The organism is Brevibacillus sp. 7WMA2 (assembly GCF_010748895.1).
GTDB classification, from domain to species: Bacteria; Bacillota; Bacilli; order Brevibacillales; family Brevibacillaceae; genus Brevibacillus_B; species Brevibacillus_B halotolerans.
Window position 1 is genome coordinate 3185344 of the sequence record NZ_CP048799.1, and the last position, 57671, is coordinate 3243014.

A 57671-nucleotide genomic window follows, 5' to 3' on the forward strand; every position below is an offset into this window, starting at 1 on the left:
GAGTTTAAACAAAAAATCATTAGTGGTGAAATTACAGTACCAGACAAAATGTAACACCTTTTTATAAAAACGGCATTTCTGTTAGCTTTTGAGCTACGGCAATGCCGTTCTTTACTCATTTTCTTTGGAGGTACAAACAACATGAAAAAAATGATTAGCCGTGCGCTACCACTTCTATTAGTACTACCTTTGGCATTAAGTGGATGCGGCAACCAAAAACAAGCAACACCTGCCTCAGATGCTAAAAGCAATGTAAAAATCGGGATGGTAACCTCTGTAGGTACCGTAAATGATAACTCCTTTAACCAAGGTACATGGGAAGGCTTGCAAAAGGTAAAAAACGATAAAGGTGCTGAGGTACAATACCTGCAATCCAGCTCCGATGCAGATATTATTCCAAACCTTAACCAATTTGTGAAAGAAAAATGGGACTTAACCTTTGGAATCGGCTTCCCAATCATGGAACACGTACAAAAGGTAGCAAAGGAAAATCCTGAAGCAAAGCTTGCGGTTATTGATACAGTCGTTGAAGCTCCAAACGTTACTTCAGTTGTATTTAAAGAAGAAGAAGGCTCCTTCCTAGCTGGGGTCGTGGCTGCATTAACATCAAAAACAAAGAAAGTCGGCTTTGTTGGTGGTATTGAGATCCCTGTTACAAAACGCTTTGAAAAAGGCTTCCTAGCTGGGGTAAAAGCGGCTGATCCTTCTGTACAAGTAAACACCATTTATACTGGTGCCTTTGATAAACCTGATGCTGGTAAATCCGCTGCATCCTCACTCTACAACCAAGGTGCTGATATTTTATATCACGCAGCAGGTGCGTCTGGAGACGGTGTCTTTAATGAAGCAAAAGCCCGTAAAGGCAAAGGTGAGAACGTGTGGGTTATTGGCGTAGACATGGATCAATCTCTTGTATTCGGGGATGACGTGACACTTACATCCATGATGAAACGTGTAGACCAAGCAGCTTATCTAGTAGCTACCGATTACATGACTGGTAAATTTGAAGGTGGGAAAACACTTTCCCTTGGTTTAAAAGAAAATGGTGTCGGCTTATCTGAATCTTCCCGTAAAAATATCTCTGAGGATGTTTGGAAAAAAGTAGAGGAATTCCGCAACAAAATTATTAGCGGTGAAATTAAGATTCAATAGTATAGGCTGATTATTCTTATACAACAGATTACTCGTTATACTGATTACTGACAAAAAGCTCTCTTTTACGTGTTCTCATATACACACAAAAGAGAGCTTTTCTTTAATTAGCAGGTTATAATCCATACATGTTATTTCATTAGCTTTGCCACTGTTTTTAGCAACTCATCAATTACTTCCTGATCGCCTTCCTGAATGCGTTCCACTACACAGCTTTTCATATGACCTTCCAACAGAATCTTCCCTACGGAATTGAGCGCTGATTGAACAGCAGCTATCTGATTTAGTACATCATCACAATAGACATCCTTTTCAATCATACCCTTGATGCCGCGAACCTGTCCCTCAATTCGATTCAATCGGGATTGCAAATTCCCCTTTAGCTTTTCGGAATGATGACTGGTTCGCTCCTGACAACATCCTTTTTCCTTTTCATCAGGTACAAGCTGTTGATAATCTCCCTCCATTTCATTCCCCCCTTTTTCTCATATTCTCTATATAGTGTATACGTTATTCTCTCTTATTCTACATCATATCCTTGGTCATCAATCGTTTCTTTAATTGCTTCTACTGTTACTTTCGTAGAATCATAAGCTACATCCACCTCTGCCTCAGACAATCTAACTTTGACTGAAGTAACTCCTTCTAAGTTACCTACAGCTTTTTCAATCGCTTGCACACAATGATTGCACGACATACCTTGTACTTGTAATACGACGTTTTCCATCTTGTTCAAACCCCTTTCGATTTATCATTTACATTATCGTTCTCTTATACTACTATACCCCCCTAATGTATGTAAAGTGTATTGATTCTTGTACAAATGATTATTCATAAAAAACCCTCCTACCTCAATAAACCTCGGTAGAAGGGTTCGTACAACCAATCGATCTTTACAAAACTATGACAGCTCCAGTCAGTTATCAGTGCTCACGAGCCTATTTTTCTTGTGGAATCTGCTCAGTTAGCTTACTAACCTCAGAAGCTTCTTCCAGAACTTCAGCTTTAGCATGATTGATCTCTGTTGTTGCGGCTACCTGCCCCTTTTTCATGAAGCCCTCAATCATCTCATTCATATCTAAGCCAGAGACATCCTTTAGCATTTCTGGTAACTGCGTCATTAATTTAGTGACATTTGTACTTAAACGATTTACACCGTCTCCTTGCCCACCACCAGTATCAATAATTGTTACCTTGTCGATTGCTTTCATTGGTTCAGCAACCTTCTCGGCCAACTCAGGCAACATCTTGACCACAATATCTAATACAGCCGCCTGACCAAACCTTTCGTATGCTTCAGCCAGTTTACGCTTCCCTTCGGCTTCTGCTTCCAGTTTGAGCTGAGTTACCTCCGCTTCTGCTGTACCGCGTGCTCTTTCTGCATCAGCATAAGCAAGACCCTCTAAGCGCTTTTGTTCTGATTGTGCCTTCGCTTCTGCCTCGATACTATATTTTTTAGCATCCGCTTCACGCATTTTCTTCGCTTTCTCCGCTTCAGCCGCCTGCTCTACAGCATAGCGATCGGCATCCGCCTTTTTCTTTACTTCCGCATCGTACTGACGCTCTCTACGCAGAATTTCTTTTTCTTCTAGCTCAATCTCTTTCTCACGGCGTACGATGTCTACTTTCATTTCCTCTTGAGTAACCTGTTGTTTCATCTTTGCCTGTTGTAATGAATACGCCTGGTCGGCTGTAGCACGCGCTCTGTCTTGTTCCTGCTTAAACTCTGAAATTTTGAGTTCCTTTTCTTTTTCTGCTTCAGCAATGTTGGTTTCTTTCAATAATTCAGCCTTTTTAGCGTGCTCTTCGGCTTGGGCCTGCTTGATGCGCGACTCTTTATCAGCCTCTGCTTGGGAGATGCTAGCATCCCTTTTCACCGCAGCAATTTGCGGAATACCTAACGCAGCCAAATAACCGTTTTTATCTCGAACGTCTTTGATGGTAAAGCTTACAACAGACAGCCCCATCTTTTTCAAATCTTTAGCAGCTACTGCCTGCACTTCCTGAGCAAAGCGCTCCCGATTCTTATAAATTTCCTCTACTGTCATGCTTCCAAGGATGGCACGTAGATACCCCTCCAGAACCTCCTGAGCTTCAGCACGTAGCGACTCATCTGGTTTCCCCATAAATTGTTCCGCCGCTGTAGCAATGTCTTCTATAGAACCGCCAACTTTAATAATTGCCACACCGTCAGCCATCACAGGCACACCATGCTCTGTGTACACCTCTGGGGTAGATACATCCAATTTATGTGATAATAAGCTTAAAAAGTTCGCTTGCTGGAAAATTGGTAGAACAAACGTACCTCCACCTCGTACAATCTTAATTTTGTTGCCTGATTCGTCAGTTAGTACGTTCTTGGTACCAAGTGCACTCCCCGTTACAATCATTGCTTCATCAGCACCTACTGTTTTGTATCTAGCCCAAAACGCAATACCAAGGATTACAAAAACAGCGATTACAGCAATAATAGGTCCAAGCACAATGATGTCAAAATCCATTAGCAAACATCCTTCCTTTATGTATTCATCTAGCATTTATTCAAAGGGAATCACTTGTAGAACATGATCCTCTACTTTGACAACTATGACACGAGAACCCTGAGGAATCATAACCTGATCTTGGCTAGAGGCAATTTGGTTACTAGTCCCACTCAGCATTGTAATGATAATTTCTCCATATCCCTTGGCAGGAATGGTGGTAACAACTTCCCCCAATTGCCCTTCCAATTGAGTAAGCGAATAGCCTGTAGAATTTTCAGCGTTTTTCATGGGGCGAATCCAGATAAAATACCCCACTGCAGCAAGTAGTAGACCACTACCAGCCGAAAGTAACACGACACTTGTGATGGAAAGTAATGTGAACCGATGCAGAAGAAAGCCGCAAGCACCAAAGGCTGTAATAGCACTCACAACACAAACAGGTTGTAATACAGGGCTTTCTAGACCACCTGTAAGGGCATGACTATGATCAACAAACATCAACACAATAGCAAACAAGAATCCAAGTCCTATACAGCTAATAAAAATAATATCCCATGTCCCCATGTAAACACCTCATCCTAGAATTAAGTCAAGTGCGTAAAAGGGTGCAATCATTTTATCTTGCACTTGTTTATACGTTTCGATTAGCATACGGTTTCAAAATTTCCAGATAATTTCCATGATTTTTTTGTCCTTTCCGTATTCTTTCAATGGGAGTGTCTTCATGCTTTGATGATATCAATTTTATTTTATACTTTATCCCCATATAAAAGAAACCTCCGAATCATCTAATTTAGATGACAGAGGCTCGATTCCATTCTAAAGTATTTACATCATTTTCTATGAAGATCGCTTCTAATTCAGACCAACCATTTTGTGTCACAAACTCAGCCTCTGTGTGCCATAAAGGAACTAGCATGTATATGCTTACAAGTTCTTTTCCATCGGTAAAATGGGCAAACCCTTCTGGTTCAAAAACAGGAGGCAGGCAAATGACATGTGTAAAACCATGATGTGTCCCAAATGGTTGACCGCTCGAAAAGAGCTGCTCATTAGTAGAACTGTCTATTTCTACAGCCTGTTGTATAATGTGTTCAATCAGTATAGGCAATTCCTGATGTTTTTCATAAGTGCTAATGATATATTCTGTGCCATTCTTTATTGCGCAGCCACAAGTCGCATACGTAAACCATCCTCGAGTGCGGTTACACGGGTACAGAAGCACTGCTATCTCCTCTGTATCCTGCTGAATCGAAACCTGATCAATGGGTTGGTCATGAAAAAATGCTTGATAATGCGACTTGATCCACTTTTGCCAAGTCACATCTGTTTGCTTATTTTTTGGTTCATCATGATAAATATCTGGGGACTCTTGTTTCTGAGAATGCTGTATAGAGCGAGATCCTGCTTCAGAAACCGCCTGCTCGACCACACCCAGCCAGACCTTTAGCATTTCTGGCTGTTTCGTACACTCCTTCTTCTTAGATATGAGATAGAGGAAGAAAAGCAGGAAAAGAAACGCGATCATCAATAGCATTATTTTAAGCAGAAACATCTGTCTCCCCCTCTCTTGAAAATTCTCCATATATAAGCCTATGCTACATCATACATACGGTTCCATCAAATACCCGAATTCGTCAAAAAACCCCTTGTCTTCAAGTCTCCTTGAACAACAAAGGGGTTTTAATCGTAGCAGTTATATGTCTTTAAAATAAGATGGGGCGATCGATGGGAATCGAACCCACGAGTGTCGGAGCCACAATCCGATGCGTTAACCACTTCGCCACGACCGCCATGTATGAAAATAAAAGATAAAGTAAAATGGCGGACAGAGTGGGATTTGAACCCACGAGACGGGTCGACCCCGCCTACACGATTTCCAATCGTGCTCCTTCGGCCACTCGGACACCTGTCCATATGTTTCATACAAGAACTAATATAGCAGATTTATTTTAAAAATACAAGGGTTTTTAATCAATTTCTAAAAAAAGTAGTGTAAGCGGTTACTGATGAATCGACTGTAACCGCTTTTTTTCATTTTATTCTGACCTTTCTTTCTGAAAAGCAAGTTTAATTACCTGATATATCAGCAATTGTGGAAAAGCGTACAGCCCGGAAAGAATTAGTGCGACCAGCTCTGCTGTCAATGGCTCAAAGTAAGCATCGCTTCCACCCATAAAATAGTGTGCAAGAGCTATGGTTAGAACCATTGAAATAGCAATGCCCCCCAGCATATATCTGAATTGATTCACACACAAGGGCAATAAGATCATGGACAATAAATACATCCATGCGCTACCTTGTTTGTAATCCATATACATGGTGAGAAATAGTAACGGAGAACAAAGAACGATTGCCAGTAAATTCCACGCGGAAGATTGGATGAATTTCATGTTAACCAACACCTTGCCATTAACACTTTTTCAATATTCTACCATATTCTTCCGGAATTCACTAGTAGATTAACCGTTCAAATATGTTTACATGTCTACTTGACCATTCTCCAAGGCCTGACGCTTCGTATATACGGCTAGCGCTTTCTGAATATATATTCCCTCTGTTTCCGTATACAGCATGGGGAAAGGCGATTTTAACTTGATCAAGCTTCTCCCGTTTTTCCTCCAGCAATTTCTTTTGCATCTGTAATGATTCCTCTAAATCGACTGGCTGGATTGGCTGAAGAGCTTTAATTTCCTCCAATGAAAAGCCTACATATTTTAGTGTCAAAATTTGTTGTAGTATCTGAATTTATAAAGATGCTTGTATCGACATTTATTCAAAAAAACAAGACTCTGCTATTATTTGATTTGCGGGTGTTACGGTTGCGAGCATCTGTTTATAAATAGATACTGTATCATGTAAAACAAATGACGTCTTAGACATTTTTAGCCTTTCCCTTCAATGAACAATTCCTGTTAAGCTTTTCCGTATTTTCTGCTTTCATTACCAATAAAAAAAGACTTTCCTTAGCAGAAAGTCGTCTTCTTCCTCTCTTGCTTTTTCCCATCTTACAGGGTGACGTAGCGTCATAGGCAAGGGTTTTTAGCTTTATTGTCGATGTAGTGTAAGCAATGAATCAAGTACCTTTTCTTTTTGGTACAAGCATCACATATAGCCAAAAGAAAACGGGAAAAGCAAAAGCTACGATATAAGAAAAAGGAGCTAAAAGGATATTTAACAAGTTTATGTTAGTAAAGTACGGATGATAAAACAGATAGCTCACTATAAAAATCCCTAAAATGATATATAGCTGTGACCGCTCTCTTCTTTTCGTAAGCTCAGAGATACCTTCTGTAACAAAAAATAGATATGGGATAACGGATGATAAAAAAATGAGGATGTAAAAAGAGACGTAGACAATTTCAAAGCGCTCCAAAAATGCGAAATGTATCGGCTTGACCAATGTTAGGGTAGGCCAGATATACTTTGTAATCTCATCAGGACTAAAAACCATATAACATATAATAGTGATTTCCAAATAGATCAGCAAAGTGATTGCATTGGCAATAATAATGCCTTTTGCGGCATGCTCTTTATTCTTTATGTATGGATAAAAAAGATAGGCCAATTCAAAGCCTAGGAAGGGAAACACGGCGATCCGTACACCTTGAATAACAGGCTCCCACCCCTCCTTTAGAATTGGTAGCAGAAACACGAAATGACTTTGATCTAAAGGGAAAAGGAGGACTAGTAATAACCATAAAGTTGAAAAAAACACAACAACCTGAAATCCGCTAAGCACTCGAATGCCACCGCGTATTGCCATGTAAATGGGAACAATAAATAGAACACTGATAAAATAATTAGGTGTATTTGGCAGTATCCATTCATTAATAATGTAGACGCTCGAAACAAAAATAGAGAATGCACTAATAAAGCCATATACAATCCAGATAACCATCATTACATTTCCTATTATAGAGGAGAAATAAAGATGGAGGATTTGCAGCATTGTCTTTCCTGGATGCTTTGACATGACCTTTATAATGCATAGGCTAACTACGGTGGACAGAACATACCCAATCAAAATGGAAATCCAGCCATCCGTTCCAGATGCCTGTGCAAGCTCTGCAGGAAGTGTCAAAATACTTGTTCCAATTTCAATGCTAGTAATGGTTAAAATAAAATGTAGGAGAGAAATCTCTTTCTTCATGAATGTAGACATTACCTTGTCCCCCCTATTCCTATACATCTTCTAAGTTTTTTGCTAGCAGGGAAGTCGGGAGTATCATCTGTATATAAAAGTAATATCTGCAAAAAAAGGACAGGATATTCCTATCGACTAGACAAGAAATATGCTTATTTCCTCAATCCTTGTTAAGACTATGAATATAATTGGATAAGGGACAATAATCTTATGTTAACCTCCTCAGGCAACGGTTCTTGCAGTAATCGTTTACAAACATCTAGATTGGTACCGTTCTTTTCAAGATATCCATATATTCTATCTGCTTTTTGACTACGGTCTATTAGGTGATAAGCTACAGCCCATACCTCAGGAGCGCAGACTGGGATGCCTCTCCATTCGTAAGCTGGCAGGCAGGGAAGATGACATATACCCGTTTTTGTTTTCACAGAAAAACTCCCCATAAAATCAATCTCTTTTCCATGTAGCTCCACCGATAAGCGATAATGAGTGTTGTATATACCATCACCCGAAATCTCTACTGTCACAGGATATTCCGTTAATGCTTCGCTTAGCTTGTCTAATGATGCATCTGTGGTGATATCTATATCGCGAAAGGTAGTTTCTAATCCTAAGCTGTATAATAGAGTACTGCCACCTAGGGCAAAGGTTATATCTTTTTGATGCAATTGTTTTCCTAGTCTTGCTACCTGGTCTAAAATATCTTCCATCGCTAACAATCCTCTCTTTTTATGCTTGTCCTTTCCATACTTCTTTCGTCTAGTTGTATGGTACTGACCGATTGTAGCCATTGTATGCTCTTCAAAATTTTTAATCAATACAAGCGATGTTTTCCCTCCTGTGGTGAGGAGATTAATCAATGGGTAAAATTACATGTTATCAACCAAAATAGCCCTCTAACGGTTTAAATTCCGTCAGAGGGCTTTCGCATTATCTTTGCCTCGCTAAACCAAAATAAAAAGGGAGTTACTATGAAGTTTGGTTGAAAAATTTCATGAAAACAAGAAAATGGTTGCAGAGATGCTTGTTAAGAAAAAATGGAACTTAATATTTTTAAAAATATTACTCTTATACTTTTATTTTTATTTACAATATTATCTAATTAAAGTAAGATACAAAGGAATATTTTACTTATTTTTCCAACATCAAAAAGGGGGATAGGTTTAATGCACGTCTTAGATTACAATTATGTAGGTGCGCAGATAGAATTACGTCAACGTTTACAAGAAGCACTTGATCGTAAAGGCTGGAAACAAAAAGACCTTGTTTTGGCAACGGAAATTGAATCAGTCACCATCAGTCAAATACTTAACAATAGACAAAAAATAACACTTTCTCAATTAGTGGCTATTACGAAAGCTTTAGACTTACTAGAAGATACTTTTTATGAGGAATTTTTAGGGGATTGTTTTAATGAATCGGGAAAAATGTCCCCTATTAAAACAGCAGAATTTTTCATAAGTTGTATCAAAGCTGAACGATATGATCTTACAAAAAAGATCATGGCATTAATCAATGAGGATACTGATAGAAAAAGACTCCTTGAAAATACTTTTAAGATGGCAGAATTCATATTTTCCTCCGATCAAAGAAACTACAGTTTGCCCTTGTACGATATCGTGATCAAGAAAAGTACAACACGTAATGAACGAGTAGCCATTTGTTATTTTAAACGATTTGTAATAGCTAGAGATGTAGACCTAACTGTCTCTGGTTATAAATCGCTACACCAACTTTTAGAATACCTTCCTCTACTTCCAAAAGAATATAAACTAGAAGCGTATTATAAAATATTAACCTTTTATAATGCTGTAGAAAAATGGGGAGAACTATTAAAGTATGCCGCAGAATTAAAGGAATTAGCCATCACGTTAAACGATAGCAATTTCATAGCTGAAGCCTTACTATATGAATCCTTTAGTTATCGAGAAATGAAAGATTATGATAAGGCATTACTTATAACTAAGGAATATGCTAAGTATGAAGGATATCAGCAAATTTCGAAATTAAATGAATTATTATTTTCAATAGAAATGGGCCATGTCGAATATATTGACAGCTTTGCTAGTTTAGCTACTGATGTTGAAATATTTATGTTAGTGCCAGTTGCTATTGAAACATATTTACAGAAGAAAGATATTGAAAGTATTCAAAAACTGATTAGTACTTTTGAAATACAAATCCAAAAAATTGCTTGTCAAACAGGCATTCCTACAAAAAGACATAAGTTAAAACTTTATCAAGCATTAGCCTCATATTATTTTATAATTGAGGATAGCAACAAAGGGTTTGAATACATCTTTGAGGCTCTGGAGCTAGCTATCATGTTTAAAAATGTAGAGAGAGTCCGTAGCATTATTTTGAAGTATTATGAATATGATTATCTTGCGACATCTGAGCAAAAAGAAAAATTTGTCGAAGTTATGACAGAAAGAGATGGTGGTTTCCATGAAGCGAGGAATAATTTTCTTACTAGCGATTCTCTCCTTGTACGGCATTACAGAAACGAATTTTGAGGCTAAAGAATTTGATACGGCAGTTTCTTCAAAAAGTGTAGGTGAAGGATGGTAGAAGAGAGGATAACCTCTCTTTTTTTTTGGGAGAATTAAACAAAATTTCTGTTAGGAAAATTTGTTTATACTGATATATAATTAAGTCAATAACTGGTAATCCATATAAATTTTAGAAAATTACATTAGTTTTACCTTTTTGTGGATACCAGAAGAAAGGAGGATAGCAAAGAAAGAATCTTCAAAGAAAGGAGTTGACTGATGTTAGCATGGGGCGATTGTAGAGGTAGATGTCGAAAGAAGGATTTTAAACGGGTAATAAAAACGGGATGTTCCCAAATGCCCTACGAAAGCTTAGGAACACCCCAAAAACCAGAGCATATTAATGATGCTCCATTCAAGTTTACCACGCCTTTGCGTTTAAATGAAAAAAAACATTTTTTTCGAAAAAGTAGTTGTCTTTCATGTGAATAAGCTGTACAGAAAACCTTGTATAACAAATAAAGCCGTGATTCAGCTATTCATTGAAGACAGATAGAAGATATTGAATGACTCTTATCAAGATTTTGTTTATAAGCTAGGAGAAGGAATAACAAATATTCGGAGGCTTAAATATGTTTAAAAAAAGATTACTTATGTCGTTGATGTCAGTCTCACTAATATTTACTGGGGCTTTAGGTGTGTCAGCTTCTGAAATAGAAAGACAGAAAATCAATAAGCCAGAGGATGTTCCAGTCGAAGCAACTTATCCGAATTCAAGAGTTGAGATTAAACCAGGGGATATTCTTATAACAAACAATACCAGTTCTAAAGGACTTACTGGTCACGCTGCGATTGTTATAGATACAGAAAATGTTGTTGAAATACTAGGGCCAGGGTTTCATCCACAAAAAAATCCAATTAAGAGGTTTTTCGGTAAAAATGTAAGTAAAAAATATGGGACGAAAGTAGTTCGATACAATCGAACCAAGATTCGGAACCAGGCAGCAGATTGGGCAGAATGGTATGTAAAAAAATATGACGATGTAGAATATGCCATCTCTGATTTATACAATTATAAGTACAAAACATATTGTTCAAAAATTGTATGGAATGCATACTATTTTGGTGCTGGTGTTCGATTGAATACATCTACGACATATGTACCAGGGCCAGGGGGCACATCTCCAATTGAACTAGAAATCTCTGCTCCTTACGATCTGGAAGACAGTTCAGACGTGACCACTGTACTTACCCAAGGCAATTTCTAAAAAAGAGTACAAAAAGTTACCTGCCATTTGACAGGTAACTTTTTTATGGTTCCTTATGTTTTGGTTCCTTATCTTTTGTTTCATCACTTAAAACATCTTTTTTATACTTAGAAGCTGCAATACCTGTTTGCATGACCTCTCCATCAATTATGCTATAGCCATATGTTTTGTCTTTCTCGTCACTAAAAATGACTCTAGCAAAATACGCATCGAACTTCCTTAGATAATCAACTCTAATTTCTGTAATATCACTTTTTTTGTATTTCTTTTCATTTATAAGATAGGCTTCTATTTGACTTTTCATTTCTTCTTTCTTGTATGAATAACCGCCAATAAGCCACTCAAAATTATAAATAACTAAAAATGCAATCACTAAAGCTATAACAGACAAAAATATTTTTTTCAAACCCTACCCTCCTTCTTACACTACAACATCACGTGCTTATTATACCATTAAAGATAATTTTATCCAAATATTCTTTCAACTCAAGTTACATCCATCAATGTTCATATTATGATCATCACTTATGGCATAGACCAATTTATACACCTCCAAAGAATTAAAATTTCTAAAGACACTAAAGTCAATCAAAAAGAAGTTTGCCTTATGTACTACAAAAGAGAATATTGTTTTCCATCAACAAGACGGCAGATGGTTACGTACAAACGTGGTACGGGAGTATTTCAAAGAAGTACGTAATCGCGCAGGAGTTCCTGTCCTCTCACCGCATGCCTTACGCCACACCCATGCTGTTCATCTTTTGGAATCGGGCGTAAATATAAAATACGTGTCCGAGAGACTCGGACACGGAAGTGTTAAAGTAACTGCTGATACATATCTTCACGTCACCAAGAAGATCGAGGATGACGCTTTGAGTCTGTACGAGCGGTATGTTCAATTTTAAAAAAGGGGGCAAAAAGGGGGCAAGCCCCTTTTCCGAACCCGAAAACCCTTGATACAACAAGGTTAACCAATAGACCCTTCCATCTCGAACTTAATCAGACGGTTCATTTCAACGGCATATTCCATTGGCAATTCTTTTGTGAATGGCTCAATAAAGCCCATTACGATCATTTCTGTAGCTTCCGCTTCACTTAAACCGCGGCTCATCAAATAGAACAATTGATCTTCAGATACTTTAGATACAGTCGCTTCATGCTCAAGTGTTACGTAGTCATTCATGATCTCATTGTATGGAATCGTATCAGAAGTGGACAATTTATCCAAAATCAATGTATCACACTTGATGTTAGATTTAGCACCCTCTGCTTTACGACCAAATTGAGCTAGACCACGATATGTTACTTTACCACCATCGCGAGAAATAGACTTAGATACGATCGTGGAAGTACAATCAGGCGCTAGATGGATCATCTTCGCACCAGCATCCTGATGCTGACCTTTACCCGCTACTGCGATAGAAAGAACTGTACCTTTAGCACGCGGTCCTTTCATGATAACGGCAGGATATTTCATCGTTAGCTTGGAACCGATGTTTCCATCAATCCATTCCATGTTTGCATCAGCATACGCTACAGCACGTTTGGTTACTAGGTTATATACGTTATTAGACCAGTTCTGGATCGTTGTATAACGGCAACGAGCACGTTCTTTAATAATGATTTCAACTACAGCAGAATGCAAGGAATCTGTGCTGTAGATTGGCGCCGTACAGCCTTCTACGTAATGAACAAAGCTATCCTCGTCCGCAATGATTAGTGTACGCTCGAATTGACCCATGTTCTCTGAGTTAATGCGGAAGTATGCTTGAAGTGGAGTTTCTACTTTTACACCTTTTGGCACGTAAATGAAGGAACCACCAGACCATACAGCAGAGTTAAGCGCCGCGAATTTATTATCTGCTGGCGGAATAACTGTCGCAAAATACTCCTTCACGATATCAGGGTATAAACGTACAGCAGAGTCCATGTCCGTAAATAAAACACCTAGAGACTCTAAATCTTCTTGCATGTTATGGTAAACAACCTCAGACTCATATTGTGCAGATACACCAGCTAAGAACTTTTGCTCAGCTTCTGGGATACCTAGCTTGTCAAAGGTAGCCTTGATTTCTTCTGGTACCTCATCCCAGCTACGACCAGCTTTTTCAGATGGTTTTACATAGTAAGTGATGTTGTCGAAATCCAATTCATCAAGGTCGCCGCCCCACTTAGGCATCGGCATTTTATAGAAAATGTCTAGTGCTTTTAAACGGAATTCCAACATCCATTCTGGTTCTTCTTTGATTTTCGAAATCTCTTCTACGATTTCACGAGTTAAACCTTTTTTCGTACGGAAAATCGAAACGTCTTTATCGTGGAATCCATATTGATACTCTTGGATTTCAGGGGCTTTCTTCGCCATATCGTTCACTCCTTTTGCCTCACAATTCAATTGGAGGGTATATTACTTCACGTCCGTCTGGTTAATACCTTGCTCCAATGCCTTCCAGGCGAGCGTTGCACATTTAATGCGCGCTGGAAACTTGCAGACACCTTGCAGAGCTTCAATATCGCCTAAATCAATATTGTCATCCGGCTCTTTTCCCTGCATCATATCAGAGAAGATTTGAATCAAGCGCAACGCTTCCTCTTCGGTTTTTCCTTTTACAGCTTCCGTCATCATAGAAGCAGAGGACATAGAAATGGAGCATCCTTCCCCGAGAAATTTTGCGTCCATAACTATACCGTTCTCTACTTGCAACGATAACGAAATACTGTCTCCACAGGTTGGATTATTTAGATTGATCACCAATCCACTTTCATCCTCTAGCTTTCCTTTATTCCGTGGTTTTTGATAATGATCCATTATGACACGTCTATAGAGATCATCAAGAGAAGACATTTCCAAAATACTCCTTCGCTTTTTTCAACCCAGCGATTAAGGCATCCACATCCTCTTCTGTGTTATACAGATAGAAGCTGGCACGAGCAGTAGCGGTAGCTTTCAACCATCTCATCAACGGCTGTGCACAATGATGGCCCGCACGTACAGCAATACCTTCTGCATCTAAAACCGTTGCCAAATCATGCGGATGAACGTCCGCCAGGTTAAAAGTAATTAAACTGCTTCTATGTTCGATAGGACCGTAAATCGTAAGTCCATCCAATTCTTTCATGCGTTCCATTGCATAGCTAATCAGTTTCTTTTCATGTGCTTCAATTTCATCCATGCCCAGATCATTTAGGAAATCAATCGCCGCCCCAAGTCCGATGGCCCCAGCGATAATCGGCGTTCCCCCTTCAAATTTCCAAGGGAGCTCCTTCCATGTAGAATCCTGTTCATATACAAAATCGATCATTTCGCCACCAAATTCAACTGGCTCCATTTTTTCCAAGAGTGCACGTTTTCCATACAAGACACCGATTCCTGTAGGCCCGCACATCTTATGACTGGAAAAGACATAGAAATCACAGTCTAAGTCCTGTACATCGACTTTTTTATGTGGAGCGCTTTGGGCACCATCCACAACCAAAATAGCGCCATTTTCATGTGCGATTTTAGCAATTTCCTTGATGGGAGTTGTATCGCCGAGAACGTTAGAGATGTGATGGATTGCGACCACTTTGGTTTGTGGTGTGATTGTTGCTTTCACTGCCTCAAGGGTAATCGTTCCATCTTCAGCTAACGGGATGAACTTGAAAGTTGCTCCAGTTGCCTTAGCTGCTTGTTGCCAAGGAATAAAATTGCTGTGATGCTCAACTAGCGTGGTTACAATCTCGTCCCCTTCAGTAAGGAACGTGCGAGCATACCCGATTGCAATGGTATTTAATGCGGTAGTCGTCCCGCGCGTGAAGATTACTTCAGCCGTTTCTTTGGCATTGATGAACGCACGTACCTTTTCACGTGCTCCTTCATAAGCGTCCGTCGCGTACGTACCAAGCGTGTGGACGCCGCGATGAACGTTAGAGTTATAGCTGCGATAATATTTATCTACCGCTTCAAGAACTTGAATCGGCTTTTGAGAAGTAGCGGCGCTGTCCAAATACACCAATGGATGCCCATTTACTTCTTGATGTAAGATAGGAAACAATTTACGGACTTCATGTGCGTTCATCGTCCTAACTTCCTTTCCAATGCTTGGCGTAGCTTGCTTTTCACTCCTTCAATCGGAATCTCAGCAACCACTGGGTCCAAGAATCCAATAATGACAAGACGCTCAGCCTCTTTTCGTTCAATACCGCGAGACATTAGATAGTACAAGCTTTCTTCGCTCACGCGACCAACAGAAGCAGCGTGACCAGCTTTTACATCGTCTTCATCAATCAAAAGGATTGGGTTTGCATCACCACGAGCTTTTTCAGATAGCATTAAAATGTTTTCTGCTTGCACACCGTTTGCTTTTTCTGCGCCTTTTTCAATCTTGGTAATTCCGTTTAGGATGGCAACCGCTTCATCTGTCATTACTGCTTTACTCAACATATTGGATTCAGTATGCGTTCCGATATGCTGCACTTGAGAAGTCAGATTTTGACGTTGTTTAGCTGTTCCTACAGTGATGGATTTGGTATCAGCGTTTCCGCCTTTACCTTCTAAAATGGAGGTATTGTTCGCTACTGTGTTACCATCGTTCATCTCGCCCAAAATCCATTCCATATTAGCATCCTGGCCGATCAAGGCACGTCGGTATACATAATCGTGAACCTCAGTAGAGAAGGAACGAACAGACGCTACTTGTACGTGTGCGTTAGCGCCTAGGTGTACTTCTACAACGCTATTTGCTACCATATTGGTTCCCTCTGCAGATACAAAAGAATCTACATAAGTTACACGGGCATTAGCTTCTGCTACGATAACAATATGAGGTGCTAGTAGGGATTCTTCGCCTGCTACTTCATAAATAGCTTGCAATGGCATTTTCACTTCTACGTTTTTTGGAACGTACAGGAATACCCCGCCATTTGCCACTGCTGCATGCAAAGCAGCTACACGGTGCTCGTCTTCTTTGACAAGTGAATAGATATATTGTTTCACAAGTTCACCATGTTCACGAAGCGCTGTAGCAAGGTCAGTAAAAATAACGCCTTGGCTTTTCAACTCTTCATCCACCTTATGGTAGACTACAGACGCATTTTTCTGTACGAGCAGGCTGGTTATGTCTTTATCATCCAGTTGTTCTTTTACGACTTCATCCAATTGTTCGATGTTGTCTACACGCGCTTCTAGTTGGAACGGGTGAAATTGATCGAAGTTCCATTTATCAATCTTGGTTTTCTCCAACACAGGAAGAGCTAGCGTCTGTGCTTGTTCGAATGCAGCTAGACGCTTTTCTAAAAACCAGGTTGGTTCTTGATTCGCTTGGGAAAATTGCTTAATCGCTTCTTTACCAAAGCGAAGTTGTGTTTCTGTACTCATGATAGTCTCGACCTCCTTCGCCTCTTATTCTGCGTTAACGGTCTCGTCTTCGATACCGAGCTCAGCTTTAATCCAATCATAACCTTCTGCTTCTAGACGCTCTGCCAATTCAGGGCCACCTGATTTTACGATACGCCCTTGCATCATAACATGTACGAAATCAGGCTTCACATAGTCTAGTAGACGTTGATAGTGAGTAATGATTAAGAAACCGCGATCCTCAGCGCGCATCTCATTAACACCTTTTGCTACGATTTTAAGAGCATCGATATCTAAACCAGAGTCGATCTCATCTAAAATACAGAGACTAGGCTGAAGCAACATCATTTGTAGAATTTCATTACGTTTTTTCTCCCCGCCAGAGAAACCTTCATTTAGGTAACGATGAGCAAACGCTTCGTCCATTTCTAATGTACTCATTTTGCTATCCATCTCACGGATGAATTTCATTAAGGAAATTTCATTTCCTTCGCCACGAGTAGCATTCATAGCAGAACGCAAGAAATCGGAATTCGTTACGCCTGTGATTTCAGATGGATATTGCATAGCTAGAAACAGACCTGCACGAGCACGTTCGTCTACAGCCATGTCCAATAGATCTTCACCATCTAGGATAACTTCACCATCAGTTACTTCATATTTAGGATGTCCCATTAGCGTAGATGCCAATGTAGATTTACCTGTTCCGTTTGGTCCCATGATCGCGTGGATTTCCCCACCTTTGATCTCTAGGTTCAAGCCTTTAAGGATTTCCTTCTCCTCAATCTTTGCGCGTAAATTCTTAATCTGTAGATGTACAGCAGCCATCTTGCATTCCTCCATATATTATGATCAAACAGTCTTCACGATGTTGTAGACAAGCACTATACTATCCTATCGAAAAACCTGTGCATTCTCAATCCATTCTCAATACATTTTATAATAATAATTCTAAGAAAGCAAGGAAAGAACTATTGCCATATTTATAAAACATGAATGTTTCTTAAATCAGGATAAGCCTATTATAAAGCGGTAAAATCCCTTGTATAAACATGATGTTTTTTCTATTTGCAACGGACTATTTTTAACTGTTGATCCATTTTTTACATAACTGTTTTCTCATAAGACGAAAAGAGCCCACTACTAGCATAGTGGGATTTTCCTCATGTTACAGCCAAAGAGAGAGGCTACTCTTCCTGCGTTAGTACATCCATAATGACTTGGCGGGTACGTGCATATTCCTCGTCGCTTAGTACTGGTGTATAACCATTTTGCGGAAGGCTGGACAAAAGGTTATGCCAAGATTTACAGCCTTTATATTCTTCAGCAATCTCGATCGTCACTGGCTTGTCTAATTTATAAACTCGGGCAAATAGAATATGCAGTGGTTTCTTCTTTTTCCAGTGCAGACGAACATCAGCAAAGTCGTCCGTCCAAATATGGTAAGGGTTCAATGCACGAATTTTTGCTTCATCTAAAATTTCTATATCATCTGTAATATGAGCAAAGTATTCGATATCTACAGTTGGTTTATCAAGGCTCCAGCCTACAAGAGTTGCTTCCAGATCAGCTTGATTCTCAGGTTTGATCATCTCTGCTTTTTGGTGCTCATAGGTTGGGTACAAATAAAATGTATCGTTTTCTAGCTTAAAATCTCTTGTTTCTTCATATAAACCGCCTTTACGGACAGTAATAATTTGTTTTCCTTCCCCTAATGCTTTAATCGCTACAGCCCACTCTTTTAAAGAAAGTGTGGATTCAGGTTGTTTTTTATCGTTACTCATGTGCAGTTGCCCCTTCCCTTTTACATAATCCAGCCTCTTTTGCTACTTACTTTTACCTTTTATATCTAGGTGTACGTATCCATTGATGCAGACTTGAGAAATTTTCTCTATTAGTCACTCCCCACAGTGTAGCAGAATTCCCTAACCTAGCAAAGTTTACGAGTTTGATTTGTCATGGACTCGACACAAAAGCCAGATAACAAACAAAAAGACCCGGGGAAATGCCCGGGTCTTCTACTACGTTCTCTTTATTTAACGACAGGACCAGCCTGTGAAATATCAGTTGCTTTCGGGAACTTTTTAGCAAAGTTAGCCTGGAACAGCTTAGCTAATTCATTTGCCTGCTGATCATAGGCATCCTTATCTGTCCATGTTTGACGTGGTTGTAGCACTTCACTAGGTACACCTGGGCAAGTAGTTGGCACTTGCACTCCAAACACAGGATCAGTAGCGTATTCTACCTTTTCCAGTTCTCCATGAAGAGCAGCCGTTACCATTGCACGCGTAAATGCCAATTTCATCCGGCTTCCAACTCCCACAGGTCCACCTGTCCAGCCCGTATTCACCAAATATACAAGCGCATTAGACTCATCAATCTTTTTCCCTAGCATTTCTGCATAAACGATAGGACGCAATGGTAAGAAAGGAGAGCCAAAGCATGTGGAGAATTCACTTAGAGGCTGGGTTACACCTCGTTCTGTTCCAGCCATTTTACTCGTATAGCCAGATAAGAAATGATACATTGCCTGTTCCTTGTTTAATTTAGAGATTGGAGGAATTACCCCAAACGAATCTGCTGTTAGGAAAAGAATCACATTTGGATGACCGCCCACACCAGGTATGACGGCTCCTGGAATCGATTCTACAGGATAAGCCGCACGTGTATTTTCTGTGTAGCGATCATCATCATAATTAGCCATACCACTAGCATGATCGACCACTACATTTTCTAGCACGGCACCAAAATTGATTGCATTCCAGATTTGTGGCTCCCCTTGTTCAGAAAGACGAATGCATTTTGCGTAGCATCCTCCTTCTATATTAAAGACTCCTTGATCAGACCATCCATGTTCATCATCGCCAATCAAACGGCGGTCTGAATCAGCAGATAGGGTGGTTTTCCCTGTGCCTGACAAGCCAAAGAATAAAGCCACATCTCCGTCACGGCCAACATTAGCTGAACAATGCATAGATAACACATTGCGTTCAGGTAACAGCATATTCATCACGCTGAAAATGGATTTCTTCATTTCACCGGCATATTCTGTTCCGCCTATTAAAACTACCTTCTGTTCAAAACTAATAATAATGAATGTATCAGAATTGGTTCCATGAACCTCCGGATTTGCTTTGAAGTTCGGAACATAAATAACTGTAAAATCGGCTTGATGCCCTTTTAATTCTTCCACTGTTGGACGGATAAACAATTGATGAGCAAACAGATTATGCCAAGCAAATTCACTTACTACACGAATGGGTAAACGAAAGCTACGATCCGCTCCAGCAAATCCGTCAAAAACATAAAGCTCTTTTTTTTCTAGGTAAGCAAGAACTTCCGCATGTAATTGCTCAAATTTTTCGATTTGAATGGGTTTGTTATTGGCCCAATCAATTTTGTCATGGACAGAGGGTTCATCAACTATGAATTTATCTTTCGGAGAGCGCCCTGTGAATTTGCCAGTTAGCGCGTTTAAAGCGCCTTTATCTGTCAGAACTCCTTCGCCACGTTTAACTGCTTCTTCAATCAACTTGGGTACAGCCAAATTATAATGAGCATTGGCACCAGCAAGAACTTCTGATAGACGCTTAACCGTTTTGGCTTCCATGTAAATGTATCTCCTTCCCCAACCGTAAAAAATGTGGGCTATATCATGATTTATTTTGTAATTAGTATATCACATTGGATCAATTAAGCTACAAGATTTTGCGTTTTTTTTGAAAAAGATGTGAATAACTAGAGACGATTCATTGAAATCTAGGTATGAGCCTAGTAAATGGATTCTATCTTCCGTTTCATCAGCAAAAACAAACAGCCCCTTTTTAAAAAGTGGCAGGGATAATTTATATACTATTGATATCTACGAGTAAATGCAATATTAAAACTAGGCTAACTTTTTCTCATTCTCCAAAGACAATCGCAGCAGGGAATCTAATTTTAATTGATCTCGGACGTGTCCTCTCATCTCAATGTTTTCTTTAGCATAGCGATAGGAGAGCTCATCACCGGTCAAAAGCATCTGTAAGCGTTGGACATCCCCTTTTACAACAACCTCCGCCTTATGCCCCTTATTCCACTCCGTTACGATTATTTCTCCATTAGCAAAGACTAAACAGCTATCAAGTGTTCCATCTTCTAATTTAAAACCAATATGGCGATTCCAATCCTTCATCAAACTTTGTAGGTATCTTTTTCGTTCCAAGCGTTTTTGCACTTCAAACAATATTGCTCTTAATTGAGAAGCCATTGTCATCCCTCCGCTCACATCACGATCCATTCACTACCTACATATTCGTAAATTTGTGAGTCGAAACCTTTGGCGAGGAATTGGAGCCTTTGTCGTTCGCTGTCTACCGCAGACAGTTTTTATCGTCATATTTCTACGTTCTTTATCACGGAATAAATATCACGAAAAAATTTGGTAAGATCATTTGTTGAATATGCGGAAACTGATTTAACTTTTTAAAAAAATATTAAAAATTGATTGAAATTTTCCGAAAAATAATGCATAATAGGTAATAATTAGTAGATAGGTAAATTACCTACTACTCACCCATTAGTACCCCCTTTTTCATTATAAACTCCTTTCTTGTCTGCCTTTTCCAATTGAAGGCAGACCTTTTTTTTGTAGAAGTTTATCAAATGTACACAAAGAAAAAAGACGCCTACTTAGGCGTCATCCGTTTCATCCTCTTCATCCTTGTCCAAACGTATCTCCAAGTGGTGACCGTCTGGCGTTTCAAAATAAAGATTATAACTTCCTGGGCGTTCAATCGGCCCACGGTAACATATATTTTCCGCTTCCAACTTATCAACAAGATAGTCTAATTCATCACGTGTTGCCACTGCAAAAGCAATGTGATCCACGTGACCGGAATTTATATTTAGCTCTTTGGTAGTTGGATGTAGACCAATTCGTGTATAAGGCCCAATGTTGAAATAAACTGGCTCATCTTCTCCCGATTGATCAAGAGAAATCGGTACTTCTAAAATCTCTTGAAAAAACTGAGCTACGCCCATCACATTGCGACAGCTAAGAGCAATATGATGAACACCTTGAAGTTGAAGCATCGAATACAATCCTCCTAAACGGCTGACCTCCATCAACTGTTCACTGGTTAGCCCCTATTAAAAGGCTTTTTTTGTCTTTCGCTCATTGGCGTGATGTTGTCGTAACCGATGGCTTAAATTTGTTAATCTGTTTGTTAAAGCTTCTCGCCATTCCAAATCGTTCATTTGTTTGGCTATACCTAGCAAATCAAGGGCGATGTCAATTTGTCGTTTCAGACTCTCATCATAAGAACCTTGATCTGTCATTGAACAGTTCTCAAACAGCTCGGACAGCTTATCCAAATCTACAAACTCTGCGAAATCCACTTCTGCAGCGTGATCTCCCTGAGCATATTCAACAAGAATTTCATACTCACCTTCAACGGTCGGATGAACTCTCGTACGATTACAAACCGGACAATACATGATTGGTACATTGTGCACCAGAATTTCCACGTGACGAAGTGTTCCAAAAGAGCCAATCATCCCTGCTCCACAGCAAAAACCCATAAGCTCTCCCTTCCATGTACATGTGGTCGAACTCTTATTTGTTTTTATCTGAACAGACACACAAGTACAAAATCGTTATTGTCCCTTGATTGTATCTTACAAGCTTCCGATATGCTAGGTTTAAAATGCTACCAGTTTCACCAATGATAATTCTACCAATCCCGTATTTGATTATAGCCGTTTCTGATGATTTTTCAATGAAATCCTGATATTCATCTTCACTCTTCTTATTGTTCATATATAGGTAAACAGACCTGAATCGTTGTACCTACGCCAACCTTGCTCGTTACATGAAGTGTGCCCTGATGTAATTTTACAATTTCTAAACACAGCGATAATCCGATGCCGCTACCTGATTGCTTATGCTTACCTTTATAAAATTTATCTGTAATTCTAGGCAATTCCTCTTCCGATATTCCGGCTCCCTGATCTATGACTTCTATAATAATTACCTGATCTTCTCGATAGCTACGAATTGTGATAGTAGTGTGCTCCTCACTAAACTTCATTGAATTATGAAGCAGATTTATGACCACTTGTTTTAAGCGATTCTCGTCTCCTAATACACACAAGGGTTCATCTGGAGTTTCTGTCACCAAGTTAATCTCCTTTTGGAAGGCACGAGCAGAAAACTGCTGCTGGACATCCATTAAGAGCTGATTCACCTCTAGCTCTGTCTTATGAATCTCCATTCCTCCTGCCTGCAAGCGGGAAAAGTCTAGCAATTGTTCTACTAATCCAGTGAGTCGATCCGTTTCCTTCACAATGATCTGCATGGCTAGGCGTGTCTCTTCCTTATCTTCCATGTCACCTGTCAGAACCACCTCAGACCAGCCTTTAATAGAGGTCAAGGGAGTTCGCAATTCATGGGAGACAGAAGAAATAAAGTCGTTCTTGATCTCCTCAGCCTTCTCTAATTCGCTCGCCATATAGTTAAAGGTTTCGGCCAACGTTCCAATCTCATCATCTGCTGCCTGCCTAGCCCGTTGACTAAAATCACCTTTTGCCATTGACTTAGCCGCACCCGTAAGCTCAACAATAGGGCTTATAATTCGCTTAGATAAAATCAAATTTAAGACTAGAGATAAAAGAACGAGACCAGCGCCAATGCTCCACACAAGCAGTGTAATCTGGTTCACAACCTTGTCGATCTCTTCAACAGAGGTCACATAACGCAGGACTCCTGCTGTTGAATTATAAAAGGTGAGTGGCTTAGATACTGCAAGAATATGTTCCCCTGTATCTTCACTTTTTCCCACCCAAATCCCTGTGTCACCTTTTAATGCATCCTGTACATCCTGTGTAAGTACACTTTTGCGTTTAGTGAAACCGTTAAAGTCTAAAATCACATTACCATCTAAATCAATGACCTCTACATGTGCGAGATCATCCTGTGACGTATGCTCGAAAATATATTTTGCTTTACTTTGCAGATTATAATATTGAATGTATTTGTTATAAAAGTTCGTAGACACATTTATACGGCTAAGTAGCGCCTGTTCTGCACCACCATAATAAAAACTACGGACTCCTATAACAAACGAGCTTCCTAGTACTAGAATTACCATTAATACGACAAAGGTAAAATTCATGACTAGACGTTTTTTTATTCCATACATATTTTACGTTCCTTCTTTCCACTGATAACCAAATCCCCAGACTGTCTCCAAATATTTCGGTTTGGAGGGGTCATCCTCGATTTTCTGGCGGATGCGTCTAACGTTCACATCTACTACCTTTAAATCCCCAATGTAATGTTTTCCCCAAACTTCATTTAGGATGTCATCGCGACTGACTGCACGATCCTTTTGTTCCATTAATAAGTGGATAATTGCAAATTCCTTGGGCGTGCAATCTATTTCTTGCCCATTTTTGATCATTTTTCGATCCGTCAATCGCAGGGTAAATGGGCCAGAAGTAATCAATTCACCTGGTTTTACAGTGGAAGGTATCGTTTCTACCCGTCGTTTTAGCGAATTCATTCGGGCAATCAGTTCGGCGGCACTAAAGGGCTTTGTAATGTAATCGTCTGCTCCTAAATTTAATCCTTCGATCTTATTTACTTCTTGAGCTTTAGCAGTAAGCATAATAATCCCCAATTGCGGGTACATTTTCCGTAATTCCTGGCAAACCTCCAGACCACTGATGCCCGGAAGCATTACATCTAATACAGCTATAGCGATATCTGGCTCCTTCTTAGCAATTTCCAACGCCTTTTCGCCTGTCTGTGCCTCTAATACTTCAAACCCATTTCGTTTAAATTGAATGCGGACAAATCCTCGGATGGATTCCTCATCTTCTAGCAATAGTACTTTCATCTCTCCCCTTGCTCCTTTCTGCCTTGTACCTAGATGCCCTGCTATTCACCTATATTTTTCGAAATATCTCTTGGATCTGCTGCAAATTAAATAGCATTTTTCGATAAGCAGGTTGTTCCTTTGCTGGAACACTGCTCATATTAGTCGGGAATCGAGCAATAAAGATGTTTTCACCATTTTCATCTATAACGCTATACTCTTTTCTTTGTTGTTTTAACTCCTTCTCTTTACTCGCCCACTCTGTTTTTTTAATCGGATCAATGGTAAACAACTCGGCTGATAGCTTTCCCTGAGAATCTAGGTATAAAAAGGTGATCGCCCCTGCTTCCTTTGTAGTGACCAGCCTGATCGTATAATGTCCGAACCAGTAGTTTGGTATATTTATTTGAAATCCATTGCTATCGTCATCATAGGATTCTTTTACTTTGATCAGGCTTTTTTGACCGTTCCATTGGTACCACTCTGTAATCCAAGGCGTATCAACCATGGACAAATCTTCTGCTCCCACCGGCTGTACTAAAGTCGAGATTTCGATAATTCCGTCATTATTAATATCCTTACTAAAAGTAGAATAAGGCTTATACATTACGTTATCATAATTCGACAGGTCTACCTGTGTTAGCTTTCCCTTGTTACTGACCAAAAGTGCCGTTTGCCCTGAATGGGCACCGATACCCGAATCTAAAAATATCCCATTTTGCTCTTTAGATGCCTTGCCTAATAAAATATTTTCATATCCATTAATCGACCAATCTAATCCCAATTGCTGAATCATTTTCATTTTCGAAGTCGCTTTGTCATACTGGTACACTTCCGCAGGAGCTTTCATTTTGTCATGATCCAGCTTGAACACATAGGCCTTTGATACCCCTGTCTTGTCTAAATCCCCTACGATAGCTTCCTTGCAGGATGTTTTTAAAATTTGAATCATTTGTCCATCTGTCCACTTGTATCCGCCAAACTCTTTGTCTACACCCTCACTTGCCATCCAGTTAACGAAAATCTCTTTTTCCTTATCTCCTGAAACATCCTCAAAGGCCACATAGTCGACATCCTGACCCGTCTCCTCGATCTGTCCAACCTTTTGCCAGCTATTCTCGGTTTTTTGCATCACAATAAATCCCACGTTATATTCACCTTGCTTATAAAAAGCTACAACTTCATTACTTCCATCGCCATTTAAGTCTTTTTCGATAATGGCTCCATTTTCATCAGAATTATTGCGTGGAATCATAAGCGAGCTTCCTTGCGGCAAATTAGCTAGTACTGCCTTTTTTACTTCTTCTTGATTTTTATTTAAGGTGGGAGCCTTCAATAATTCATTCGGGGAAGCAACAGGTGTACACCCTGCCAATAAGCCTACCAACAGTACACCAGCACTCCACTGTTTCAAATTCATAATCATATGGTAGAAAACCTCCAACTAAACTACATACCTTTCCTTCATTATAAAAGAGTATCACTCTGTAATGTTTGCAAAAAGGTTACGAAAACAAAAAAAGATCGGTTTCTGATAACCGATCTTTTTGTTCATAACGTTAGTGAGCGCTATTGATTATTCTTTTACCATTGCCTCGTATTTATCCGCATCCATAAGCTTATCCAACTCGCTGGAATCAGACAACTCAACCACGATCATCCAAGCTTTGTCATAGGAAGATGTGTTTACCAATTCAGGCTCCTCTTCTAGAGCAGCGTTAATTTCTAATACTTTACCAGTAACTGGAGCATATAGTTCAGATACGGTTTTAACAGATTCTACACTACCGAATGGTTCATCACGTTGGATGGTAGAGCCTACTTCTGGCAATTCAACAAATACGATGTCACCTAGTTCGGACTGAGCGAAAGAAGTAATACCGATATAAGCCTTGTTGCCTTCTACACGTACCCATTCATGCTCTTCGCTGTAACGTAACTCTTTTGGAAATTCCATCTAACTTCCTCCTTTTTTCGTAGAACACTCGGATGTTTATCCAAGACTTCTGGTGACGGCAAAGCCGACATTGCTCCTCTTCTTTTGAAGTGGATGAGCAACGGGGGTCTTCTTAGAGTTTCCCCTCTACATAATTGGACATGTAAGGACCCTAATCCTCTTCAATACCCAAAATTCGATGCAAACGTTTTTTGACCATATTTAAGCCCTTTTCGCCTGCTTGGAAATGACGAAGTGCCATTGTCTCATCAAACAGATAGTAGGCAGGAACATATTCGTTTTGGAACGCATCAGTTGTTGTCATTTCGTTATCAATCGCTACTGGATGAGTAAGCTCATATTGAGCGATGGTTTCTTTAATTTTCGCAATATCTGTATCAGCTTCGGAACGCGGCATATGAATACCAATAACTTTTAAGCCCTGATCTGCATATTTTTCACGCCACTCGTTAATTTGTGGTAGAGATTCTTTGCACATATAACAACTAACGGACCAGAAATGTACAAGAACTGCTCTTTCGCCCTGCAAATCAGCCTTAGAAACTTGACCGTTTACCCATTCTGTGATGCCTGGAAAGTCTGGAAGTTCTTCACGTAAACGCATGGTTCATGCCTCCTTTAATATAGAAAAGGGCCTAACACTGTAAAGTTAGACCCTTTTGTTTGTGTACACGATACCCAATCTAAATCAGGAATTATCCTTTTAGATGAGCTTGGCCTGGACGCCAGTTAGCTGCGCAAAGTCCGCCGGATTGTAGAGCTTGAAGAACACGTAGAGTTTCATCGTTAGAACGTCCTACGTTCATATCAGTTACTACTTGGTATTTAACAACGCCTTCTGGATCGATGATAAATAGACCACGGTAAGCTGCACCGGATTCTTCATCCAACACGCCGAAAGAACGAGCAACTGTTTTGTTGAAGTCAGCAGCAAGTGGGTAGTTCAAACCGCCAAGACCATTTTGGTCGCGTGGAGTGTTGATCCAAGCTTTGTGAGAGTGTACAGAGTCAACAGATACACCTAGTACCTCTGCATCCAAATCTTTGAAATCTTCATATGCATCGCTCAAAGCGATAATTTCAGTTGGACATACAAAAGTGAAATCTAGTGGATAGAAGAACAATACCAACCATTTACCTTTATAGTCAGAAAGAGAAACACGACCGAATTCTTTTCCGTCACCGGATACTGTTTCCATAGAAAAATCAGGAGCTTGAAGACCAATAATACGTTGTGCCATATATATTACCTCCTTAAGGAATAGTAAATGTTATTTACAAGAGTTATGATATCAAAACCAATAGATTATAGTCAATATTAATTTGTAATAATTTTTATTAAACAGTGGTTTTTGTTTGACAATGATCCTCAATCTCTATGTATGCTGCCCGATTGTCATGAAAATCGGTATCTGACTCTTCCCTTTTTGACTAGAAGATTGGGTTATTTGCCCCACATTTCTTCTAAGGTTTGTTCTTTAAAACCGAGTGTTGTCTTTGCCCCATTTGTGATAAGAGGTCGCTTAATTAGCTTACCATTGGATGCGAGTAGCTCTAGCATTTCATCCTCTGGCATTGTTGGCAGCTTCTCCTTCAGGTTCAGCTCACGATAGAATTGACCGCTAGTATTAAAAAATTTGCGAATATCCAACCCGCTATTTTGCCAGATTTGATGCAATTCCTCTTTCGATGGCGGAGTATCAACAATTGGGATTTCTGTATATGTAACCTCATTGGTATCCAGCCATTGTTTAGCTTTGCGACATGTGCCGCACTTTGCGTAACTATACAAACGAATATTTTGTGCGTTTGTCAAAAATCCTCACCTCTTCTATTACATCTTGAAATAATACTTGTAAGGCTCCTAAATCCTCTAAACTATAGCCTTCATTCTTTCAATTACATCTTTACCCTTAGAGACATTTTTAGCATGGTTTTCTGATCCAATGATTTGTCTCTTAGTTAAGAAATTTGTTGATCTAATGTTTAGATTTTATGCTTCAGCCCCAGTAATATTTCTGTACTTCCTTCATCATCAAATAAATCCATATTCATTACAACCTGAACCTGCTTCTTTTTTAGCTGTTCTCTTTCCTTATTCAGCTTCTCTAATTCTCTTTATACGATCTAACCTCAATTTCGTTGTCAATAACATATTTTCCTTCTTTCATTTTTGTAAATTCTTCGAGTAAATCATCATATATAGTTTTTTCAAGTTTCTCAGCATTTATTCCATTTTGAGTACACTTTCTATCACCATCGTTTTGAGTAGATGAGCATCTATAGTATCGAAACGTATATCTTTTCCCTCGCCATACCTCCACATTTTGCACAGAAGGATATTCCGGTTAGTGGATATTTGTCCTATTACTAACAGTCTGTTGTTTATTGCGTTTTTTCATTATTTCACTTAATCGGTTACCCATTGATGTATGTTTATCCTGTTTCATCATCTTTAGGTGAAAATATTCTTTTATCCATTGCCTGCAACACTTAGTTTATGTAGTCTAGTTTCCATTATGTCTATATGTTAAGAAAAAATTCAGTTGATACACTATAAAGTGCACGATATGAAAACTTGTAATCTTTTCTTCATAAAAGGAATACCTTCTAAAAGATAATCAATATGAATATTATACCATTTTTTATCCTTTTAATATAAAGTACCAGACCAGTTCTTACTCAACCACAAATCAAGTCAACAGAAAGAATTTATCAGCAATTAATTTTAAATTATTCTTCGATGCTTTCTTAAAACAATGATTTTGTACTATATAAACATATCAAAAACGCCCAAATTTGAGTTCGGACGCTTTTTTACATAATGACTATTATCGGGACCCACATAAAGCCCTTTTGCTTAGTTGCTTTTTCTTAAACTCTTAGTTAGTTTTGCTATTTGAAGGCAAGCAGCGATTGTTAGTAAAGATACAGCTAAAGGTTTAATTGCCGTTTGATCATTTAAAAACATGTATACATCAAACCCAATTAAGAAAACAAGAAACAGTACCTCTACGTATATATTTTTTGGGGTGTCGGTTTTTTTTCTGAAAAACATGATGCCTACTAGTAGCACAAACAACAGGATACCTACTGTGTTAACGATATTGAAAAATGAAACAATGCCCATTGTATCACCCTCTTTTTTATCCTTTTAATATAAAGTACCAAACCAGTTCTTACTCAACCACAAATCAAGTCAACAGAAAGAATTTATCAACATTATTTTAAATTATTCTTCGATGCTTCTTAAAATTCATGATTTTGTACTATATAAACATAGCATTTTTTCATTTTAATTCCTCACTTTACATTATATTCTATATAATAAGGTATCTACTTTCTTAGATGTTAATTAGGAGGGGTATTTGTGAACAAATGAAAGTGGGCGATTAGTATATTGCTTTTAATACCCTTAGTTATGGGAGCTTTGTTCTATCATTTCTTTTATGCAATGTATAATCTTCCAGAAGGGAAATTACTTCATACAGTAGCATCATCTGATAAAAAGTACAGCGTAAATGCCTACATAGTTGAAGGTGGAGCCACAGTACCCGATTCGATCCGGGCTGAAGTCGTTACAAATAGTTCTGGGGAAAAAAACAATATCTACTGGGATTCTAAAATGGATACTGTTTCAATCAATTGGGTGGATAACAAAACAGTCATAATCAATGGACATGAACTAGATGTAACAAAGGATGTTTATGATTGGAGGAGATAAAGGAGGTTTCATTTTCAACTAAAGGAAATGAAACCTCCTTTAAATAAACATGTTGTAAATCTCCCTAAATTGGTCATAAATAGCAAAATAACGGCAATAATAATTATTCCCCCTACTGGGTTTCGTAAAGTTTTCCGTGCAGCCTAGGGATGATTTGGCTATGTACATGGGAATTTCGTGTACCCTTGCATATTTAATAATTGTATTGTATAGCGACAGTCTAACCTCATTGCTTGCAGTCTTATTAGCAAGACAAAATACATGCTCTAATAGTACATATGTTTCTTCTTTAGAATTCTCAAGGAATTTCTTTGCCATCTTAGTCATCAAAGAAGGGCTTGAGACCTCAATGCACAACTGTAATATATCATCCAAGACTTCGACTCGATGTTCTATTTCAACATAGCGTTCAATTATCTCTTCATAAGGGATACTGGTTATATTCTTATTTTAGGAAAAAAATAATACCGACATCGCGCCTGAGGAATTCTAGTTTTACTACTATATAATTTCATATGAGGACTCCAAATAGGAACAGTCTAGTGGATAGCTTGACTAAAACATAAATTACTTTTTATACATCAAAAAACGCCTGAATTTAATATTCAGACGTTCCTGGATTGCTAATTTAGTTTGCAATTAAACGATATAATGTCTTTTAGAGCAAATATCAGCTAAAACTTAATCTAGGTCAATTATATCGTTAATGAGATAATGATCCTTATTTTTAACAAGATTGAATTGTACCTTTATTGCACTTTTCCGCGTCTCCTTAAAGTTAAAGGAGTCGTATCCAAAACCTTCAAACAAAACACTTGTATTTGTTGCATTTTTCTTTTGGATATTTACTTTTAGCCCTTCTAGAATGCCTTGCAAGCTTGAAGAGAATCCTTCTGTCTCGATGCATTCATAAGTACCATTTTCTCTCTTCTTAAAATAAAAGGAAAAGATTTCTTCTGCTTTAGAAGAGGTATAGTATTTTTTTAATGTTGAAATGATTACTTCCTTCGAGTTGCCATCAATGAATCGTTTTGATCTTGTAAGTGATAAAAAATCACCCGTCCATGATTGCAACTTATCAAACCAAATTAATTTAGGAATGTCACCCTTGCTAGTCAGGATTTTATCAGTCAGCACATCAGGAGCAGAGTTTTCTAAAAGAGATGCTATGAAAGTTATATTTTCTTTTGTTAGCTTATCATTTTTTTGGGCGACAACACTGGCGTTTGCTGCTTCAGCTTTGGTTGGATTCCAAGCTGAATTTGAAGTGATAGCTAGGATGGAAATCAGCAAGAAAAGGTAAACTTTTTTCATTACCAAACTCTCCATTCTTATTCATTTTTTTATTTAAAAAGCACAATCCCCCCTTATTATAAAATTGAGATAAGTTATTGTAAATTTATTCCAAATGCATACTTTTTTATTATAAAACCCACGCTTCATTAAGAGCATGGGTTTTAGTCACTCATTAAAGACTTATTCATTGAACACTGTCGGCTTCTTTTGTCTTTAACGTTACCACATCAATTTTTTGATTATCCCAATAAGTTAAAAACTCTAGAATCTCATCTTCGAACGAGTATATATAATTTTCACACTTAGTTGATTCATAGCAATCCTTTAGTTCCATTTTATAACCTGTACCAAATGTCTGGAAAACCTCTTCTTTTGTTTTTGGTAATTTTTCTCCATCAAGATACTCCATATAAGAAGTGCTTTTAATTACCTTATCATTTTGTAGAATCAAGGTATTTGAAAGACCCTTTTTACTTCGGTATGCTAATAACTTTATATCCCCCTTTTTGTCTTCTGATTCTGGCTTTCCATATAGCTCCACGACCTTATCATAAGAGTCTCCTAATGAAATTCCATTATATTGGAATTTGTGTTCTTGTTGAGAAGTTACCTTCTCCTGTCCACAACCAGAAAGAAAAATACATGCTGCCAACAAATAAAACAGATTCTTCAAGTTGAAATTCCTCCTTATTTGATGGTAGCTATAAGTTAAAACCTAATATCTGCCATCATCTTCAAATTTATCATAATATACCTTTACCTTTTTCATATAATAATCCCAATCCCAATATTTCCCTGGGTCAGTATGCGTTTGATTTGGATATTCGCTGTGCCCTTTAATATGCTTTCTATTCACAGGAATATCATAGGTATAAGCTAACATTGCCGCAAGTTTCGCAGATTCTCTATACATTTTATTTGTAAACCATTTTGGTTCATCAACATCCCCTTCATGCTCAATACCAATTGTGTAAGGATTTGCACTTCTCGCATGAATAATTGCAATGATTCTTTTATCATTCTTAACTTGATTCTAACTTTATTGTATATTTTTGTAAATAAAAACAAAAAATAATAGATTGATTTACTTTCTTTTATGAAAAGGATTTTGAAAGTCGAGGATTATAAATAGCTCTAATAAAATGTATGTTTCATCAAAGGGTCTCAAAAAAGAAAAGTATGAACGACGTTATGATGACATCTGTTAACGTATCATAAAATCAACATCTAGGATGGATTTATGGAAGTGTTCATCCCCATATTCGAAATATGCACATGCTGAATGGATGTAAAGTATCCCCCTTTCGAAAATATCCAGTCATTCATGGTCCAAAAAAGCCATCCCTATGGGCTCTGTTACTTTTTCTTCTGTTTTCTTGGCTTAGGATTTATCGATCCTAATAAATTACGTACGGAGACGATTTTATTTTGTTTGGTATAAACCCGTGGTAATCGATAATTAAGCATGCAGGCTACCTCGTAATTAATCGTACCCATTAGTTCGGCTACTTCTTCAAGTGTGATCTCTTCCTTGTCAGATCGACCGTAAATCACAACCTCATCTCCTACTTTTGCCTTGATTTTATTTACACTTACCATGCATTGATCCATCGTTATCCTGCCTACCACGCTAAATCGCTTTCCTTGTAAAAGGACGCTTCCCTTATTCGAAAGCAAACGCGAAAAACCGTCTCCATACCCGATCGGAAGAGTAATAATCTGTTCCCCTGGTGAAGCGATATAGGTAACACCATAGCTTATGCCAAGCGGCTTTTGCATAAACTTCACATTTGAAACACGGGTTTTTACTTGCAGAGCAGGTTTTAGATTAAGTATATGTAATGACTTTATATAGACAGATGGATATAATCCATACATTCCAATTCCTAGTCGAATATAATTAAATCCCCACTCAGGATGAGTCATCGCTGCCGCAGTATTGCAGCAGTGAATAGCAGGTAGTTTAAACCCTTTTCTCTTTAAAAATCCTAAATAGTCTTGAAATCTTTCGAATTGTTGATTCAAATAAGTGACATTCTGTGAATCTGCCGTGGCAAAATGAGTATAAATGCCATCCCATTGAAACACTTCACTGTTATAGACACCCTTCGCCACAGAAAGAAGGGCTTTTTTTGTCCTTACACCAATTCGTCCCATACCTGTGTCGATGTTGATATGTACAGACAAGCGTTTACGCCCCTGTGTGGCTATGTCCTTCTTATCTTGAGCATTCTTTGTTATTGATTTGTCTTCATTTTTATCTGCATGGTTATCTCCATTGTTATCTACATGGTTATTGGCTTTCTTCTTTTCCTGTTTCTTGCTTAAGATTTTTTCCGCTTTTTTTATCCAATTCGTTTGAAACACAGTGCATGAGATGTTCCATTCAAATGCTTTTTGCACTGCTCTTATCGGTGTATAGCCTAAGATCAGTATGGGACACTTGATGCCTGCCTTCCTAAGGACAATCCCTTCATCTAGAAACGCGACGGCTAGAGCGGTAGCGCCTGCCGCTAGGGCTTCTCTTGCGACTGCTACGGAGCCATGTCCATATGCATCTGCTTTCACTACTGCCATGATTTCAGTTTTTTTTGGTATATGCTGTCGAAAGGTCAATATATTGGTCCGTATATCGTCCAAATTGACCTCTACCCACGTATCACGATAGAATTTGTTCATTTGAAAACACCTCTTACGTTTTTCAAAAAGTATATGAGTCTCCATTTCACAATATCCATTAGATACGCCTTACATCTGTGTGATATTTCAGGGAACATTAGAAGTCGGACCTGGGTAGAAGTCGCCTTTACACAGCAAAAAAACCATGATCCCGTTCGACCATGGTTTTTGCTGTTGCTTTGGTTTATCCAGTTTTCACCGTTACATGATAACCGGCATGTTTTCGTACCTGGAAAACTCCAATATCCATAATTAAATATTGACCTTTTACACCAAGTAGCTTTCCAGAAACACATTCGAGCTTGTCCAAAGATAAAGAATTAATTTTAGACAAGGTTTCTAAGATTGGATAGGTAATATCGATCCACTCGTCTTCACGCAATTGGAATGGCTTAAACTCTTCCGGAAATTTCTCATAAGCTTCTTCCCGAAGTTGAATTAGATCGGCTTCTTTTACTTCACCTTTTAACATTTTGCGCCAGTTGGTTTTGTCTGGCATGAATTGGCTAAGATGTACCTCAAGCTCTCCTGCCATTCGACGTGTTGGGAGCTCTGCGATCGGTATAGCCCGAACGGCTCCTTGATCTACCCAACGTTTTAACTCATTGTTCTTACGGGTAAGTCCCACTTTGACATCGCTAGAGAGCGCCAGATATACATAATGCGGAATCATGCAATGTGATTCTCCAAAGCTCTCATCTCTACAGGTTCCTTGGTCAAAATGACATTCATGCGGTTTGACAATACAAAGATCGTTCTCTGGTCGTTTCGTAAAACAAGGATAACAGTAACCACTATTAAAAGTTTTATTGGTTTTGCGTCCACAAGCAATACAATTTTTTTGTCCATCATATTGAATCGAAATTTGTTGTCCAATCCACTCATTCAGACTTATTTTTTCTTCATTTAAATGAAGATAATAATCGACAGGTTGTTCTTTTCCTTGATAGGTATGTGCTAGTCCATGCAGCAAGCCGCTTTTTTCCAACGCCATGTCACTCCTCTCGCCCTTAACATTTTCCCTCCATGATACCATATCCGACAAACTTTGCGCTTTTCTTCCAGCATGTTCTTATCCCTGTTCGGTCAACCTAAGGAAGGAAATGACGGAAGAAAGGAGTGGTTTTACCGTGAAGAAGCGATTGGCAAGAAGCTTTACATGCTGCCTTGCCCTCATAGGTTTAGCATGGTTAGGGGTAACTTCATCAGGTTCTGTTGGTCTTTTTGCCAATCGAATGGTCTATGAGCCTATCCACCGAATTGAAACGCAAAAAAAGGTGGTGGCTTTAACCTTTGATGATGGTCCAGATCCAACTTATACACCTCGTATTCTAGAAACGCTGCATAAGAACGGTATTCTTGGCACCTTCTTTGTCTTGGGCTCCCAGTCTGATAAATATCCTGTCATTATGCAATGGATAAAAAAAGCTGGCCATGAAATCGGAAACCATGGGTATCATCATTACGATCTAAATAAATTAACCGAGCAAGAGATCTATGATGAAATTAAACAAGCTGAAAAATCCATATACAAGGCTACAGGTGTCCTCCCCCAATACTATCGTCCGCCAGGGGGTGTGATTACCACTGATGTAATGAATGCTGTGCAATTGTCGGGTTATGATATCATCTATTGGTCGGTTGATCCGCGAGACTGGTCCTTAGCTCGCACCTCATCTGTTATTGTGAACAGTGTTAAAAAGCATACCTCCCGGGGGGATATCATCCTCTTCCACGATGGCGGGATGAATCAAAAGCAAACCTTAAAAGCCTTACAGGAGCTCATTACTGATTTGCGTTCTAAAGGATATAAGTTTGTTACTGTTAGTCAATTGCTGGATGAGGGAAACAAAGTTCATTGATACTGAGCAAGCAGATGTTGACTGCAAGGGATAACCTGACCGTAGCATTATCCCTTGTACAGCTTCCATCTGCTCTTTTTACAATCCGACAAATTTATTGATAGATTGAAGCTTTCCTGTATCAGTAGCATACCCGGCTGATGAATGGGCTCCATGATGCGGAGAAGATGGACGCGAATTTTTAGGAGTAGATAAAAAACCAATGAGTCTGGCAGAGTTTAATACCACCAATACCGAAGTAATATTGTGAACGAAAGCACCAAATACCGGGCCCAACACGCCTAATAAAGCAAGCAGAATAGCAGCGCTGTTAATAGCTGTAGAAATGATTAGATTTTCCCGGATCACTTGTACTGCCTTTTGACCCAACCGCATGACATCGGCAATTTTGCGCAGATCATTTGACATTAATACCACATCAGACGCTTGCGCAGCAATTTGGGTACCGTGTACGCCCATCGAAATCCCTACATCAGCTAGTGTTAGCGCTGGGGCATCATTAATCCCATCACCAATCATCGCTACCTTACGACCTGCTTTCAGTTGGCGCTCTACCTGCATATATTTCATGTCCGGCATTTGTTCCGCATACACCTGTGTAATTCCCAGTTGTTCTGCCATAAACCGTGCCGCACCCTTGTTATCTCCAGTAACGACCGCTACCTCAACACCTGCCTTTGCTAATGTTTCAACCGTTTCCCTAGCTTCAGGTCGAAGCTGATCAGATACTGAAATGAGTCCTAGCAGCTTGTGCTCGGAAGCAATAAGAATATTCGTCTTTCCTTCCTTTTCTTTCGTTGTAAGCAAGCCTTGGACCTGATCAAGACCTATTCCTAGTCCCTTCATAAAGGATGGATTTCCCACATAGATGCGTTTCCCTTCAACAACCCCCTCAATTCCACTGCCAGCATGCATGATAAAGGATTCTACAGCAGGAAGTTCTAATTCCCATTTTTTAGCTTGATGTAAAATAGCTGTAGCAATCGGATGCTCCGAATGCTGTTCCAAGGCCGCTGCCCAACGCATTACCTCTTGGGCACTATGCTCCGCGTGTGCAATCCCGGCAACGGACAATGCTCCTTTTGTTAGCGTACCTGTTTTATCAAATAAAACCGTATTAATTGAGCCTAACTGCTCTAGTGCTACACCGCTTTTAATTAAAATCCCATTTTTAGCTGCGTTTCCGATCCCTGCCATAATCGCAGTCGGAGTAGCCAGTACCAAAGCACAGGGACAAAATACGATTAGAACGGTCACAGAACGCACCATATCATGTGTAACAAGATACACCAGAATAGCCAATAATAAGCTAGCTCCGACGATCCATACCGCCCATTTGTCCAACAAGCGCTGTACAGGTGCCCTCTTCTCCATTGCTTCCTCTACCAATCTCGTTACCTTCGCAAATGCTGTTTCTTCTCCTACACGAGTGGTTTGAATTTCTAGGGAGCCGTTTGTGTTGGTAGTACCTACGAATACTTCATCCCCTTGCCGCTTCTCAACAGGTAAGGACTCTCCTGTTAAAATTGCCTGATCAATCGCAGCCTGACCAGCTACTACAATTCCATCCACTGGTATCTGCTCACCCGGTTTTACCAGTACCAGCTCACCTACTAGCACTGAATCTGCTTTTGCCTCAATCCACTGTCCCCCTCGCATGACGCGAGCTTGTTCAGGAGTCATTTCTACCATTTCCTTTAAAGCCGAAGTGGCTTTGGCAACGGTTTTCTCTTCTAGCCACATTCCAATTATCATAATAAAGGCTACCTCAGCCGCAGCTAGTAGCTCCCCAATACAGGTAGCCGCGATGATTGCAATCGTGACCAAGACATCGCTATTCAGACTTCGTTGCTCCCATAATTCCTTACCTGCTGTAATGGCAATGGGTACCCCGCATACCACAATGGCAATCCAAGCAGGATCAATCCCTGCGATACTGCCCCATAGCCAGCTAATCAGAACACACACACCTGAAAGAATCATCATCCCTTTTTGTAACATACAATCACCCTTCTTTCTTTTTTGGTTTGAATTTTTACTTTGTTGAGAAAGAGAATCATACTTAAAATTCCCCTAAAAACAAACGAAGCTGCTACCCGAAGGTAACAGCGTTCATGCGGCTTTATGCATTTTTCCATAGGTGAATATAATTGAACAAGGCAAACTTTTTAATAATGATTACAATCATAGTATAATTCTTTTTTACATGCGTCAAGAACAATTTTGGAAAAGAAAAAAGACCTAGTCGTCATAGCTAGGTCTCGTTTATCCTACTTCATTTCCACTCCTTCAAACTCTTGAATAGATGTAGTCTGCGCTTTCTCTGGTCGGAAGAAAAGAGCTGCCAAGAAGAAAACGATAAACATAGCACCCATCGCCACAAAGATTGAGGTTGGAGAAACGTAATTGATTAAGAATCCATTAACACTAGGTGTAATAATACTTGCTACGCTAAAATTCATGCTTGCAATAATTCCTGCAATCGGAATTAAGCCTTGTGGCAGGATATCAGCACAATAAGCTAATCCTAGCGAGTAGAAAGAGCCCACCGCTGCTCCCGCAGAAGCTAATAACAGCATCATTAACGGTACAGAGGATGTTGCCAACGGGAACAGCATAAACGCGATGCAGCCAATTATGGCACAGTACATCATGACTTTTTTGCGTCCTACTCTGTCACTTAGGGTTCCAAGTGGCAACTGTAGGAATAAACTACCTACTACAAAGGATGGCAAAATAATAGAAACGGATTCTGCCGAAATTCCCGTACGTAGGGCCGCGATCGGAAAGCTGCCGTTTAACGTTGTTTCCATAAAACCGTATAGGAAAGCTGGAATCAAAGCCAGCCATGTCATTTGGATAACCATCTTGTACTTTTCTCTTGATTTAACTACCTTTTTTCCATCGTTTGCTTTTACTTCAGGTGGGAAGGCGTTACGAATTTGTAACAGCATGAAGAAAGCCACCAGATTACAAGCAACAAGTGCCATAAAAGGTGCCCACAAGCCAAACGGCATTAAATTAATGGCTAATGGTCCTACGCTAAAACCAGCTCCATAAGACAGACCGTATAGCGAAAGATCACGCCCACGTCGCTCTGGTGTAGATGTTGCCGTCACCCAGATCTGACTGGTATAATGCAGAGCAGAGTCGCCCATCCCCATTATCAAGCGGAGGACAAACCATACACTAAGCGATGTAAACAATGGAAGTAATAAAGTAGAAAATGTCACCAGTACAAGTCCTATAAATAGACATGTCCGATAACCCCATTTTCGTAAAAAGATTTCCATCAATGGCGACATAATGAACATTCCGACATAGAGAGCAGCAGCATTCAAACCGTTAGAAACAGCAGAAATGCCGCGTTCCTCTAACAAGATAGCTAGCAAAGGAAGCGTCAATCCCTGAGTAATACCAGCAATAAAGACCACTACGAGCAATGTTGTAAAAGTAAAGCGCGATGATTTCATGTATGCGATCTCCTTTCCATTAGAAGATCATACACCGTATCCCTACTCTTCCACAACCCTCTACTTTTTCTCAATTTACTTTAAAGGCTTTCCTTGCTGAAGCTGATACACCTTATAATAGATAACCTGCTTCTCCATTAACTCCTCATGGTTCCCCTGCTCAACGATCTCTCCCTGTGACAACACCCATATAACGTCGGTATCCTGAATGGTTGACAGTCTATGAGCAATGATAAAAGTTGTTCTTCCTTGCACTAGAACCTTCAAAGCATCCTGTATCGCCGATTCCGTCTCACTATCAATCCTAGCTGTTGCTTCATCTAATACAAGAATGGCTGAACCCACTTTCCAACACTTCCCCATCCACAAGTCCCAAAATTCAGTCAATTATAAAATAGGACTCCTAGCTTTCCTCTCTTTTTTTCGCTGCTTCCATTCCTGCTGTAGCATTCCATATACAGCATGGTCCACGTAATGATCGTACAGCCATTCATTTCCTCTCATAATTCCTTCTAATTGAAACCCTAGCCGTTCCGGGATAGCACGGCTTTTCTCATTTTGTACAGCAGCTGCAATTTCTGCCCGATGTAAATTCCACTTCCCAAATACCAAGTAATCAAGATATGCCTCAACTGCTTGCGTCATGATACCCTTCCCCTGAAATTCAGCCCCCAGCCAATAGCCAATTACCGTTTTACGATGATTCCATTCGATAAAATTGGCGGCAACTCTTCCTGCAAGTTGGCCTCGATACCAAATCGAATAATGAGTTCCCTGCATATTTGCTGCCTGTTGAATGGCAAAGCGAATATTATTTTCCGAATCCTCTATATCTCGCACATTATCTAGCCACGGCAAAAACTCCCGTAAATAATCTCGGTTTTTTTCTATTAAAGCAAAGGTGACTGCTGCATCCTCAATACGAACTTCCTTTAGCTCCAAATCAGGCGATATGACGATATTTTTCATGCTTCTCCCCCTTTTTTTAGCCTTTTTTGATGCAATAGATTGAACAATAATTCTCTAAAAAACAAAAATCACCTGCTTGCCCTGTTTAGCAGGACAGCAGATGACTCTGTTTGATTGCCACTTTACTTTTGTAGGACCTGCTCCCGTTCAACCGTAATCTCTCGCACGATCGCCGTGATATCTGTGATTTCTGCCAAATGCTTACGATTGAGAATGAAGGATTGGCCGATCTCTAATGCCAGTCTTTCGGCTTCTGCTCGAAGCTCCTCTTGTTCAATTCTATTTAAATCAGCTACACCCGCCAGTCCAATCACGCGTCTTAGGATTTTGCACCCAGCATATCCTGCCGTATCCTGTAAGACCTGAGATACATAATCCTGCCAAAAATCAGGAACATGCGCACTACGCTCCTCCGCTTTTTTATGCCACAGACGAACGAATTGCGATACAAACTCATTCCAGACGTTTTCTATCGTATCCAATAAGTAAAAACGATACTGCTCCCGTTTCTCTATGTCGGCTTGGAGGCCGTGCTGTCCTGCATAATTTAAGACAAGATTAGCGATGATAGCCCCAATGTCAAAACCTATTGGCCCATAAAAAGCAAACTCGGGATCAATCACCTTTGTACTTGTTTTGGTGACAAAAATACTGCCTGTATGCAGATCACCATGCAACAAAGCTTCTGCTCGTGTCAAAAAGTCGTATTTTAGCTTAGCAATCTCTCGACGTAATGCGTGATTCCCCCATATTGCTTCTACGTCTTGGCGGATAAGCGGATTAAAATGATTGGTGTCATGGTCCTCATATGGATCAGTAAATACAAGATCCTCCGTAATTTTACATAGCTCTGGATTAATGAACCTACTCACATTAGCCTTTTTAGCAAAAGGATTCATTCCAAGATCAGAGGTAAAAAATAAGGTATGAGCTAGAAAAGTTCCAATATGTTTAGCGAAATGCGGGTATATCTCTCCCTCAATAAGGCCTGCACGGAGTAGCTTATGATCACCTACATCCTCCATAATCGTCAAAGCCAGCTCCGAATTGTGATGGTATACCTCAGGTACTAAATCTCCTACCAGCTCTCGCTGAATTTTGAGCGCCTCTGCTTCAATCCGAGATCGGTCCAGCGTTAACGGCCATGATTCGCCAACCACGCGGGCATAAGGCAAAGCCTGCTTCACAATGACACTTTTACCGGTCTCTTCATCCGTTATTCTAAAAACCAAATTTAAATTGCCATCACCAATTTCTCGGCTAACAAGAGGCGCAGCTTGTGTAAAAATCGTTCCCTGATTCTGTACGTATAAAATGGATTCTTGAACCGATAACGCTTGATACCCCATATCTTTTCCTCTCCTTTTACCACTCTAGTCTCGGTTGATGTATTGATCGTAATGTGCCAGGGGATGAACGATTCCTCCTAGATTGGCTAATAAGCGATATTTGGTTAATAGGTTAACTTGATACACGCCGACTCGCTCCCAAACTTCCCATGGCTCAAGAATCTTCCACTGCCCCAAATCCTTTGCAATAAAAAAATCTTTGCCACGAAACCGAATCCATGTGTGACTGCTAGGAGCCTCCGGTGAAAATAGGCGAGACCGCGACAAATAATCATCACCATATTCCATAGCAAGCAAGAACAATATACGATGAGCTTCCTCCCAGTTCCTTTGCAATAAGACATGCCAGGAGCCGCTTTCTTGCTCCGTAAGTTTTCCGCGCAGATGACCGAATGCATGACTCAAGGCATTACAGGCATTGCCTGAATCAATAGGCAGTTTTCGCATCTTCTGAAATTCATGTAATAACTGTTCTGCAAATATACTCCAATCGCGTTCTCCTGTTTCGCGAGACGTTTTTACTTGATCCCGAAATGCTTGTGAGATTTGCTTATATTTTTGATAACACCTCATCATGACCCAATACTTATGCTCTGCCCATATCTGTTCACACCATGCTTTGCTTACCAAAGAAAAAGAAAACCTCTTTTCCGAAGAAAAGAGGTCGTTTTGACATGTCATATTCATAAAACGTTCCCCCTTATCTACCAGAATTTTACATGTCTCTGCAGGAATTAGCACCGTGCACATGCCAGGTTAGCGGCTATGTGTCGGTTGCTGGGTTTCATCGGGCCAGTCCCTCCACCGTCTCTGGATAAGGTATCCATTAAGTATATGTAATTGTAGATGAACACAGGTTCCTATCCTGCGTAGCTAAAGCCTCATAAATGAATCGTTAGTAGAAATATACACAGGTAATCCAGTTATGTCAAACAATTTATTCAACTCAGTTTTTATTTATAAAAAGGGTTGACGCATGTTACAAAAAGGGATAAGATGATCTCCAAGAATCAGCTTCAATTTTGACAATTACAACAATTACCTAGCTCTTATTGAGAGAAGGCGGAGGGACTGGCCCTATGATGCCCGGCAACCCTCGCATCGGGATAAACGATGCGAAACGGTGCTAAATCCTACACATAATCGTGCTGTACTGATTTATGTGAGAGATAAGAGAAGAAGATGATCTGTCTATCGGACGCCTCCTTCTCTTGAAGGGGGCGTTTTTAGTTGATAAATTCTCTACCTACAAGGAGGTCATCCATGAGTACAGATCGAATCCTCGTAACCTATTTAACTCAAGCAAAGGATTTACAAAAAAAAGCGGAAGGTATTGCAGTTGGTATGACAGTAGGCTCATGGACGGACCTTCCTCTGGCAAAGCAGGAGCAGCTACGCCCCTATTTAGGTGAAGTAGCGGATGTATCTCCTCTTGAATCCACCTCGTCAGGTGAAACACGAGGTTATATCACGATTAGTTATCCAACCATATGCTTTACACAGGATATCCCTTCTCTTCTTACAGGGGTATTTGGCAAACTATCAATGGACGGGAAAATCAAGCTGGTAGACATTCAGCTTCCTCCTTCTTTTTTACAAGGCTTTCAGGGTCCAAAATTCGGCATAAAAGGAATACGGGAAATAACCGGTGTGCATGATCGTCCATTATTAATGAGTATTTTTAAATCATGCACAGGTTTGTCACTAGAGGAACTAGAAGTGCAGTTTCGTGCCCAAGCAGAAGGCGGCCTTGATTTGATTAAGGATGATGAAATTTTCTTTGCTGATGATAAAGCTCCATTTATCCAACGTATCAAACGCTTCAAAGCCATCTCAGATGAAATTGCAGAACAAACCGGCAAGCCTGTCTTGTATGCCGCTAACCTTACAGGGCCTAGCTCACAGCTTATTGAACGGGCGAAGCAAGCTGTCGATGCAGGTGCTTCCTGCCTTTTGTTTAATGCACTTGCTTTTGGCTTCGATCTCCTGCAACGTCTAGCAGAAGACCCGGACATTCAAGTGCCAATCATGGCGCATCCCGCACTCGCCGGCGCCTATTATCCTAGTCCTGATCACGGCATTGCCGCTCCGCTCCTGCTCGGTAAGCTATTGCGTTTAGCCGGGGCTGATTTAGTGTTATTCCCTTCTCCATACGGAAATGTGGCATTAGATAAGAGCGAGGCTACTCAGCTAGCTAATCATTTAGTCGAGGAACACGGCACCTTGCAACCTGCCTTCCCTGTTCCATCAGCGGGTATTCATCCCGGATTGGTTCCCCAACTGTACGCCGACTTTGGCCTAGATCAGGTTGTTAACGCAGGCGGCGGCATTCATGGGCACCCACTCGGAGCAACAGCAGGCGGTCGGGCATTCCGTGCCGCTATTGATGCATCCGTGAATGGAATCAGTCTTACAGCAGCAGCTTCCGACTCTAATGAACTGCGACTAGCACTAGAAAAATGGGGAGGTTCTGCATGACGAAACAGCTTGTGCTTTTTTGCGATTTCGATGGAACGATTACAGAAAAAGACAATATTGTGGCAATCATGCGCCACTTTCATCCCCCAGGCTGGGAAGAGTTAACCGAACAAATTTTGACACAACAAATATCCATTAGAGAAGGCGTAGGAAAGCTGTTTTCCCTGCTTCCCTCTTCACTCGAACATGAAATCACTCAATTTGCTGTAGAGAATGCCCGCATCCGCCCTGGTTTTGCAGAGTTTGTGGATTATTGCCGGCAGGAAAACGTGACTCTGCTCATTACAAGCGGAGGTATCGATTTTTTTGTTCATCCGATTCTTGCTCCGTTTCAGCTTGATGGCCCAATTTATTGTAATGGCAGTGATTTTAGCAAAGAGAGAATAAAAATTACGTGGCCGCATACCTGCGATGAGCATTGCCAAACAGATTGCGGAATGTGTAAAACTACCATTATTAGAAGCTATGATGCTACTTCTTATACACGTGTTGTTATTGGGGATAGTATCACTGACTTGGAAGGGTCTCGAATTGCTGATTTTGTCATTGCCCGTTCCTTCCTACTGGAAAAATGTCAGGAAGAAAATTTATCACATAAACCATTTACTACTTTTTATGATGTGATTTCAATTATTAAAGCCATTAGGGCCAAACAGGAGGGGATTGTGCTATGACAACAACACTTGAACAGCGCACCGCCGCTTTTAAAAAATTAGATGAGGTAAAGCTAACGTTTGCTAGAAGAGATTGGTTTCCGGGCACAAGCGGAAACCTCTCTATTAAAATCAGCGATGTACCCTTACAATTTGCTGTGACCGCCAGTGGCAAAGATAAAACCAAACTATCGCCAGAAGATTACTTGATCGTTGACGGCGATTGCAATTCTGTAGAACCTACCAATTTGAAGCCCTCTGCCGAAACATTAGTGCATGCTGTTGTCTACCAAAGCATTCCTGATGCTGGCGCTTGCTTTCATGTACACACGATTGCCAACAATGTGATTTCCGAGGTGTATGCGCAAAAGCAAAGCTTTACTATTCATGGTCAGGAATTAATCAAAGGACTGGGCATTTGGGAGGAAAACGCTCTTCTTACCGTCCCGATTGTAGAAAACTATGCAGATATCCCTACGTTAGCAGCGGCCATTAAAGAGGCGATCAAGCCTGATGTACCCGGCGTGTTAATCCGCAACCACGGAATATATGCCTGGGGTCGTAATGATTTTGAAGCAAAAAGACATATAGAAGCTTTTGAATTTCTATTTGAATATCAACTGCGCTTATTGCAAGTAGGTAATTTATCTGCAAAAGCGTCTGGTATTGCCATTTAATTTAGTCTGATTAAATAAATAATTCATAAGATTACAACATTAGGAGGTCCTTCTTCATGGCAAAAGTACGTTTTCACGATACCAATGAATATATTGAGGATAGAGAGGCGGTTCATGCTTTTTTAAACTCGCAGGATGTTATCTATGAATATTGGGGCGTGGATCAATTAGATCCTGCTTTACGAAATAATTACGCGCCAACTGATGCTGAAAAACAGCAAATTTTAGATACCTTCCAAAAAGAGATACAAGAGATTAGCGAACGCCGCAGCTACACTACAGCAGACGTCATTGTCTTAAGTGACAAAACACCAGAGTTAGATAAAAAATTAGAGAACTTCGTCAAGGAACATCATCACACGGATGATGAAGTCCGCTTTTGCGTAGATGGTCATGGTATTTTTGCCATTTTAGGCACAGACGGTCGCTACTTTGATGTAGAGCTATCCCCCGGCGATTTAATCTCTGTTCCTTCTTCCTATCGTCATTACTTTACCTTAATGGAGGATCGGAAAATTATTGCGATTCGTCTGTTTGTAACTCCTGCTGGTTGGGAAGCGATTTACTAGGAACATAATTAAGTGAACATCGGAAAATAGGGAAACCTTATCCTTAAGCGATTAGCCTGGTTTTCCATAACATAAAAAACGCTTGGATCATCCGTCCAAGCGTTTTTTATAGTCCGTATTCAAGCCACGATCTCTATAGCATCTGTAGCTATCCACGTAGGCTGTAGCTTTTTATTTAGGCTGAATCAAAGACTCCTGCTCAACCACGATTTTCATCGCCTGCCCAATTGCTGGTAGGCTCTTTGTTGTCACAGGACCATAGAATCCATAGACTTTTGTCCCTTTACGCAAGTCCTCTGCTTTTAATGGACTATTATCCTTTGCGTCGATAATCGGAGTATCTTTTGCTAGATTTAGCGCAATCATCTCAAAGGATTGGTCGTTTAGCTTCTCGCCTTTAATCACTACCTGCACGGTTCCATCTGTTAATGTTTTCGCTTCAACGACTTCACCAACCGTTCCTAAAACCTCAGGAGTAGCCATTTTATCATTTACCACGATTTTCACTGCATTGGTCATAGGCGGAATGCTTAAAGTCATAGCCAGACCGTGTTCAACTTCAATTTCTTGACCTAACTTCAAATCAGCTATGGTCAGCTTTTTACCATCCTGATTAACGATGCTTGTCTCGTCTGTGATGTTTAAACGCACACCGTTTGTAAATCCATTCACCATGATAGCCCCTTTAAGAGAAGCATCCTTTTCGTCAATAGAGATGTTAGTAATACTGCCTTTTTTCGTAACCCCTTGAGCTTGTTCGCCAATTTTTATTGTCCCATCCTCCTCAACAATTACTTGCTGATGAAGCACTTTATCAAAGAAGGTAACTGGCACGTAGGTTACTCCTGCTTTTGACTCGGGAGCTGATCCTAACTGCACATACATTTTATTTACACTGTATTGATCTTTCCCCACCGCAACTGCTGTCCATTGCGCATCTTTTTGCAACTCAGCACTCTTCGTTTCTGCATTCCAGGTAACCTTATAGCCTAGTTGATCAGAAATTGTACGCAAAGGAATCATTAGTACATTTTGTTTATTTGCGTATATGTCTAGCTTCTGATCGACTATTTTGCCATTTACATAAATCGCATGCTTAGATGCTGGTTTTGGCTGTATAAGATTTGTTTGCGTTAGTTGTGGTGTAGCGGCATAAGCAGAGATGGAGCTGGTAGCCACCACAGCGGTAACTAGAGCAGCACTTAACATTTTAAAGGTTTTATTCATTGTGGATACCTCCATTTTCATTAACAAAATTTCCATTTTGCTTGATTCACACTCTTTGACGAGGTGTTTTTCACAAACGTTTCAGGAAAAGATAAAAAAAATAAAAATAAAAAAACCAAAACCCGATTGTTAGTAAATCGGATCTTGGTTTTTTAGCATCAAATCAGGACGTCTACTCCAAAATGATCAGATACGACTGGCTTATTGGTTCCGTTAAAAATCACTTTTGATTCCTGGATAGAGACAGGCTGATTAACCCAGATATAATCGATCCGCAAGCCTTCCTGATTCCGATCCCATCCGGCTATCTTTCCTTGAACTGTACTGCCCTCGTCTCGAACCTTTGCGAGTAGAAACGTATCGTACCAGCCCTGCCCTTTTACCATGTCATAGCCTTCCCCTCTCGCTTTGGCATGATTATTAAAATCTCCCATTAAGAAGGTAAGTTCATTGTTATCCGTTCTCTTTATGAAACGTTCGAACTGAGCATGAAAGGGCTCCTCTTCATCCTCCCACCATCCGAAATGACAGGAAAAGAATGAAATGCACTTCTGATGATACTCCACAGTCGCTTTGATAACCTTGCGGGTTTTCCAATATGACGTATCTGTATGCTTGGATACATAAAATGCGTCTTGCTTTATAATGGGGAGGTTGGTTAGCAAAGCTACCCCTTCTTCGTATATCTCATAGCCGATATGGCAAAACTCCCAGACCATCCGATAATCGTCTAGTCCACGCTTCTGAAGCTCTTGTAATAACAGAAAAGCATAGTTATCTGCTTTAATCTGATCCTTTATCACTACAGCATCAATCGATTGGCTAACCTCTTGCAAAGCTATAACATCGTAGGCATGCTCTGCTATGGCATCCGCTAATTCCTCTAGCTTTTTTTGCTGATTAGATTCCTGCCACGAATGACAATTCAGTGTTAATAATCTCATATTAGACTCCTAAATAATCCTGAACGCTTGATTTAATCACATCTGCCTTCGGACCATACACAACCTGAACTCCCTTATCTTTTAAAATCAGTCCGAGCGAGCCTGTCTTTTTCCACTCTGATTCTTTAGCCACATCTTCTATATTTTTAACGGTTACTCGCAGACGAGTCATACAAGCATCCACATCTACTATATTATGCTGTCCCCCTAATAGCTGAACAATCGTTTCGGCAACACCAGTAGTGGTTTTCTTCAATTGCTCTTGTTTTGTGGAGGGCTCTTCCTCATCTGTATAATTTCCAGCGCGCCCTGGAGTAGGGAAGTTAAACTTTTTGATCAAAAAATGAAAGACCGTGAAATTCAATCCAAAGAAGACGAGGCATGTTATGGCAAAGTTGATGATATCCTGGATCATTCCCGCCCGTATCGCCATTGGTGTTCGTGTTAACAGCTCGATAAATCCAAAGGAATGTAGGCGTAGGTGAATAAAATCAGCCATCGCAAAGCTAAGTCCAGTCAAAATGGAGTAAACCACATACAAAAGTGGTGCGGCGAACATGAACATAAATTCAATCGGTTCTGTTACCCCTGTCAAAAATACCGCCAAAGCAGCAGAGAAAAACATGGATTTATATTTTGGTCGTTTCTCGATGTCCACATGACGATACATAGCTAACGCGATACCAAGCAATGACGCCGTTGACAAAATCATCTGACCTACTTTAAAACGAGCTGGCGTTACACTATTTAGCAATTGCTGATAAGCAGCTGTATCACCTTGAGAAAGTAGGTTGTTCAAATCAGCAACCCAAGCCAGCCACAATGGATCTTGACCCGCTACGACCTGACCTGCACTGGTACCAGTAAGCAATGTGTATGTACCGCCAAGCTGGGTATAATTAATGGGAACAGTCAGCATATGATGCAATCCAAATGGTAGCAATAAACGCTCTAGCATCCCAAAGATAAAGGGAGCAATCACAGGCGCAGAATCTTTAGAAGAAGCAATCCATTTTCCGAAATCATTCAAAATTCCCTGAATAGACGGCCAAATAACAGACAAAATGATAGCGGTTACAGCCGACCAAAAAATAACGACAAACGGAACAAATCGCTTCCCATTAAAGAAAGCTAACGATGCCGGAAGTTTATTGTAATCATAGTACTTATTAAAGATAACGGCCCCTAGGAAACCAGAAATAATACCAATAAAAACACCCATGTTAAGAGCAGGGGCCCCTAAAAATGAAATAAAATAATCTTTCACTACTAACTCTTTTCCAAATAAGGAGGAGACCGTAGCGTCAGGGCTTGATAACATATCCCCGCTTACTCCAAAAATTGCACCCGTAATCCGATTGATTAAGATAAAAGCAATCAGTGCGGCAAATGCGCCGCCTGCCCTCTCCTTAGCCCATGAGCCACCAATGGCAACTGCAAACAAAATATGAAGATTACCGATGATAGCCCAGCCTATTTCTTCCATCACGTGGGCAAATCTGACGACAAAGGTTACATCTCCACCTGCCATCGCAATCAGCTTGGCTAGAGAAATCATAATCCCCGCAGCAGGCATGACAGCAACTACCACTAAAAGTGCTTTCCCAAGCTTTTGCCAGAAATCAAAAGATGCCATGTTTCTCACTGTGACTCCCCCCTGAATACATCTATCATTTATTTTATCAACTCAATGAAATCGTTTGCGCAAAATCATTGTAATAAAAACGCTTTCATAAAACAAGAGAAATTTTATAATAGTTCCTCTTTTCGTCCCAAAAATAAAATCGCTTATTTCCCTTAACTGAAAATACATTTAATACAACTATTTATCCCTTCATAAACCAAATGAAAGACAGTCCCTTTAAGAGAACAACAATAAAATACTCGAAAATAAATTAGTGCAATCGGTTGCGCAATTAATTGATTGAAAATATAATGATTGTGAGATTCTTTCAAACATGCGGTCAACCAAAGAATAAAGGAGGTTTTTATATGCAAGATACCAGTTTTGCCATTCATCCTGGAAATGAACAAGCAAGCAATTCGAACCAATACTACGATATTGGTGCCTTATTAGACTATGAAAAAACTGATCTCTTCCACTTTCGCTGTAAGCGCGGTTGGGTTAGTCTGTCCTTTTATGCAGATGATATTGTGCGGATAACTATGAAACCGCTATCAAAACCTACCCTAGAAAGCAGCTTTGCCCTCATAAAAGCTTCTCAGGATGTCCATACAATATGTGAGGCCCATGATCAGTATCTCCTGATTAAAGCAGCTGGGCTTCACCTAAAAATCAACAAAAATCCTTTTCGCATTTCCGCCTATGATCCTCTGGGACGACTACTTGTAGCTGAGGGCGAGAGAGGAATGGCCTTTACACAAAAACAAGAAATTATTTGTTTTAAAGAAATGGATGCCGCCGACCATTTTTATGGATTTGGCGAAAAAACCGGCTTTCTTGATAAACGTGGGGAAAACATGACGATGTGGAATACAGACGTTTTTGCTCCGCATAATCCAGAGACTGATGCTCTCTATGAATCGATTCCGTACTTCATGACGATTCGAAATGGTTTTGCACATGGAATCTTTTTTGATAACACGTATCGCAGCGTTTTTGATCTGAAATCTAGTCAAACCCGCTATTCCTTCGGGGCAGAAGGTGGCGAATTAGATTATTACATTCTGGCAGGGCCTACTCCAAAGGATGTTATTACTCAATACACGACATTAACAGGCCGCATGGACATTCCCCCTAAATGGGCACTTGGCTATCATCAATCACGTTACAGCTATAAAAACGAGCAGGAAGTACGGGAACTGGTAAGAAATTTTAAGAATAAAGAAATTCCAGTCGATGCGATCTACTTGGATATTCATTACATGGACGGATACCGTGTATTTACTTTTGACTATGATCGATTCCCGCATGCCCATTCGCTGATTCAAGAATTAAAAGCAGAAGGGATTAACATCGTTCCCATTGTTGATCCAGGTGTCAAGCAAGATGCGGAGTACCCTATCTATCAAGAGGGAGTACGGGAAAATCACTTTTGCAAATACCTGGATGGAAATATATATGTAGGGGAAGTTTGGCCCGGAATCAGTGCATTCCCTGACTTTTCCAATACAAATGTGCGGAAATGGTGGGGACAGAAGCAAAAATTCTATACTGACATGGGCATTGAAGGTATCTGGAATGATATGAATGAGCCTGCTGTTTTCAATGAAACAAAGACCATGGATTTATCAGTCATACATGAAAATGACGGAAATCCAAAAACTCACCGCGAATTACACAATATCTATGGTCTCCTAATGGGCGAAGCAACTTATACAGGCTTAAAAGAACAGTTATCTGGAAAGCGTCCGTTTGTGCTGACCAGAGCTGGATACGCTGGTGTACAGCGTTATGCCGCTGTCTGGACAGGAGATAATCGAAGCTTCTGGGAGCATATGCAAATGGCGATACCTATGTGCATGAATCTTGGGTTATCTGGAGTGCCATTTACCGGACCTGATGTTGGAGGTTTTGCACATGATACTACAGGGGAATTGCTGACACGCTGGACACAGCTCGGAACTTTTACCCCCTATTTCCGAAACCACAGCAATCTTGGTACAGTAGCGCAAGAGCCATGGGCGTTTGGAGAAGAAGTGGAAATGATCACGAAGAAATATATTGATCTACGTTATAAATGGCTTCCGCACCTATATACGTTGTTCCGTGAAGCACATCAGACAGGTCTTCCTGTCATGCGCCCGCTTGTTCTGGAATATCCAAACGATCCACATACATCCAATCTGTCCGATCAGTTCTTGATTGGTGAGAATGTTTTAATCGCTCCAATCACTAGACCATCAACGTACCATCGCGTTGTTTATCTGCCAGAAGGCACCTGGTATGATTACTGGACAGACACTAAATTCGCTGGCGGTAAGCATATCATGGTTTCTGCCCCTCTCGATACCCTACCGATTTTTGTGAAGGAAGGGGCAATTATTCCGGAGGCACCAGCTAAATTATCCACTAAGGTTCCTGACGAGCAGATCATGATTCATCTCTATCCAAGCCAGCAACAATCAGAGTATATCCTGTATGAAGATGACGGAAGTACGTTCTCCTATCAAAATAATCAATATCTAGAGAGAAAAATTACTTGTCACCACGATGAAAATCAAGTAGAAATAAACATAGAGGACATTTACACAGGCTACTCTCCTTCTTGGAAATCTATGATTGTCCACGTTCACGGAGTAGATACGATGAAAACCATTTATGTAAATGGGCAAGAAGTGAAAGGCTCTTATTTGAAGGATAAGCAGATCTTCACATTTGAACTAAACCAATAATTATTCAAACAGTTGGGGGCACCTCCCTGACTGTTTTTTCATGAGAGATCATAATGAAAAATGAAGTGGAAAGGGATGGTAACGCATGGGGGTAACAATTAAAGATGTAGCAAGGGCGGCAAATGTAGCACCATCTACAGTCTCTCGTGTCGTTGCCAACCATCCTCGCATTAGCGAAAAAACGAAGCAGCGTGTTCGAAAAGCCATGGAACAACTCGGTTATCACCCTAACTATCAGGCTCGGAGTCTTGCTAGCAAATCCTCCCAAACCATTGGGCTGGTAATGCCTGATTCAACGGATCGGATCTTCCAGAATCCTTTCTTTCCTGAAGTGATCCGAGGTATCAGCAAAATTGCTCATAGCCGCGAGTACGCTATCTGTATGTCCACCGGGGAAACGGAAGCGGAATTGTATGATGGCGTTGTGAGAATGGTTCAAGGTGGTCGAGTAGATGGATTGATTCTGCTTTATTCCAAAATTAACGATCGCGTCACCAATTATCTAAAAGAACGAGATTTTCCCTTTGTAATGGTGGGAAAACCACATACGGACATGGATGCCATTAATCATGTCGATAACGACAATTATTCAGCAGCGAAGGAAATCACCGAGTACCTCATAAAAAAGGGGCATGAACGAATCGCGTTTGTTGGTGGTTCACCTGACATGGTGGTAACCATTGACCGTTTAGAAGGCTATAAACAAGCCATCACGCAAGCTTCCCTCACCCTACATGACGAATATATTGTTCGAGAAAAAGTCCTGCGTGAAGGCGGTGAGGAAGCTGCAATTGAACTAATGAATTTGCCTAACAGACCGACTGCCCTGATCGTGACGGATGACATGATGGCCTTGGGCATTTTGCGAGTCCTAAACGAGATAGGGGTTAACGTGCCTCAAGATGTGTCTCTTATTAGTTTTAATAATGCTCTGATCACGGAAATCTCTCAGCCGCCGCTCACCTCAGTAGATATTCAAATCTTTCAACTGGGATATCAGGCTGGAAAATGCTTGATTGAGAAGCTTGAACAACCTGATGAACCTACCAAGCGCATTATTATCCCTTTCAAATTGGTCGAGCGAAATTCTTGCGCTAACTATCGTGCTTCCACCCAAAAGGATGTAAAAAAGAAAAAGTAAAAAAAGGTTGCCGACTTCCTTGGCAACCTTTTTTAGGCTCAAGCTATATGCTTTTATACTGCGTAGCCATTCTTCTCTAATACGTGAGCCGCGATTTGGCGTTTTAAGCCAATGCTGTTGATTGGGTCACGACGTGTCAATTTTTTAAGAATAGATAAGCGTAAACGGAGGTCATCTCCCTCTTCCATTCCCGCTAACGCTTCCTTCGCTCCTTGCTCGATACGATCGAAAGCCTCATGCACAAACACTGTTGTCAGATTCAGCTTGTGCTGTTCTTTATCTGCTCCATTTTTGGCGATTGCTTTTTCTGTGCGCTTCACGGCACTGTCCATCGCATATAGCTCTATTAGCATGTCAGCCGCAATCGCTAGTAGCTCTTGCTCTTGATCCAATTGTTTTTGGTACTTCATTAAAGCTGAGCCTGCAACCATTAAAATGATTTTGCGTGTCATCTCCAGCAGATGCTTTTCAACAGCCAAAGGAGCTTCCTCTAGCTCACTAGGATAGTAGCTCATCAGCTCCTCCTGTAAGCCTGATGCTACTTGCAACAAAGGCAATTCGCCTTTCATTGCTTTTTTAACCAATGTGCCCGGAATTAATAAGCGGTTAATTTCATTGGTACCTTCAAAAATACGATTAATGCGAGAGTCACGATACATATTCTCGATTTCATACTCGGACATAAAGCCATATCCGCCATGGATTTGCACGCCTTCATCCACACAGAAATCCAATACCTCGGAACTAAACACCTTGTTGATCGAGCATTCGATCGCATAATCAGCAATTGCTTTTGCTACTTCACGGCCATCATTTGCTTTTTCTCCCAAGCTTGACAGGGAGGAATCAAACATCCCTACTGTACGGTATACAGAGCTTTCAGACGCATATACTTTCGCTGCCATAGAAGCTAATTTATTTTGAATAAGTGGGAAGTTAGCAATTGGCGTTTTAAATTGTTTACGCTCTTTTGCATATTCTGTCGCAATATCTAATGCACGTTTTGCAGAACCTACTGTACCTACCGCTAGTTTGTAACGACCAACGTTTAAAATATTAAACGCAATGACGTGACCTTTGCCCTGCTCACCCAATAGGTTTTCGACCGGTACCTTCGCGTCCTCAAAAATAACGGTGCGTGTTGAGGAGCCTTTTATCCCCATTTTTTTCTCTTCTGGTCCAAATGATACGCCAGGGAAATCACGTTCTACAATAAACGCTGTAAAATGCTCACCATCGATTTTGGCATAGACTACAAATACATCAGCAAATCCAGCATTGGTGATCCATTGCTTTTCCCCATTTAATAGGTAATGCGTGCCATCCTCAGATAGACGCGCTGTTGCCTTAGCACCCAATGCATCCGAACCAGATCCCGGCTCTGTTAAGCAATAAGCCGCTAGACGACGACCCGATGCCAAATCAGGCAGGTACCGACGCTTTTGATCATCATTGCCAAAGTATACGATTGGTAGGGAACCAATCCCTACATGAGCACCATGGCTTAGGCCAAAGCTACGTGCACGTGCCATTTTTTCTGTAATTAACGCAGAGCTCATTTTATCAAGTCCAAGCCCCTCATACTCTTCTGGAACATCTGCACCTAACAGCCCTAATTCTCCTGCTTCCTTTAACAGGCGAACCGAATGATCAAAATGATGTTGTTCAATCTCCTCCAAGTGAGGTAAAACTTCGTTAACCACAAATTCTTCTGTGGTTTTCGCAATCATTTTTTGTTCTTCTGTATAATCCTCTGGTGTAAATACATCTTCTGCTAAACCTGCTTCGATCAAAAAGCTTCCACCGCGTACAATTTCTTTTACATCTGCCATGTTTTATTTCTCCTTTCCATATTTAACGATCAAGCTATTCATGCTTTGAGCGATTACAATTTTTTATAAAACCTCAAACATCTTTTTTACAGAACCTCAAACACCCCAGCAGCACCCATACCGCCACCGATACACATTGTTACAACACCGTATTTTGACTGACGTCTCTTCATCTCGTTTAGTAGAGATACCGTTAATTTGGCGCCTGTGCATCCTAATGGGTGTCCTAATGCGATTGCACCACCGTTAACATTCACCTTCTCAGCATCAATGCCCAGCTCACGAATAACAGCTAAGGATTGCGAGGCAAATGCTTCGTTTAACTCAAACAAATCTACATCCTGAAGGCTAAGTCCAGCCTGCTTCAGGGCCTTTGGAACAGCAACAACTGGACCAATTCCCATGACATCAGGATCAACTCCACCTACTGCAAAGGAATGGAACTTAGCGATTGGCTTAATACCCAATTCGTCTGCTTTTTCTCTAGACATCACGAGAACGGCGGCAGCGCCATCGCTAGTTTGAGACGAGTTACCCGCTGTAACGCTTCCTTTTACATGAAAGACTGGTCGTAATTTTCCTAAGGTTTGAACATTTGTATCAGTGCGTACACCCTCATCCGTATCAAACACAAATTCTTTCTCATGACGTTTACCGTTCTCATCCACAAATACCTGCTTCACTGGCACTGGGACGATCTCATCTTTACACTTACCAGCCGCAATCGCCTCCGCCGCACGTTGATGGCTTCTTACCGCAAACTGGTCCTGATCCTCACGACTAATTCCATAGCGCTGTGCTACTCTCTCTGCCGTATGTCCCATGCCCATGTATGCTTCTGGCATCGTTTCCACTAAGGTTGGGTTCAAAGCTACCTTATTCCCCACCATCGGTACAAGACTCATGCTTTCCACACCACCTGCAATGATGACATCAGCACCACCGCACATGATTTGTTGGGCCGCATAAGCAATACTTTGTAAACCAGACGAACAAAAACGATTTATCGTAATCCCTGATACATTGGTCGGCAATCCAGCTCGAAGACCGATTAAACGAGCCATATTGGTTCCTTGCTCCGCTTCTGGCACTGCATTTCCAATAATTATATCCTCAATCAACGCCGGGTCCAGATTCGGAACACGGCGAAGCAAATCCTCTACAACATATGCGCCCAGATCAACTGGATGAACATCCTTTAATGAGCCGCGCTTTGACTTACCTACAGCCGTACGTGCCCCAGCCACGATGACTACTTCTCTCATGCTTTCTCCTCCTTCTTTTCCGACGCTCGTTTAGTTACGCAACGGTTTTCCCTTAGCAAGCATATGCTGCATGCGCTGTTGGGTCTTTTGGGTTTTGATTAATTCAAGGAAGCCTTGGCGCTCAAGTTCAAGAATATACGTTTCGTTAACCTGTGTACCTGCTGGGACATCTCCCCCAGACATGATATAAGCGATTTTCGTTGCAATGAGTTCATCATGCTCACTGATCATGCCGCTTTCACGCAATCCATAGATATTTTGGCGTAATGAGGCAAATCCTGTCGTTCCGATAGCTGGAATCCGGCGTTCAACAGGAGCTGTATATCCGCGTTTATCAAGCTCTAGCACCGCTTGTTTAGCATCATATAACAGATGATCCTGATTGATTGAAACGCGATCGGTTGGGCGCATATACCCTAATTTGATTGCTTCCTTACCGCTGGTGGATACTTTCGCCATGGCAATGGTTTCAAATGCTCGTGCT

At 40.3% G+C, this 57671-nt stretch carries 58 protein-coding genes, 2 tRNA genes, 1 pseudogene and 2 riboswitches (2 of these 63 only partly in view); of the genes and pseudogenes, 13 read left to right on the top strand and 48 right to left on the bottom strand.

The window, feature by feature from the left end:
- On the top strand, positions 1-54 hold the 3' portion of the coding sequence (locus GOP56_RS13240; RefSeq protein WP_163245812.1) for a BMP family lipoprotein. The gene continues 972 nt to the left of window position 1, outside the view; the window shows 54 of its 1026 coding nt (coding positions 973-1026); its start codon lies off the left edge, out of view; the stop codon is at positions 52-54.
- An 87-nt stretch (positions 55-141) separates the two neighbouring features.
- The gene (locus tag GOP56_RS13245) at positions 142-1152 is read left to right on the top strand and encodes a BMP family lipoprotein (protein WP_096887032.1); all 1011 of its coding nucleotides are present in this window, start codon (positions 142-144) and stop codon (positions 1150-1152) included.
- 131 nt (positions 1153-1283) lie between these two features.
- Here GOP56_RS13245 and GOP56_RS13250 read toward each other — a convergent pair whose 3' ends face one another.
- From GOP56_RS13250 to GOP56_RS13300, 11 genes are all read right to left on the bottom strand, one after another.
- Entirely contained in the window at positions 1284-1619 is a 336-nt protein-coding gene (locus GOP56_RS13250; RefSeq protein WP_003340917.1) for a metal-sensitive transcriptional regulator, read from the bottom strand.
- Between the two features lie 53 nt (positions 1620-1672).
- The gene (copZ, locus tag GOP56_RS13255; RefSeq protein ID WP_003334601.1) at positions 1673-1879 is read right to left on the bottom strand and encodes a copper chaperone CopZ; all 207 of its coding nucleotides are present in this window, start codon (positions 1877-1879) and stop codon (positions 1673-1675) included.
- 211 nt (positions 1880-2090) lie between these two features.
- A complete protein-coding gene (locus GOP56_RS13260) occupies positions 2091-3653 on the bottom strand; it encodes a flotillin lipid rafts scaffold protein FloT (RefSeq protein WP_121472941.1) in 1563 nt (520 codons plus the stop codon).
- Between the two features lie 36 nt (positions 3654-3689).
- The gene (locus tag GOP56_RS13265; RefSeq protein WP_163245813.1) at positions 3690-4199 is read right to left on the bottom strand and encodes an NfeD family membrane protein; all 510 of its coding nucleotides are present in this window, start codon (positions 4197-4199) and stop codon (positions 3690-3692) included.
- A 229-nt stretch (positions 4200-4428) separates the two neighbouring features.
- Positions 4429-5190: a suppressor of fused domain protein gene (locus tag GOP56_RS13270; RefSeq protein WP_163245814.1), complete on the bottom strand. Its 762-nt coding sequence runs from the start codon at positions 5188-5190 to the stop codon at positions 4429-4431.
- Between the two features lie 162 nt (positions 5191-5352).
- Positions 5353-5428 (bottom strand) — tRNA-His (locus GOP56_RS13275).
- A gap of 29 nt (positions 5429-5457) precedes the next feature.
- Positions 5458-5550 (bottom strand) — tRNA-Ser (locus GOP56_RS13280).
- Positions 5551-5674: 124 nt separating this feature from the next.
- Positions 5675-6028, bottom strand: a complete 354-nt coding sequence (locus GOP56_RS13285; RefSeq protein ID WP_003340921.1) for a hypothetical protein — start codon at positions 6026-6028, stop codon at positions 5675-5677.
- 61 nt (positions 6029-6089) lie between these two features.
- Entirely contained in the window at positions 6090-6335 is a 246-nt protein-coding gene (locus GOP56_RS13290) for a hypothetical protein (protein WP_163245815.1), read from the bottom strand.
- Between the two features lie 376 nt (positions 6336-6711).
- Entirely contained in the window at positions 6712-7800 is a 1089-nt protein-coding gene (locus GOP56_RS13295) for a GerAB/ArcD/ProY family transporter (RefSeq protein ID WP_163245816.1), read from the bottom strand.
- A 158-nt stretch (positions 7801-7958) separates the two neighbouring features.
- Complete coding sequence (locus GOP56_RS13300) at positions 7959-8573, bottom strand: hypothetical protein (RefSeq protein WP_254068421.1); 615 nt, start codon at positions 8571-8573, stop codon at positions 7959-7961.
- A 375-nt stretch (positions 8574-8948) separates the two neighbouring features.
- On the opposite strand from GOP56_RS13300, the gene GOP56_RS13305 reads away from it, so the two are divergent.
- A complete protein-coding gene (locus GOP56_RS13305; RefSeq protein ID WP_163245817.1) occupies positions 8949-10298 on the top strand; it encodes a helix-turn-helix domain-containing protein in 1350 nt (449 codons plus the stop codon).
- A 608-nt stretch (positions 10299-10906) separates the two neighbouring features.
- Positions 10907-11542: a YiiX/YebB-like N1pC/P60 family cysteine hydrolase gene (locus GOP56_RS13310; RefSeq protein ID WP_242401328.1), complete on the top strand. Its 636-nt coding sequence runs from the start codon at positions 10907-10909 to the stop codon at positions 11540-11542.
- Between the two features lie 43 nt (positions 11543-11585).
- Here the strand turns inward: GOP56_RS13310 and GOP56_RS13315 are convergent, their stop codons facing one another.
- Entirely contained in the window at positions 11586-11948 is a 363-nt protein-coding gene (locus GOP56_RS13315) for a DUF3139 domain-containing protein (RefSeq protein ID WP_163245818.1), read from the bottom strand.
- A 220-nt stretch (positions 11949-12168) separates the two neighbouring features.
- On the opposite strand from GOP56_RS13315, the gene GOP56_RS13320 reads away from it, so the two are divergent.
- Positions 12169-12447, top strand: a complete 279-nt coding sequence (locus GOP56_RS13320) for a tyrosine-type recombinase/integrase (RefSeq protein ID WP_254068725.1) — start codon at positions 12169-12171, stop codon at positions 12445-12447.
- Positions 12448-12509: 62 nt separating this feature from the next.
- Here GOP56_RS13320 and sufB read toward each other — a convergent pair whose 3' ends face one another.
- From sufB to GOP56_RS13415, 19 genes are all read right to left on the bottom strand, one after another.
- A complete protein-coding gene (gene sufB, locus GOP56_RS13325) occupies positions 12510-13907 on the bottom strand; it encodes a Fe-S cluster assembly protein SufB (protein WP_003334570.1) in 1398 nt (465 codons plus the stop codon).
- 42 nt (positions 13908-13949) lie between these two features.
- Positions 13950-14387: a Fe-S cluster assembly sulfur transfer protein SufU gene (gene sufU / locus GOP56_RS13330; RefSeq protein WP_068792614.1), complete on the bottom strand. Its 438-nt coding sequence runs from the start codon at positions 14385-14387 to the stop codon at positions 13950-13952.
- Entirely contained in the window at positions 14374-15600 is a 1227-nt protein-coding gene (locus GOP56_RS13335; RefSeq protein ID WP_022585580.1) for a cysteine desulfurase, read from the bottom strand. Before GOP56_RS13335 ends, sufU begins: the two co-directional genes overlap by 14 nt.
- On the bottom strand, positions 15597-16898 hold the full coding sequence (gene sufD, locus GOP56_RS13340) for a Fe-S cluster assembly protein SufD (RefSeq protein WP_163245819.1): 1302 nt from the start codon (positions 16896-16898) through the stop codon (positions 15597-15599). Before sufD ends, GOP56_RS13335 begins: the two co-directional genes overlap by 4 nt.
- A gap of 24 nt (positions 16899-16922) precedes the next feature.
- Complete coding sequence (gene sufC / locus GOP56_RS13345; protein WP_003340935.1) at positions 16923-17705, bottom strand: Fe-S cluster assembly ATPase SufC; 783 nt, start codon at positions 17703-17705, stop codon at positions 16923-16925.
- A gap of 359 nt (positions 17706-18064) precedes the next feature.
- Positions 18065-18661: a DUF1802 family protein gene (locus tag GOP56_RS13350; protein WP_031309395.1), complete on the bottom strand. Its 597-nt coding sequence runs from the start codon at positions 18659-18661 to the stop codon at positions 18065-18067.
- A 248-nt stretch (positions 18662-18909) separates the two neighbouring features.
- On the bottom strand, positions 18910-20487 hold the full coding sequence (pckA, locus tag GOP56_RS13355) for a phosphoenolpyruvate carboxykinase (ATP) (protein WP_163245820.1): 1578 nt from the start codon (positions 20485-20487) through the stop codon (positions 18910-18912).
- Between the two features lie 276 nt (positions 20488-20763).
- Positions 20764-21126 carry an SCP2 sterol-binding domain-containing protein gene (locus tag GOP56_RS13360; RefSeq protein ID WP_242401329.1) on the bottom strand — a complete coding sequence of 121 codons (363 nt, stop codon included), beginning with the start codon at positions 21124-21126 and terminating at the stop codon, positions 20764-20766.
- 422 nt (positions 21127-21548) lie between these two features.
- Positions 21549-21950: a VOC family protein gene (locus GOP56_RS13365; RefSeq protein ID WP_003334561.1), complete on the bottom strand. Its 402-nt coding sequence runs from the start codon at positions 21948-21950 to the stop codon at positions 21549-21551.
- Between the two features lie 57 nt (positions 21951-22007).
- Positions 22008-22439 (bottom strand): hypothetical protein, encoded by a 432-nt coding sequence (locus GOP56_RS13370; RefSeq protein WP_003334560.1) that lies wholly within the window; start codon positions 22437-22439, stop codon positions 22008-22010.
- Positions 22440-22666: 227 nt separating this feature from the next.
- Positions 22667-24058: a HAMP domain-containing sensor histidine kinase gene (locus tag GOP56_RS13375; RefSeq protein WP_163245821.1), complete on the bottom strand. Its 1392-nt coding sequence runs from the start codon at positions 24056-24058 to the stop codon at positions 22667-22669.
- Between the two features lie 3 nt (positions 24059-24061).
- Positions 24062-24757, bottom strand: a complete 696-nt coding sequence (locus GOP56_RS13380; protein ID WP_003340952.1) for a response regulator transcription factor — start codon at positions 24755-24757, stop codon at positions 24062-24064.
- 49 nt (positions 24758-24806) lie between these two features.
- Entirely contained in the window at positions 24807-26162 is a 1356-nt protein-coding gene (locus tag GOP56_RS13385; RefSeq protein WP_163245822.1) for a hypothetical protein, read from the bottom strand.
- Positions 26163-26312: 150 nt separating this feature from the next.
- On the bottom strand, positions 26313-26693 hold the full coding sequence (gene gcvH, locus GOP56_RS13390) for a glycine cleavage system protein GcvH (RefSeq protein WP_003334555.1): 381 nt from the start codon (positions 26691-26693) through the stop codon (positions 26313-26315).
- A 151-nt stretch (positions 26694-26844) separates the two neighbouring features.
- Positions 26845-27297 (bottom strand): redoxin domain-containing protein, encoded by a 453-nt coding sequence (locus tag GOP56_RS13395; protein WP_003334554.1) that lies wholly within the window; start codon positions 27295-27297, stop codon positions 26845-26847.
- 91 nt (positions 27298-27388) lie between these two features.
- On the bottom strand, positions 27389-27934 hold the full coding sequence (locus GOP56_RS13400; protein ID WP_003334553.1) for a peroxiredoxin: 546 nt from the start codon (positions 27932-27934) through the stop codon (positions 27389-27391).
- Positions 27935-28137: 203 nt separating this feature from the next.
- Positions 28138-28509, bottom strand: a complete 372-nt coding sequence (locus GOP56_RS13405; RefSeq protein ID WP_163245823.1) for an arsenate reductase family protein — start codon at positions 28507-28509, stop codon at positions 28138-28140.
- A gap of 292 nt (positions 28510-28801) precedes the next feature.
- The gene (locus GOP56_RS13410; protein ID WP_163245824.1) at positions 28802-29026 is read right to left on the bottom strand and encodes a recombinase zinc ribbon domain-containing protein; all 225 of its coding nucleotides are present in this window, start codon (positions 29024-29026) and stop codon (positions 28802-28804) included.
- Between the two features lie 527 nt (positions 29027-29553).
- Positions 29554-29823 carry a DUF2569 family protein gene (locus GOP56_RS13415; protein ID WP_163245825.1) on the bottom strand — a complete coding sequence of 90 codons (270 nt, stop codon included), beginning with the start codon at positions 29821-29823 and terminating at the stop codon, positions 29554-29556.
- A 270-nt stretch (positions 29824-30093) separates the two neighbouring features.
- On the opposite strand from GOP56_RS13415, the gene GOP56_RS13420 reads away from it, so the two are divergent.
- A complete protein-coding gene (locus tag GOP56_RS13420; RefSeq protein WP_254068422.1) occupies positions 30094-30417 on the top strand; it encodes a DUF5412 family protein in 324 nt (107 codons plus the stop codon).
- Between the two features lie 681 nt (positions 30418-31098).
- On the opposite strand, the gene GOP56_RS13425 is transcribed toward GOP56_RS13420, so the two are convergent.
- The 5 genes from GOP56_RS13425 to GOP56_RS13445 all read right to left on the bottom strand — a co-directional run bounded on the left by GOP56_RS13425 (position 31099) and on the right by GOP56_RS13445 (position 35386).
- Positions 31099-31731, bottom strand: a complete 633-nt coding sequence (locus GOP56_RS13425) for a hypothetical protein (protein ID WP_163245826.1) — start codon at positions 31729-31731, stop codon at positions 31099-31101.
- Between the two features lie 166 nt (positions 31732-31897).
- Entirely contained in the window at positions 31898-32386 is a 489-nt protein-coding gene (locus GOP56_RS13430; protein WP_003334545.1) for a hypothetical protein, read from the bottom strand.
- A gap of 42 nt (positions 32387-32428) precedes the next feature.
- The gene (locus GOP56_RS13435; RefSeq protein WP_371807994.1) at positions 32429-32722 is read right to left on the bottom strand and encodes an N-acetylmuramoyl-L-alanine amidase; all 294 of its coding nucleotides are present in this window, start codon (positions 32720-32722) and stop codon (positions 32429-32431) included.
- A 347-nt stretch (positions 32723-33069) separates the two neighbouring features.
- Positions 33070-34392: an alanine racemase gene (alr, locus tag GOP56_RS13440; protein ID WP_163245827.1), complete on the bottom strand. Its 1323-nt coding sequence runs from the start codon at positions 34390-34392 to the stop codon at positions 33070-33072.
- A gap of 184 nt (positions 34393-34576) precedes the next feature.
- Positions 34577-35386, bottom strand: coding sequence for a DUF2797 domain-containing protein (locus GOP56_RS13445; protein WP_163245828.1), 810 nt, complete (start codon positions 35384-35386; stop codon positions 34577-34579).
- A 136-nt stretch (positions 35387-35522) separates the two neighbouring features.
- On the opposite strand from GOP56_RS13445, the gene GOP56_RS13450 reads away from it, so the two are divergent.
- A complete protein-coding gene (locus GOP56_RS13450; RefSeq protein WP_003340970.1) occupies positions 35523-36254 on the top strand; it encodes a polysaccharide deacetylase family protein in 732 nt (243 codons plus the stop codon).
- Positions 36255-36332: 78 nt separating this feature from the next.
- Here GOP56_RS13450 and GOP56_RS13455 read toward each other — a convergent pair whose 3' ends face one another.
- The 6 genes and pseudogenes from GOP56_RS13455 to GOP56_RS13480 all read right to left on the bottom strand — a co-directional run bounded on the left by GOP56_RS13455 (position 36333) and on the right by GOP56_RS13480 (position 42732).
- Positions 36333-38255 (bottom strand): heavy metal translocating P-type ATPase, encoded by a 1923-nt coding sequence (locus GOP56_RS13455; protein WP_163245829.1) that lies wholly within the window; start codon positions 38253-38255, stop codon positions 36333-36335.
- A 269-nt stretch (positions 38256-38524) separates the two neighbouring features.
- A complete protein-coding gene (locus tag GOP56_RS13460; protein WP_003340973.1) occupies positions 38525-39727 on the bottom strand; it encodes an MFS transporter in 1203 nt (400 codons plus the stop codon).
- A gap of 75 nt (positions 39728-39802) precedes the next feature.
- Positions 39803-40060, bottom strand: a pseudogene (locus GOP56_RS13465) (multidrug ABC transporter permease); the annotation flags it as partial.
- Between the two features lie 54 nt (positions 40061-40114).
- Positions 40115-40696, bottom strand: a complete 582-nt coding sequence (locus GOP56_RS13470) for a GNAT family N-acetyltransferase (RefSeq protein WP_163245830.1) — start codon at positions 40694-40696, stop codon at positions 40115-40117.
- A 122-nt stretch (positions 40697-40818) separates the two neighbouring features.
- Entirely contained in the window at positions 40819-42045 is a 1227-nt protein-coding gene (gene mtnK, locus GOP56_RS13475) for an S-methyl-5-thioribose kinase (RefSeq protein WP_163245831.1), read from the bottom strand.
- A 24-nt stretch (positions 42046-42069) separates the two neighbouring features.
- Positions 42070-42732, bottom strand: a complete 663-nt coding sequence (locus tag GOP56_RS13480; RefSeq protein WP_163245832.1) for a DUF1722 domain-containing protein — start codon at positions 42730-42732, stop codon at positions 42070-42072.
- 10 nt (positions 42733-42742) lie between these two features.
- Positions 42743-42866, bottom strand: a riboswitch (SAM riboswitch).
- A 225-nt stretch (positions 42867-43091) separates the two neighbouring features.
- Positions 43092-43221, top strand: a riboswitch (SAM riboswitch).
- Between the two features lie 87 nt (positions 43222-43308).
- On the opposite strand from GOP56_RS13480, the gene GOP56_RS13485 reads away from it, so the two are divergent.
- From GOP56_RS13485 to GOP56_RS13500, 4 genes are read left to right on the top strand one after another with little or no spacing between them, the layout of a single operon-like run.
- Entirely contained in the window at positions 43309-44523 is a 1215-nt protein-coding gene (locus tag GOP56_RS13485; RefSeq protein WP_163245833.1) for a 2,3-diketo-5-methylthiopentyl-1-phosphate enolase, read from the top strand.
- On the top strand, positions 44520-45197 hold the full coding sequence (locus GOP56_RS13490; protein WP_163245834.1) for a 2-hydroxy-3-keto-5-methylthiopentenyl-1-phosphate phosphatase: 678 nt from the start codon (positions 44520-44522) through the stop codon (positions 45195-45197). Before GOP56_RS13485 ends, GOP56_RS13490 begins: the two co-directional genes overlap by 4 nt.
- Positions 45194-45853, top strand: coding sequence for a methylthioribulose 1-phosphate dehydratase (locus GOP56_RS13495; protein WP_003340989.1), 660 nt, complete (start codon positions 45194-45196; stop codon positions 45851-45853). Before GOP56_RS13490 ends, GOP56_RS13495 begins: the two co-directional genes overlap by 4 nt.
- A 56-nt stretch (positions 45854-45909) precedes the next feature.
- Complete coding sequence (locus GOP56_RS13500; protein ID WP_096887059.1) at positions 45910-46422, top strand: cupin domain-containing protein; 513 nt, start codon at positions 45910-45912, stop codon at positions 46420-46422.
- A gap of 171 nt (positions 46423-46593) precedes the next feature.
- On the opposite strand, the gene GOP56_RS13505 is transcribed toward GOP56_RS13500, so the two are convergent.
- The 3 genes from GOP56_RS13505 to GOP56_RS13515 all read right to left on the bottom strand — a co-directional run bounded on the left by GOP56_RS13505 (position 46594) and on the right by GOP56_RS13515 (position 50229).
- A complete protein-coding gene (locus GOP56_RS13505; RefSeq protein ID WP_254068423.1) occupies positions 46594-47649 on the bottom strand; it encodes a copper amine oxidase N-terminal domain-containing protein in 1056 nt (351 codons plus the stop codon).
- A 158-nt stretch (positions 47650-47807) separates the two neighbouring features.
- Complete coding sequence (locus GOP56_RS13510) at positions 47808-48593, bottom strand: endonuclease/exonuclease/phosphatase family protein (RefSeq protein ID WP_163245836.1); 786 nt, start codon at positions 48591-48593, stop codon at positions 47808-47810.
- A gap of 1 nt (position 48594) precedes the next feature.
- A complete protein-coding gene (locus GOP56_RS13515) occupies positions 48595-50229 on the bottom strand; it encodes a PTS transporter subunit IIBC (protein WP_371807995.1) in 1635 nt (544 codons plus the stop codon).
- 356 nt (positions 50230-50585) lie between these two features.
- Here GOP56_RS13515 and GOP56_RS13520 point away from each other — a divergent pair, with 356 nt between their 5' ends.
- Positions 50586-52949, top strand: a complete 2364-nt coding sequence (locus GOP56_RS13520) for a glycoside hydrolase family 31 protein (RefSeq protein ID WP_163245838.1) — start codon at positions 50586-50588, stop codon at positions 52947-52949.
- An 85-nt stretch (positions 52950-53034) separates the two neighbouring features.
- Positions 53035-54090, top strand: a complete 1056-nt coding sequence (locus GOP56_RS13525; protein WP_121472971.1) for a LacI family DNA-binding transcriptional regulator — start codon at positions 53035-53037, stop codon at positions 54088-54090.
- Between the two features lie 53 nt (positions 54091-54143).
- Here GOP56_RS13525 and GOP56_RS13530 read toward each other — a convergent pair whose 3' ends face one another.
- The 3 genes from GOP56_RS13530 to GOP56_RS13540 form a co-directional block, all read right to left on the bottom strand.
- Complete coding sequence (locus GOP56_RS13530; RefSeq protein ID WP_163245839.1) at positions 54144-55922, bottom strand: acyl-CoA dehydrogenase family protein; 1779 nt, start codon at positions 55920-55922, stop codon at positions 54144-54146.
- 86 nt (positions 55923-56008) lie between these two features.
- Positions 56009-57187, bottom strand: a complete 1179-nt coding sequence (locus tag GOP56_RS13535; RefSeq protein WP_003341005.1) for an acetyl-CoA C-acetyltransferase — start codon at positions 57185-57187, stop codon at positions 56009-56011.
- Between the two features lie 30 nt (positions 57188-57217).
- On the bottom strand, positions 57218-57671 hold the end of the coding sequence (locus GOP56_RS13540) for a 3-hydroxyacyl-CoA dehydrogenase/enoyl-CoA hydratase family protein (RefSeq protein WP_163245840.1). 1955 nt of this gene lie beyond the right edge of the window; the window shows 454 of its 2409 coding nt (coding positions 1956-2409); the start codon falls outside the window, past its right edge — the gene reads right to left on this strand; its stop codon occupies positions 57218-57220.

Excerpts from the sequence above, each read along its gene's own strand:
- GOP56_RS13445 (WP_163245828.1), bottom strand. The coding sequence starts at position 35,386 with ATGGCGTTGGAAAAAAGCGGCTTGCTGCATGGACTAGCACATACCTAT.
- GOP56_RS13300 (WP_254068421.1), bottom strand. The coding sequence starts at position 8,573 with ATGGCTACAATCGGTCAGTACCATACAACTAGACGAAAGAAGTATGGA.
- GOP56_RS13495 (WP_003340989.1), top strand. The coding sequence starts at position 45,194 with ATGACAACAACACTTGAACAGCGCACCGCCGCTTTTAAAAAATTAGAT.
- GOP56_RS13455 (WP_163245829.1), bottom strand. The coding sequence starts at position 38,255 with ATGTTACAAAAAGGGATGATGATTCTTTCAGGTGTGTGTGTTCTGATT.
- GOP56_RS13360 (WP_242401329.1), bottom strand. The coding sequence starts at position 21,126 with ATGGCTTCTCAATTAAGAGCAATATTGTTTGAAGTGCAAAAACGCTTG.
- GOP56_RS13285 (WP_003340921.1), bottom strand. The coding sequence starts at position 6,028 with ATGAAATTCATCCAATCTTCCGCGTGGAATTTACTGGCAATCGTTCTT.
- mtnK (WP_163245831.1), bottom strand. The coding sequence starts at position 42,045 with ATGGGGTATCAAGCGTTATCGGTTCAAGAATCCATTTTATACGTACAG.
- GOP56_RS13270 (WP_163245814.1), bottom strand. The coding sequence starts at position 5,190 with ATGTTTCTGCTTAAAATAATGCTATTGATGATCGCGTTTCTTTTCCTG.
- GOP56_RS13490 (WP_163245834.1), top strand. The coding sequence starts at position 44,520 with ATGACGAAACAGCTTGTGCTTTTTTGCGATTTCGATGGAACGATTACA.
- GOP56_RS13295 (WP_163245816.1), bottom strand. The coding sequence starts at position 7,800 with ATGTCTACATTCATGAAGAAAGAGATTTCTCTCCTACATTTTATTTTA.
- sufD (WP_163245819.1), bottom strand. The coding sequence starts at position 16,898 with ATGAGTACAGAAACACAACTTCGCTTTGGTAAAGAAGCGATTAAGCAA.
- GOP56_RS13395 (WP_003334554.1), bottom strand. The coding sequence starts at position 27,297 with ATGCGTTTACGTGAAGAACTTCCAGACTTTCCAGGCATCACAGAATGG.
- GOP56_RS13400 (WP_003334553.1), bottom strand. The coding sequence starts at position 27,934 with ATGGCACAACGTATTATTGGTCTTCAAGCTCCTGATTTTTCTATGGAA.
- GOP56_RS13500 (WP_096887059.1), top strand. The coding sequence starts at position 45,910 with ATGGCAAAAGTACGTTTTCACGATACCAATGAATATATTGAGGATAGA.
- copZ (WP_003334601.1), bottom strand. The coding sequence starts at position 1,879 with ATGGAAAACGTCGTATTACAAGTACAAGGTATGTCGTGCAATCATTGT.
- GOP56_RS13460 (WP_003340973.1), bottom strand. The coding sequence starts at position 39,727 with ATGAAATCATCGCGCTTTACTTTTACAACATTGCTCGTAGTGGTCTTT.
- GOP56_RS13305 (WP_163245817.1), top strand. The coding sequence starts at position 8,949 with ATGCACGTCTTAGATTACAATTATGTAGGTGCGCAGATAGAATTACGT.
- GOP56_RS13415 (WP_163245825.1), bottom strand. The coding sequence starts at position 29,823 with ATGGGCATTGTTTCATTTTTCAATATCGTTAACACAGTAGGTATCCTG.
- GOP56_RS13485 (WP_163245833.1), top strand. The coding sequence starts at position 43,309 with ATGAGTACAGATCGAATCCTCGTAACCTATTTAACTCAAGCAAAGGAT.
- GOP56_RS13370 (WP_003334560.1), bottom strand. The coding sequence starts at position 22,439 with ATGGGTTTTTGCTGTGGAGCAGGGATGATTGGCTCTTTTGGAACACTT.
- GOP56_RS13530 (WP_163245839.1), bottom strand. The coding sequence starts at position 55,922 with ATGGCAGATGTAAAAGAAATTGTACGCGGTGGAAGCTTTTTGATCGAA.
- GOP56_RS13515 (WP_371807995.1), bottom strand. The coding sequence starts at position 50,229 with ATGGCATCTTTTGATTTCTGGCAAAAGCTTGGGAAAGCACTTTTAGTG.
- GOP56_RS13350 (WP_031309395.1), bottom strand. The coding sequence starts at position 18,661 with ATGAGTAACGATAAAAAACAACCTGAATCCACACTTTCTTTAAAAGAG.
- GOP56_RS13310 (WP_242401328.1), top strand. The coding sequence starts at position 10,907 with ATGTTTAAAAAAAGATTACTTATGTCGTTGATGTCAGTCTCACTAATA.
- GOP56_RS13250 (WP_003340917.1), bottom strand. The coding sequence starts at position 1,619 with ATGGAGGGAGATTATCAACAGCTTGTACCTGATGAAAAGGAAAAAGGA.
- GOP56_RS13510 (WP_163245836.1), bottom strand. The coding sequence starts at position 48,593 with ATGAGATTATTAACACTGAATTGTCATTCGTGGCAGGAATCTAATCAG.
- gcvH (WP_003334555.1), bottom strand. The coding sequence starts at position 26,693 with ATGGAATTTCCAAAAGAGTTACGTTACAGCGAAGAGCATGAATGGGTA.
- GOP56_RS13365 (WP_003334561.1), bottom strand. The coding sequence starts at position 21,950 with ATGCTTCAACTTCAAGGTGTTCATCATATTGCTCTTAGCTGTCGCAAT.
- GOP56_RS13535 (WP_003341005.1), bottom strand. The coding sequence starts at position 57,187 with ATGAGAGAAGTAGTCATCGTGGCTGGGGCACGTACGGCTGTAGGTAAG.
- GOP56_RS13480 (WP_163245832.1), bottom strand. The coding sequence starts at position 42,732 with ATGAATATGACATGTCAAAACGACCTCTTTTCTTCGGAAAAGAGGTTT.
- GOP56_RS13265 (WP_163245813.1), bottom strand. The coding sequence starts at position 4,199 with ATGGGGACATGGGATATTATTTTTATTAGCTGTATAGGACTTGGATTC.
- GOP56_RS13425 (WP_163245826.1), bottom strand. The coding sequence starts at position 31,731 with ATGAAAAAAGTTTACCTTTTCTTGCTGATTTCCATCCTAGCTATCACT.
- GOP56_RS13335 (WP_022585580.1), bottom strand. The coding sequence starts at position 15,600 with ATGAACGCACATGAAGTCCGTAAATTGTTTCCTATCTTACATCAAGAA.
- GOP56_RS13245 (WP_096887032.1), top strand. The coding sequence starts at position 142 with ATGAAAAAAATGATTAGCCGTGCGCTACCACTTCTATTAGTACTACCT.
- alr (WP_163245827.1), bottom strand. The coding sequence starts at position 34,392 with ATGAACAAATTCTATCGTGATACGTGGGTAGAGGTCAATTTGGACGAT.
- sufC (WP_003340935.1), bottom strand. The coding sequence starts at position 17,705 with ATGGCTGCTGTACATCTACAGATTAAGAATTTACGCGCAAAGATTGAG.
- GOP56_RS13380 (WP_003340952.1), bottom strand. The coding sequence starts at position 24,757 with ATGAAAGTACTATTGCTAGAAGATGAGGAATCCATCCGAGGATTTGTC.
- GOP56_RS13520 (WP_163245838.1), top strand. The coding sequence starts at position 50,586 with ATGCAAGATACCAGTTTTGCCATTCATCCTGGAAATGAACAAGCAAGC.
- GOP56_RS13505 (WP_254068423.1), bottom strand. The coding sequence starts at position 47,649 with ATGAATAAAACCTTTAAAATGTTAAGTGCTGCTCTAGTTACCGCTGTG.
- GOP56_RS13385 (WP_163245822.1), bottom strand. The coding sequence starts at position 26,162 with ATGATTATGAATTTGAAACAGTGGAGTGCTGGTGTACTGTTGGTAGGC.
- GOP56_RS13260 (WP_121472941.1), bottom strand. The coding sequence starts at position 3,653 with ATGGATTTTGACATCATTGTGCTTGGACCTATTATTGCTGTAATCGCT.
- sufU (WP_068792614.1), bottom strand. The coding sequence starts at position 14,387 with ATGTCTTCTCTTGATGATCTCTATAGACGTGTCATAATGGATCATTAT.
- GOP56_RS13525 (WP_121472971.1), top strand. The coding sequence starts at position 53,035 with ATGGGGGTAACAATTAAAGATGTAGCAAGGGCGGCAAATGTAGCACCA.
- GOP56_RS13470 (WP_163245830.1), bottom strand. The coding sequence starts at position 40,696 with ATGAAAAATATCGTCATATCGCCTGATTTGGAGCTAAAGGAAGTTCGT.
- pckA (WP_163245820.1), bottom strand. The coding sequence starts at position 20,487 with ATGGAAGCCAAAACGGTTAAGCGTCTATCAGAAGTTCTTGCTGGTGCC.
- sufB (WP_003334570.1), bottom strand. The coding sequence starts at position 13,907 with ATGGCGAAGAAAGCCCCTGAAATCCAAGAGTATCAATATGGATTCCAC.
- GOP56_RS13375 (WP_163245821.1), bottom strand. The coding sequence starts at position 24,058 with ATGTATGGAATAAAAAAACGTCTAGTCATGAATTTTACCTTTGTCGTA.